The organism is Kitasatospora sp. NPDC056800 (assembly GCF_042789775.1).
GTDB lineage: Bacteria > Actinomycetota > Actinomycetes > Streptomycetales > Streptomycetaceae > Kitasatospora.
Window position 1 is genome coordinate 1 of the sequence record NZ_JBHUAL010000027.1, and the last position, 53,415, is coordinate 53,415.

General features: G+C 70.5%; 65 protein-coding genes (1 of these 65 only partly in view). 57 read left to right on the top strand and 8 right to left on the bottom strand.

Features of this window, described 5'->3' with window-relative positions; genetic code table 11:
* Positions 1-312: 312 nt before the first annotated feature.
* The 3 genes from ACFRQN_RS09060 to ACFRQN_RS09070 all read left to right on the top strand — a co-directional run bounded on the left by ACFRQN_RS09060 (position 313) and on the right by ACFRQN_RS09070 (position 4,324).
* Complete coding sequence (locus ACFRQN_RS09060; RefSeq protein WP_074003966.1) at positions 313-1,329, top strand: glycosyltransferase family 2 protein; 1,017 nt, start codon at positions 313-315, stop codon at positions 1,327-1,329.
* A 94-nt stretch (positions 1,330-1,423) separates the two neighbouring features.
* Positions 1,424-3,844, top strand: coding sequence for a hypothetical protein (locus ACFRQN_RS09065; protein WP_143204612.1), 2,421 nt, complete (start codon positions 1,424-1,426; stop codon positions 3,842-3,844).
* A gap of 27 nt (positions 3,845-3,871) precedes the next feature.
* Positions 3,872-4,324, top strand: a complete 453-nt coding sequence (locus ACFRQN_RS09070) for a GtrA family protein (protein ID WP_074003964.1) — start codon at positions 3,872-3,874, stop codon at positions 4,322-4,324.
* A 36-nt stretch (positions 4,325-4,360) separates the two neighbouring features.
* On the opposite strand, the gene ACFRQN_RS09075 is transcribed toward ACFRQN_RS09070, so the two are convergent.
* From ACFRQN_RS09075 to rfbA, 3 genes are all read right to left on the bottom strand, one after another.
* Complete coding sequence (locus tag ACFRQN_RS09075) at positions 4,361-5,587, bottom strand: acyltransferase (RefSeq protein WP_074003963.1); 1,227 nt, start codon at positions 5,585-5,587, stop codon at positions 4,361-4,363.
* Between the two features lie 197 nt (positions 5,588-5,784).
* The gene (gene rfbC / locus ACFRQN_RS09080) at positions 5,785-6,384 is read right to left on the bottom strand and encodes a dTDP-4-dehydrorhamnose 3,5-epimerase (protein WP_049649033.1); all 600 of its coding nucleotides are present in this window, start codon (positions 6,382-6,384) and stop codon (positions 5,785-5,787) included.
* Positions 6,381-7,256 (bottom strand): glucose-1-phosphate thymidylyltransferase RfbA, encoded by an 876-nt coding sequence (gene rfbA / locus ACFRQN_RS09085; protein ID WP_049649034.1) that lies wholly within the window; start codon positions 7,254-7,256, stop codon positions 6,381-6,383. The genes rfbC and rfbA overlap by 4 nt, the downstream gene beginning before the upstream one ends.
* Before the next feature lie 81 nt (positions 7,257-7,337).
* Here rfbA and rfbB point away from each other — a divergent pair, with 81 nt between their 5' ends.
* The 6 genes from rfbB (at position 7,338) to ACFRQN_RS09115 (ending at position 12,644) form a co-directional block, all read left to right on the top strand.
* Positions 7,338-8,315 carry a dTDP-glucose 4,6-dehydratase gene (rfbB, locus tag ACFRQN_RS09090; RefSeq protein WP_074003962.1) on the top strand — a complete coding sequence of 326 codons (978 nt, stop codon included), beginning with the start codon at positions 7,338-7,340 and terminating at the stop codon, positions 8,313-8,315.
* Positions 8,312-9,247, top strand: coding sequence for a dTDP-4-dehydrorhamnose reductase (gene rfbD, locus ACFRQN_RS09095; RefSeq protein ID WP_074003961.1), 936 nt, complete (start codon positions 8,312-8,314; stop codon positions 9,245-9,247). Before rfbB ends, rfbD begins: the two co-directional genes overlap by 4 nt.
* The gene (locus ACFRQN_RS09100) at positions 9,244-10,581 is read left to right on the top strand and encodes a lipopolysaccharide biosynthesis protein (protein WP_181970608.1); all 1,338 of its coding nucleotides are present in this window, start codon (positions 9,244-9,246) and stop codon (positions 10,579-10,581) included. Before rfbD ends, ACFRQN_RS09100 begins: the two co-directional genes overlap by 4 nt.
* 68 nt (positions 10,582-10,649) lie before the next feature.
* A complete protein-coding gene (locus ACFRQN_RS09105) occupies positions 10,650-11,339 on the top strand; it encodes a glycosyltransferase family 2 protein (protein WP_049649036.1) in 690 nt (229 codons plus the stop codon).
* On the top strand, positions 11,336-11,734 hold the full coding sequence (locus ACFRQN_RS09110) for a DUF2304 domain-containing protein (protein ID WP_074003960.1): 399 nt from the start codon (positions 11,336-11,338) through the stop codon (positions 11,732-11,734). The genes ACFRQN_RS09105 and ACFRQN_RS09110 overlap by 4 nt, the downstream gene beginning before the upstream one ends.
* 4 nt (positions 11,735-11,738) lie before the next feature.
* On the top strand, positions 11,739-12,644 hold the full coding sequence (locus ACFRQN_RS09115; protein ID WP_380739390.1) for a glycosyltransferase family 2 protein: 906 nt from the start codon (positions 11,739-11,741) through the stop codon (positions 12,642-12,644).
* An 83-nt stretch (positions 12,645-12,727) separates the two neighbouring features.
* Here ACFRQN_RS09115 and ACFRQN_RS09120 read toward each other — a convergent pair whose 3' ends face one another.
* Positions 12,728-14,479: a hypothetical protein gene (locus tag ACFRQN_RS09120; protein WP_074003959.1), complete on the bottom strand. Its 1,752-nt coding sequence runs from the start codon at positions 14,477-14,479 to the stop codon at positions 12,728-12,730.
* A gap of 290 nt (positions 14,480-14,769) precedes the next feature.
* On the opposite strand from ACFRQN_RS09120, the gene ACFRQN_RS09125 reads away from it, so the two are divergent.
* From ACFRQN_RS09125 to glmM, 37 genes are all read left to right on the top strand, one after another.
* On the top strand, positions 14,770-16,575 hold the full coding sequence (locus ACFRQN_RS09125) for a hypothetical protein (protein ID WP_380739392.1): 1,806 nt from the start codon (positions 14,770-14,772) through the stop codon (positions 16,573-16,575).
* Between the two features lie 393 nt (positions 16,576-16,968).
* Entirely contained in the window at positions 16,969-17,277 is a 309-nt protein-coding gene (gene rpsJ, locus ACFRQN_RS09130) for a 30S ribosomal protein S10 (RefSeq protein WP_012785157.1), read from the top strand.
* 14 nt (positions 17,278-17,291) lie between these two features.
* Positions 17,292-17,939, top strand: coding sequence for a 50S ribosomal protein L3 (gene rplC / locus ACFRQN_RS09135; RefSeq protein ID WP_030055817.1), 648 nt, complete (start codon positions 17,292-17,294; stop codon positions 17,937-17,939).
* Positions 17,940-17,943: 4 nt separating this feature from the next.
* Positions 17,944-18,621 carry a 50S ribosomal protein L4 gene (gene rplD / locus ACFRQN_RS09140; RefSeq protein WP_049649040.1) on the top strand — a complete coding sequence of 226 codons (678 nt, stop codon included), beginning with the start codon at positions 17,944-17,946 and terminating at the stop codon, positions 18,619-18,621.
* The gene (rplW, locus tag ACFRQN_RS09145) at positions 18,621-18,938 is read left to right on the top strand and encodes a 50S ribosomal protein L23 (RefSeq protein ID WP_030280768.1); all 318 of its coding nucleotides are present in this window, start codon (positions 18,621-18,623) and stop codon (positions 18,936-18,938) included. The genes rplD and rplW overlap by 1 nt, the downstream gene beginning before the upstream one ends.
* Before the next feature lie 43 nt (positions 18,939-18,981).
* Positions 18,982-19,818: a 50S ribosomal protein L2 gene (rplB, locus tag ACFRQN_RS09150; protein WP_030393297.1), complete on the top strand. Its 837-nt coding sequence runs from the start codon at positions 18,982-18,984 to the stop codon at positions 19,816-19,818.
* Between the two features lie 11 nt (positions 19,819-19,829).
* A complete protein-coding gene (rpsS, locus tag ACFRQN_RS09155; RefSeq protein WP_030055821.1) occupies positions 19,830-20,111 on the top strand; it encodes a 30S ribosomal protein S19 in 282 nt (93 codons plus the stop codon).
* Between the two features lie 57 nt (positions 20,112-20,168).
* Positions 20,169-20,516 (top strand): 50S ribosomal protein L22, encoded by a 348-nt coding sequence (gene rplV / locus ACFRQN_RS09160; RefSeq protein ID WP_030055822.1) that lies wholly within the window; start codon positions 20,169-20,171, stop codon positions 20,514-20,516.
* Complete coding sequence (rpsC, locus tag ACFRQN_RS09165; protein ID WP_049649041.1) at positions 20,516-21,340, top strand: 30S ribosomal protein S3; 825 nt, start codon at positions 20,516-20,518, stop codon at positions 21,338-21,340. The genes rplV and rpsC overlap by 1 nt, the downstream gene beginning before the upstream one ends.
* Positions 21,341-21,345: 5 nt before the next feature.
* Positions 21,346-21,765: a 50S ribosomal protein L16 gene (rplP, locus tag ACFRQN_RS09170; protein ID WP_030055824.1), complete on the top strand. Its 420-nt coding sequence runs from the start codon at positions 21,346-21,348 to the stop codon at positions 21,763-21,765.
* Positions 21,765-21,989 carry a 50S ribosomal protein L29 gene (gene rpmC / locus ACFRQN_RS09175; RefSeq protein ID WP_049649042.1) on the top strand — a complete coding sequence of 75 codons (225 nt, stop codon included), beginning with the start codon at positions 21,765-21,767 and terminating at the stop codon, positions 21,987-21,989. The genes rplP and rpmC overlap by 1 nt, the downstream gene beginning before the upstream one ends.
* Complete coding sequence (gene rpsQ, locus ACFRQN_RS09180; RefSeq protein ID WP_030055826.1) at positions 21,989-22,261, top strand: 30S ribosomal protein S17; 273 nt, start codon at positions 21,989-21,991, stop codon at positions 22,259-22,261. Before rpmC ends, rpsQ begins: the two co-directional genes overlap by 1 nt.
* 102 nt (positions 22,262-22,363) lie before the next feature.
* Positions 22,364-22,735: a 50S ribosomal protein L14 gene (gene rplN, locus ACFRQN_RS09185; protein ID WP_030393301.1), complete on the top strand. Its 372-nt coding sequence runs from the start codon at positions 22,364-22,366 to the stop codon at positions 22,733-22,735.
* 15 nt (positions 22,736-22,750) lie between these two features.
* Positions 22,751-23,062: a 50S ribosomal protein L24 gene (gene rplX / locus ACFRQN_RS09190; protein WP_030055828.1), complete on the top strand. Its 312-nt coding sequence runs from the start codon at positions 22,751-22,753 to the stop codon at positions 23,060-23,062.
* Positions 23,062-23,631, top strand: coding sequence for a 50S ribosomal protein L5 (rplE, locus tag ACFRQN_RS09195; protein WP_030393302.1), 570 nt, complete (start codon positions 23,062-23,064; stop codon positions 23,629-23,631). The genes rplX and rplE overlap by 1 nt, the downstream gene beginning before the upstream one ends.
* 3 nt (positions 23,632-23,634) lie before the next feature.
* Positions 23,635-23,820, top strand: coding sequence for a type Z 30S ribosomal protein S14 (locus ACFRQN_RS09200; RefSeq protein WP_030055830.1), 186 nt, complete (start codon positions 23,635-23,637; stop codon positions 23,818-23,820).
* A 283-nt stretch (positions 23,821-24,103) separates the two neighbouring features.
* On the top strand, positions 24,104-24,511 hold the full coding sequence (gene rpsH / locus ACFRQN_RS09205) for a 30S ribosomal protein S8 (RefSeq protein ID WP_030055831.1): 408 nt from the start codon (positions 24,104-24,106) through the stop codon (positions 24,509-24,511).
* A 22-nt stretch (positions 24,512-24,533) separates the two neighbouring features.
* The gene (rplF, locus tag ACFRQN_RS09210) at positions 24,534-25,073 is read left to right on the top strand and encodes a 50S ribosomal protein L6 (RefSeq protein WP_049649043.1); all 540 of its coding nucleotides are present in this window, start codon (positions 24,534-24,536) and stop codon (positions 25,071-25,073) included.
* Positions 25,074-25,076: 3 nt separating this feature from the next.
* Entirely contained in the window at positions 25,077-25,460 is a 384-nt protein-coding gene (gene rplR / locus ACFRQN_RS09215) for a 50S ribosomal protein L18 (protein WP_030280785.1), read from the top strand.
* A gap of 48 nt (positions 25,461-25,508) precedes the next feature.
* Positions 25,509-26,132, top strand: a complete 624-nt coding sequence (rpsE, locus tag ACFRQN_RS09220; RefSeq protein ID WP_030055834.1) for a 30S ribosomal protein S5 — start codon at positions 25,509-25,511, stop codon at positions 26,130-26,132.
* Positions 26,132-26,314, top strand: a complete 183-nt coding sequence (gene rpmD, locus ACFRQN_RS09225) for a 50S ribosomal protein L30 (protein ID WP_049649044.1) — start codon at positions 26,132-26,134, stop codon at positions 26,312-26,314. Before rpsE ends, rpmD begins: the two co-directional genes overlap by 1 nt.
* Positions 26,315-26,316: 2 nt before the next feature.
* Entirely contained in the window at positions 26,317-26,769 is a 453-nt protein-coding gene (rplO, locus tag ACFRQN_RS09230; protein ID WP_030280790.1) for a 50S ribosomal protein L15, read from the top strand.
* Between the two features lie 309 nt (positions 26,770-27,078).
* A complete protein-coding gene (gene secY, locus ACFRQN_RS09235) occupies positions 27,079-28,389 on the top strand; it encodes a preprotein translocase subunit SecY (protein WP_030055837.1) in 1,311 nt (436 codons plus the stop codon).
* Positions 28,389-29,042 (top strand): adenylate kinase, encoded by a 654-nt coding sequence (locus tag ACFRQN_RS09240; RefSeq protein WP_380739395.1) that lies wholly within the window; start codon positions 28,389-28,391, stop codon positions 29,040-29,042. The genes secY and ACFRQN_RS09240 overlap by 1 nt, the downstream gene beginning before the upstream one ends.
* 117 nt (positions 29,043-29,159) lie before the next feature.
* Positions 29,160-29,999: a type I methionyl aminopeptidase gene (map, locus tag ACFRQN_RS09245; RefSeq protein WP_117488221.1), complete on the top strand. Its 840-nt coding sequence runs from the start codon at positions 29,160-29,162 to the stop codon at positions 29,997-29,999.
* Positions 30,000-30,140: 141 nt separating this feature from the next.
* Positions 30,141-30,566, top strand: a complete 426-nt coding sequence (mscL, locus tag ACFRQN_RS09250; protein WP_049649047.1) for a large conductance mechanosensitive channel protein MscL — start codon at positions 30,141-30,143, stop codon at positions 30,564-30,566.
* A 194-nt stretch (positions 30,567-30,760) separates the two neighbouring features.
* Positions 30,761-30,982, top strand: coding sequence for a translation initiation factor IF-1 (infA, locus tag ACFRQN_RS09255; protein WP_003956442.1), 222 nt, complete (start codon positions 30,761-30,763; stop codon positions 30,980-30,982).
* 33 nt (positions 30,983-31,015) lie between these two features.
* On the top strand, positions 31,016-31,129 hold the full coding sequence (gene rpmJ / locus ACFRQN_RS09260) for a 50S ribosomal protein L36 (protein WP_003956441.1): 114 nt from the start codon (positions 31,016-31,018) through the stop codon (positions 31,127-31,129).
* A gap of 176 nt (positions 31,130-31,305) precedes the next feature.
* A complete protein-coding gene (gene rpsM, locus ACFRQN_RS09265) occupies positions 31,306-31,686 on the top strand; it encodes a 30S ribosomal protein S13 (protein WP_049649048.1) in 381 nt (126 codons plus the stop codon).
* Between the two features lie 72 nt (positions 31,687-31,758).
* Positions 31,759-32,166: a 30S ribosomal protein S11 gene (gene rpsK / locus ACFRQN_RS09270; RefSeq protein ID WP_030232513.1), complete on the top strand. Its 408-nt coding sequence runs from the start codon at positions 31,759-31,761 to the stop codon at positions 32,164-32,166.
* 129 nt (positions 32,167-32,295) lie between these two features.
* Positions 32,296-33,318 carry a DNA-directed RNA polymerase subunit alpha gene (locus tag ACFRQN_RS09275; RefSeq protein ID WP_049649049.1) on the top strand — a complete coding sequence of 341 codons (1,023 nt, stop codon included), beginning with the start codon at positions 32,296-32,298 and terminating at the stop codon, positions 33,316-33,318.
* 126 nt (positions 33,319-33,444) lie between these two features.
* Positions 33,445-33,918, top strand: a complete 474-nt coding sequence (gene rplQ / locus ACFRQN_RS09280) for a 50S ribosomal protein L17 (protein WP_049649050.1) — start codon at positions 33,445-33,447, stop codon at positions 33,916-33,918.
* Between the two features lie 89 nt (positions 33,919-34,007).
* Positions 34,008-34,919: a tRNA pseudouridine(38-40) synthase TruA gene (truA, locus tag ACFRQN_RS09285; RefSeq protein ID WP_380739397.1), complete on the top strand. Its 912-nt coding sequence runs from the start codon at positions 34,008-34,010 to the stop codon at positions 34,917-34,919.
* A 41-nt stretch (positions 34,920-34,960) separates the two neighbouring features.
* Positions 34,961-36,619, top strand: a complete 1,659-nt coding sequence (locus ACFRQN_RS09290) for an ABC-F family ATP-binding cassette domain-containing protein (RefSeq protein WP_074003956.1) — start codon at positions 34,961-34,963, stop codon at positions 36,617-36,619.
* Positions 36,620-36,862: 243 nt separating this feature from the next.
* Positions 36,863-37,306, top strand: a complete 444-nt coding sequence (gene rplM, locus ACFRQN_RS09295) for a 50S ribosomal protein L13 (RefSeq protein ID WP_030055846.1) — start codon at positions 36,863-36,865, stop codon at positions 37,304-37,306.
* Positions 37,307-37,351: 45 nt separating this feature from the next.
* On the top strand, positions 37,352-37,861 hold the full coding sequence (rpsI, locus tag ACFRQN_RS09300) for a 30S ribosomal protein S9 (RefSeq protein ID WP_049649053.1): 510 nt from the start codon (positions 37,352-37,354) through the stop codon (positions 37,859-37,861).
* Positions 37,862-38,030: 169 nt separating this feature from the next.
* Positions 38,031-39,395 (top strand): phosphoglucosamine mutase, encoded by a 1,365-nt coding sequence (gene glmM, locus ACFRQN_RS09305; RefSeq protein WP_049649054.1) that lies wholly within the window; start codon positions 38,031-38,033, stop codon positions 39,393-39,395.
* A 170-nt stretch (positions 39,396-39,565) separates the two neighbouring features.
* Here glmM and coaA read toward each other — a convergent pair whose 3' ends face one another.
* The gene (coaA, locus tag ACFRQN_RS09310; protein ID WP_049649055.1) at positions 39,566-40,561 is read right to left on the bottom strand and encodes a type I pantothenate kinase; all 996 of its coding nucleotides are present in this window, start codon (positions 40,559-40,561) and stop codon (positions 39,566-39,568) included.
* A gap of 99 nt (positions 40,562-40,660) precedes the next feature.
* On the opposite strand from coaA, the gene glmS reads away from it, so the two are divergent.
* Positions 40,661-42,517 (top strand): glutamine--fructose-6-phosphate transaminase (isomerizing), encoded by a 1,857-nt coding sequence (gene glmS, locus ACFRQN_RS09315; protein WP_117488219.1) that lies wholly within the window; start codon positions 40,661-40,663, stop codon positions 42,515-42,517.
* 37 nt (positions 42,518-42,554) lie between these two features.
* On the opposite strand, the gene ACFRQN_RS09320 is transcribed toward glmS, so the two are convergent.
* Positions 42,555-43,103, bottom strand: coding sequence for a Uma2 family endonuclease (locus ACFRQN_RS09320; RefSeq protein ID WP_049649063.1), 549 nt, complete (start codon positions 43,101-43,103; stop codon positions 42,555-42,557).
* Between the two features lie 180 nt (positions 43,104-43,283).
* Here ACFRQN_RS09320 and ACFRQN_RS09325 point away from each other — a divergent pair, with 180 nt between their 5' ends.
* The 5 genes from ACFRQN_RS09325 to ACFRQN_RS09345 all read left to right on the top strand — a co-directional run bounded on the left by ACFRQN_RS09325 (position 43,284) and on the right by ACFRQN_RS09345 (position 48,349).
* On the top strand, positions 43,284-44,759 hold the full coding sequence (locus ACFRQN_RS09325) for an NAD(P)H-hydrate dehydratase (protein ID WP_380739400.1): 1,476 nt from the start codon (positions 43,284-43,286) through the stop codon (positions 44,757-44,759).
* Between the two features lie 186 nt (positions 44,760-44,945).
* On the top strand, positions 44,946-46,145 hold the full coding sequence (gene alr / locus ACFRQN_RS09330; RefSeq protein WP_380739402.1) for an alanine racemase: 1,200 nt from the start codon (positions 44,946-44,948) through the stop codon (positions 46,143-46,145).
* A complete protein-coding gene (locus ACFRQN_RS09335) occupies positions 46,142-47,374 on the top strand; it encodes an alpha/beta fold hydrolase (protein WP_380739404.1) in 1,233 nt (410 codons plus the stop codon). The genes alr and ACFRQN_RS09335 overlap by 4 nt, the downstream gene beginning before the upstream one ends.
* 116 nt (positions 47,375-47,490) lie before the next feature.
* Complete coding sequence (gene tsaE / locus ACFRQN_RS09340) at positions 47,491-47,988, top strand: tRNA (adenosine(37)-N6)-threonylcarbamoyltransferase complex ATPase subunit type 1 TsaE (protein ID WP_049655956.1); 498 nt, start codon at positions 47,491-47,493, stop codon at positions 47,986-47,988.
* Positions 47,989-48,133: 145 nt separating this feature from the next.
* Positions 48,134-48,349, top strand: coding sequence for a hypothetical protein (locus ACFRQN_RS09345; RefSeq protein WP_049655953.1), 216 nt, complete (start codon positions 48,134-48,136; stop codon positions 48,347-48,349).
* Between the two features lie 78 nt (positions 48,350-48,427).
* On the opposite strand, the gene ACFRQN_RS09350 is transcribed toward ACFRQN_RS09345, so the two are convergent.
* Positions 48,428-48,994, bottom strand: a complete 567-nt coding sequence (locus ACFRQN_RS09350; RefSeq protein WP_049655963.1) for a hypothetical protein — start codon at positions 48,992-48,994, stop codon at positions 48,428-48,430.
* A 154-nt stretch (positions 48,995-49,148) separates the two neighbouring features.
* On the opposite strand from ACFRQN_RS09350, the gene tsaB reads away from it, so the two are divergent.
* The 5 genes from tsaB to ACFRQN_RS09375 all read left to right on the top strand — a co-directional run bounded on the left by tsaB (position 49,149) and on the right by ACFRQN_RS09375 (position 52,659).
* On the top strand, positions 49,149-49,823 hold the full coding sequence (tsaB, locus tag ACFRQN_RS09355) for a tRNA (adenosine(37)-N6)-threonylcarbamoyltransferase complex dimerization subunit type 1 TsaB (protein ID WP_380739407.1): 675 nt from the start codon (positions 49,149-49,151) through the stop codon (positions 49,821-49,823).
* Positions 49,824-49,846: 23 nt separating this feature from the next.
* Complete coding sequence (gene rimI, locus ACFRQN_RS09360) at positions 49,847-50,335, top strand: ribosomal protein S18-alanine N-acetyltransferase (RefSeq protein ID WP_049655961.1); 489 nt, start codon at positions 49,847-49,849, stop codon at positions 50,333-50,335.
* Positions 50,328-51,419 (top strand): tRNA (adenosine(37)-N6)-threonylcarbamoyltransferase complex transferase subunit TsaD, encoded by a 1,092-nt coding sequence (tsaD, locus tag ACFRQN_RS09365; RefSeq protein WP_049655951.1) that lies wholly within the window; start codon positions 50,328-50,330, stop codon positions 51,417-51,419. The genes rimI and tsaD overlap by 8 nt, the downstream gene beginning before the upstream one ends.
* Positions 51,416-51,676 carry a hypothetical protein gene (locus tag ACFRQN_RS09370; RefSeq protein ID WP_380739409.1) on the top strand — a complete coding sequence of 87 codons (261 nt, stop codon included), beginning with the start codon at positions 51,416-51,418 and terminating at the stop codon, positions 51,674-51,676. Before tsaD ends, ACFRQN_RS09370 begins: the two co-directional genes overlap by 4 nt.
* An 80-nt stretch (positions 51,677-51,756) precedes the next feature.
* On the top strand, positions 51,757-52,659 hold the full coding sequence (locus ACFRQN_RS09375; protein WP_107418825.1) for a polysaccharide deacetylase family protein: 903 nt from the start codon (positions 51,757-51,759) through the stop codon (positions 52,657-52,659).
* 39 nt (positions 52,660-52,698) lie between these two features.
* On the opposite strand, the gene ACFRQN_RS09380 is transcribed toward ACFRQN_RS09375, so the two are convergent.
* Positions 52,699-53,415: the 3' portion of a methyltransferase domain-containing protein gene (locus ACFRQN_RS09380; protein ID WP_375876163.1), read on the bottom strand. The gene runs 450 nt beyond the window's last position; only the last 717 of its 1,167 coding nucleotides appear in the window; the start codon falls outside the window, past its right edge; its stop codon occupies positions 52,699-52,701.

Consider the following 53,415-nt stretch of genomic DNA (forward strand, 5'->3'; position numbering starts at 1 on the left):
CATGTTAACAATTATAAAATTGTATTTTAGTTTTTTACGTGCTTGCCTGTTAAAGGCTCGTCCTACGGGCCCCGCGCACCCCGGGTGCGCGGGGCCCTTCGGCGTGTCGGGATATCGAATCGACGGCGATCAGGTAACAGGTCCGTTGAGAGTGCCCTTGGAATGGACTGCTATCCTGCCGCTCATTGGCTCTCCCCCGCCGGCGTCCGCGATGCTCCGGGTGCGGAGGGGGAAGGATTCCGGCCGGTGGGTCGACCCGGCGGTCCATGCCGCCCAACCGCTTTCGGATCACATGGGGACAGGCGAAGAAGGATGCTCAACGCAGTGGAGCAGGGAGTCGGGCGGACCGGGGAACCGGCGCCGCTGTTGTCGGTCGTCATGCCGATCTACAACGAGCAGGAGGCGCTGCCGCTGACCGTGCGGCGCCTGCGCCCGATCCTCGACGGCCTGGGAATCACGTATGAAGTGGTCGGCATCGACGACGGGAGCACGGACGCCACCCCGGCGCTGATGCAGAAGATCCACCAGGACTGGCCGGAGTTCCGGATCGTCCGCTTCGCCCGCAACTCCGGGCACCAGGCCGCGCTCACCGCCGGCATCCACCGTGCCTTCGGCGACTACGTCGTCTCCATCGACGCCGACCTCCAGGACCCGCCGGAGAAGATCCCCGAGATGCTCTCGCTCGCGCGGGAGCGGGACCTCGACATCGTCTACGGCGTGCGCGGCGACCGCGGCACCGACACGATCTTCAAGCGCCGCACCGCCGGCGCCTACTACTGGCTGATGCGCAAGCTCGTCGGCAAGAAGATGCCCAACCAGGCCGGTGACTTCCGGCTGCTCAGCCGCGCGGCGGTGGACGCTCTCAAGGCGATGCCCGAGCACCAGCCGGTCTACCGGCTGCTGGTGCCGTGGCTCGGCTTCCCGAGTGGCGAGGTCGTCTACGTGCGCGAGGAGCGGGTCGCCGGCTCGACCCACTACCCGCTGTCCAAGATGGTCCGCCTCGCCGTCGACAGCGTCACCAACTTCTCCGCGAGCCCGCTGCGGCTCGCCACCTGGCTCGGCCTGCTGAGCTTCGTGCTCTGCTTCGCCCTCGGCGTCTACACCGTGGTCGCGTACGCGCTCGACAAGACCGTCCCCGGCTGGTCCTCGCTGTTCATCGGCATGCTGTTCCTCGGCGCCGTGCAGCTCTTCTGCATGGGCCTCCTGGGCGAGTACGTCGGCCGCATCTACTCGGCGGCACAGGCCAGGCCGGCCTACTTCGTCGGCTATGACTCGGCGGAGGGGACCGACCCCGCGACAGCTCGTCGCAGCGCCTCCTACACGGGCTGACCGGAGTCGTTCCGACGCCGGTCGACGGACCGCCGCCGGCCTCCACCGGGCTGCCGTGCTGCGAGCTGTGAGCTCGGACGAGAGAACGGACACCATGCATACGAACAGCACCGCGACCGGAGCAGTGCCGGCCACCGGAGGACGCCCGGGTATTCCGGCGCCGTCCGGCGGGCGGCCCGGCGGCACGGCGGACGGGAGAACCGGGGCCCACGCCCTCTGGCGGTTCCTCCCTGCGGTCTGCGCGTACCTGCTCCTGGTGGGGCTGCTGTTGGCCGCGGACACCAGGGTCGGTGACATCGCCCGGTACACCTTCTACGCGGGCTGGGGCGTGGTGCTTCCGGGCACCCTGGTCTTCCGGGCCCTGCGCAGGCGTCCGCACACCCTGCTGGAGGACCTCGTCTTCGGCGCGGTGACCGGGCTGGTGCTGGAGCTGGCGGCGTGGGCGGTCCTCGTCCGCGCGGGCCTCCAGTCGGTGGCCGTCGGGTGGCCGCTCGCCGTGGTCGTCCCGTTCCTGCTCGTCCCGCGCCTGCGCCGGCACTGGCGCCCCAGCGGGTACCGGCGGCTGTCCCTCGGCTGTTCCTGGTCGATGGCCGGGCTGGTGGGCCTGACCAGCCTGTACTACTACCTGGTCTTCCTGTCGAAGTTCCCGGTCCTGGCGACGGACGAGAAGTCACGGCTGTTCGGCGACATGCCGTACATGCTGTCGCTGGCGGCCAACGCCAAGCAGCACGTGCCGCTGACCTTGCCGCAGGTGGCGGGGGAGCCGCTCCACTACCACTGGTTCACGTTCGCGCACATGGCGATGACCGACATGGTCGGCCACATCGACCTGCCGGTGGTCGAGACCAGGCTGCTCGTCCCCGCGTTCGCCGCGCTCGGTGCGCTGATCACGGCGGTGGTGGCCCAGCGGATCACCGGTCGGGCGTGGGCCGGCCCGCTCGCCGCGCTGCTGCTCTTCGCGGTCGGCGAGTTCACCGCGGTCTACCCGAACACCGTGATGAGCTGGACCTTCGGTGCGCCGGCCGTCCGGTTGATGTCCTGGTCGAGCATGTCGCTGACGTACAGTCAGCCGCTGCTGATCGCGCTGATCGGCGTGGTCGCCGACGGGCTCCGCAGGGTCGGCGGCCCGGGCGACGCCGACGGGCCGCCCCGGGCACCGGAGTTCGGGTGGGGAGTCTTCGTCCTGGCGGCGATGTTCGCGACCGCCTCCAGTGCGGCCAAGGCGAGCACCCTCCCGGTGGCACTCGCGGGTCTGGCCGTCGCCGGCCTGGCGGTCCTGATCAGGACCCGGCGCATCCCCTGGAGGGTTGTCGGGCTGGGCGCGGCCATCGCGGGCGCCCAGCTCTTCGCGACGGCGGTGATCTTCGACTTCGAGAGCTACGGCCTGGAGGTCATCCCCTTCGGCAACATCCAGAAGTACTGGGCCGAACCCGTGGAGGGCCGGCCGGTGCTGCTGCAGAGCGGTCTGGTCGCGGCCGTCCTGATCGCCTTCTTCCTGAACCACCAGATCAAGCTCCTCGGCGCGGTGCCGCTGCTGTGGCGGCGCCGCCTCCGGCTCGACGCGGTGCAGTGGTTCCTGCTCGGCGCGGTGGTCGCCGGACCGGCGGCCTACCTGGTGGTCAACGGTTACAACGCCAGCTACTTCACCATCTCCGCGATGCCCTTCGGGGCGGTGCTGTCCGCCTGGGGGTACTGCGAGGCCTTCGAACGGGCCACGCTGCCCAAGGCAGCGAAGGCCGCCCTGGCCGTCGGCGCGGTGGCCCTGACCGGACTGTTCACCTGGCTCTCGTACCGGTTCTCGGCGGACTGGGAGACCTTCCTGCGCGAGCACACCGGGGACGGCACCGGCACCGAGCCGTACACGCCGCTGCTGCCGGCGCTGAGCGTGGCGGCCGCGTTCGCGGTGCTGGCGGTCCTCCTGGGGCTGCTCTGGCGCCTGCTCTCCAGGGCGGCGGGCGGTCTGCGGCGCCGGGGCGGGGTCGTCCTGCTCACCGCCGGACTGACGCTCGGCACCCCGGGTCTCGCCCTCGATGCCATTCAGGCCCACGAGACCCTGTGGGACGGCAGCTGGGTGATGCCGGCGAGCCAGGTGAACGCCGCGCGCTGGATCCGCTCGCACAGCGCGCCCTCGGACATCCTGGCGACGAACAGCCACTGCTGGCAGTACGAGGACTACGCGGACGGCCTGCCGTGCGCCAACTACCGTTCGCACTGGCTCAGCGGCTACTCGGAGCGCTCGGTCCTCATCGAGGGCTGGGCGTACGCGCCGAGGCTGATGGCCAGCGCGAACGGGGCGTCGGCCTCCGGCTCGCCGTTCTGGGACACCGAGCTGTTCCAGCTCAACGAGGCCGCGTTCTACGCGCCGACGCCGGACGTCCTGAACCGGCTGCACCGCGATCACAAGGTCCGCTACCTCGTGGTCCAGCGGAAGGCCGGCGCCGAGTCACCGCAGCTCAAGGACCTCGCCAAGCCGGTGTTCGACAACGGCCGGGTGGCCGTCTACGAGCTCTCCTGACCCGACGAACGAAGCAGTGGGCAATCCATGGTCTCCACCGACAACGCGCCGGCACCGGCCCCCGACGGCCGGGCGGCCGCGACGGCCGGCACCGCCAAGCGGCAGCTGCCGTCGTTCCTGGTCATCGGCGTGCTCAGCACGCTCTTCTACCTGGGCCTGTACGTGGTGGCCCGCCAGGTCGTCGACCAGCAGGCGGCGAACCTGATCGCCCTGGCGGTGAGCGCGGTCGCCAACACCGCGGCCAACCGGCGCTTCACCTTCGGCATCACCGGCTCGGAGGGCGCGGTGCGCCACCAGCTCCAGGGCGCCGTCGCCTTCCTGATCGGCCTGGGCCTGAGCAGCGGCGCACTCGCGCTGCTGGCCCTGCTCGCGCCGCACGCCTCGCGGGTGGTCGAGGTCGCGGGCCTGGTCGTGGCCAACGGCCTCGCGACGGTGGCCCGGTTCGTCCTCCTCAAGGTGTGGGTCTTCAGGACCCGCTGAGGGCGAACCGGGCCACCGGGGCCTGGCGTCGTGCGGTCAGGGCGCGGGGACCGCAGACCTGGCGGGTTCCCCGGCCTGCTCGGCCGACACCGGGACGACGACCGTGCGGGCCCGGCGTTCGGCCAGCGCGCGCACCGGCCGCGGCGTCCAGTCCTTCGCCTTCAACGCGGGCTTCTCGACCAGGTACCAGGAGAGCGCGGCGAGGACGACCGTCCCGCCGAGGGACAGCGGGAGGTAGACCTTCATGCCGTGGGTGTTGCCCCCGAGCGCGGCGACGGCCTGCTCGACGGTGAAGCCGTACACGTAGATGCCGTACGAGAAGTCCCGCTTGACGCCGATCCGTTGGAACGGCCGGGGCAGCCGGACCGCCAGCCAGAAGAGCAGGTACGCGAAGGCCGGGTAGCCGAACGCGAACAGCCCGCCGTAGCGCAGGCTGGCGACGAGCACGACGACCGACAGCAGCGCGAGCCCGGCGTTGATCGGGATCCGCTCCTTGTACAGCTGCACCGTGGCGCCGAGCAGGAAGACGAACGCCAGGTAGACGAAGTACTGGGTGTAGACCTGGCCGAAGACCGGCACGTGGATGTAGAAGCCCATGCTGTGCGGGTTGTTGACGAAGCCGGGAGTCGTCCGCCAGTCCTCGAAGATCAGGATCCAGCCGACCAGGGTCAGCAGCGGCACCGTCTTCTTCGCGCGCAGCAGCACGCCGCCGGCGGCCAGCAGGCCCATCATGACGTAGCAGAGCATCTCGTAGTCGAGCGACCAGAGGGAGCCGTTGATCCCGGGGTCGTGGTTGGTGCCGGCCTTCATGCCGTCGTCGATCACGTTCGAGATGTCGAACCCGGTGGAGAGCGAGGCGTTCCAGGCACCCGCCAGGTAGTTCAGCGGCCCGTGCGGGTGTGACCAGTAGCCGGTGAGCGAGTGGTGGGTCCGGTAGTACAGGGCGGGCGCCACCAGCAGGACGCAGACCAGGAGCGAGGCCCAGAGCCCGGGCAGGATGCGCAGGGCGCGGTGCCAGGAGTACCGGCCGATCGTGCTGCGCAGGGCGCTGCCGGTGATCATGAACCCGGAGAGCGCGAAGAAGCCGACCACCGCGAGCCGGCCGAGGTCTATCTGGCCACCGCTGAAGTGGGAGAGCGGAGCGGGCCGGCCGAATCCGAGCGGGTAGGCGTGGGAGTAGACGACGAGCACCGCCAGGGCCGTGCGGATCGCGCCGAAGCTGTTCTGGCGGCCGGACAGGCTGCCTCCTCCACCCCCTCCCATCAGCCACGCGAAGCGTCGGGTGCCGACGCCCCCGCGTATGCCGTGTGAGGGTCCCGCTTGGTGGGTCATGGTCGTCCGATCCGGCCGGCTGGGGAGCGGCCTGGGAAGGGGCCTGGGAGGGGGCAGGAGGGGCAGGAGGGATGACTGAGGGGACGTGAGCGCTCGCGCGCGCGTCCCCTCAGCCGGACCGGCAGTCGCTACTGCTGCTTCAGCGAGTCCGTGTAGGCCTTGCAGGCCTGGTAGTCCGGCAGCAGGCCGGTGGCGAGCGCCTCCGCGAGGGTGGGCGCGACCGCGTCACGGGCGGAGAGCTGCGGGGCGTCGGTCGGCCACTCGATGCCGAGGTCCGGGTCCAGCGGGTGCACGCCGTGCTCGCCGGTCGGGTTGTACGTCGCCGAGCAGAGGTAGGTCAGCGTGGCGTCGTCGCTCAGGGCGCAGAAGCCGTGGCCGAGGCCCTCCGGGATGTAGACGGCCGTGCGCTCGGTGTCGTCCAGCCGGACGAACTCCCACTTGCCGAAGGACGGCGAGCCGACCCGCAGGTCGACGATGACGTCCAGCACCGCGCCGCGGGTGCAGGCCACGTACTTGGCCTGGCCGGGCGGGACGTCGGCGAAGTGGATGCCGCGGACGACGTCCTTGGCGGACAGCGACAGGTTGGCCTGGGCCAGGTCCAGCGGGTGGCCGACGACCTCGGCGAGGAGGTCGAAGCGGTACCACTCGGTGAAGTGGCCACGGGCGTCGCCGTGCACCTGCGGGGTGATCTCGAAGGCGCCCTCGATGGAGAGCTCGCGGAACTTCACTTGGCGGCCGCCTCGTCGAGCAGGTCCACCAGGTACTGGCCGTAGCCGCTCTTCAGCAGCGGCTCGGCGAGCTCGCGCAGCTGGGCGTCGTCGATCAGCCCGGCCCGCCAGACGGCCTCCTCGATGCAGCCGATCTTGAAGCCCTGGCGCTCCTCGATGACCCGGACGAACTCCGAGGCCTGGACCATCGACACGAACGTGCCGGTGTCCAGCCAGGCGGTGCCACGGTCGAGGGTCGTCACGTGCAGGTCGCCGGTGCGCAGGTAGGCGTCGTTGACGGCGGTGATCTCCAGCTCGCCGCGGGCGCTCGGCTCCAGGGTGCGGGCGATCTCGACGACCCGGTTGTCGTAGAAGTACAGGCCGGGGACGGCGTAGCGGGACTTGGGCTCGGTCGGCTTCTCCTCGATGGAGATGACCTGGCCGCTCTCGTCGAACTCGACCACGCCGTACGCGGTCGGGTCGGCCACGGGGTAGGCGAAGACCCGGCCGCCCTTGATGTCGGAGTGCTCGGTGAGCGAGGTGCCCAGGCCGGTGCCGTGGAAGATGTTGTCGCCGAGGATCAGGGCCACCGGCTCGTCGCCGATGAAGTCCGCGCCGAGCACGAAGGCCTGGGCGATGCCCTCGGGCTTCTCCTGGACGGCGTACTGGAGCTTCAGGCCGAACTGGGAACCGTCGCCCAGCAGCCGTTCGAACTGGTCCCGGTCGTTCGGGGTGGTGATGATCAGGATCTCGCTTATCCCGGCCATCACGAGGGTCGAGAGGGGGTAGTAGATCATCGGCTTGTCGAAGACCGGGAGGAGCTGCTTCGACACCGCACGGGTCAGGGGCCACAGCCGCGAGCCGGTGCCGCCGGCCAGGAGGATTCCACGCATGGGAGCACCCTATTCGAGATCGCCCGACGCGGGAGGGGCCGGGTCGGGAGGGTGTTCGGGCGGCGGTAGACTACGCGCATTATGCGCATCCTCGTGACCGGCGGCGCCGGGTTCATCGGTTCGGAGTTCGTCCGTCAGCTCCTCGGGGCTGACGAGAACGCCCGGATCACGGTCTTTGACAAGCTCACCTACTCGGGCGTCCTGGAGAACCTCGCCCCGGTGGCCGACCACAAGGGCTACACCTTCGTCCAGGGCGACATCTGCGACACGGACGCCGTCGACCAGGTCATGCCGGGCCACGACGTGGTGGTGCACTTCGCCGCCGAGTCCCACGTGGACCGCTCGATCGCCGGTGCGGGCCCGTTCGTGCTGACCAACGTCGTCGGCACCCAGGTCCTGCTCGACGCCGCGCGCAAGCACGGCGTCGGCCGCTTCGTGCACATCTCCACCGACGAGGTGTACGGCTCGATCAGCGAGGGCTCCTGGACCGAGACCTGGCCGCTGGAGCCGAACTCCCCGTACTCGGCCTCCAAGGCCTCCTCCGACCTGCTGGCGCTGGCGTACCACCGCACCCACGGCATGGACGTCGTGGTGACCCGCTGCTCCAACAACTACGGGCACTACCAGTTCCCGGAGAAGGTCATCCCGCTGTTCACCACCAACCTGATCGACGGCAAGAAGGTGCCGCTGTACGGCGACGGTGGCAACGTCCGCGACTGGCTGCACGTCTCCGACCACTGCCGGGGCATCGAGCTGGTCATGCGCGGCGGCCGCGCGGGTGAGGTCTACAACATCGGCGGCGGCACCGAGGCCACCAACAAGGAGCTGACCGGCCTGCTGCTGGAGGCCGCCGGCGCGGGTTGGGACATGGTCGAGCACGTCGAGGACCGCAAGGGCCACGACCTCCGCTACTCGATCGACATCAGCAAGATCCGTGAGGAGCTCGGCTACGAGCCGCAGGTCCGCTTCGAGGACGGCCTCGCCGCGACCATCGCGTGGTACCGCGAGAACCGCGCCTGGTGGGAGCCGCTGAAGCAGAAGGCGGCCCTGGCCAAGTGACCGCGAACGCCGCCGCGCCCGTGCGCTGGCTGGTCACCGGCGCGGCCGGGATGCTCGGGCAGGACCTGCTCTCGGTGCTGGGCGCCGACGGGACCGCCGAGATCACCGCGCTGCGCCGGGCGGACCTCGACATCACCGACCCGGCGGCCGTCCAGGCCGCCGTCGAGGGCCACGACATCGTGGTCAACTGCGCCGCGTGGACGAACGTCGACGCCGCGGAGGCCGAGGAGGACGCCGCCACCGCCGTCAACGGCACCGGTGTGCGCCACCTGGCCGAGGCCTGCGCCAAGAGCGGCGCGCGGCTGCTGCACGTCTCCACCGACTACGTCCTGCCGGGCGACGCCACCGAGCCCTGCCCGGAGGACGCCCCGACCGCGCCGGTGAACGCGTACGGCCGCGGCAAGCTGGTGGGGGAGCGGGCGGTCGCCGAACTGCTCCCCGAGCACGGCTACGTCGTGCGCACCGCCTGGCTGTACGGCGAGCACGGCCCGAACTTCGTGGCCACCATGCTCAAGCTCGCCGCCCAGCGCGACACCCTGGACGTGGTGGACGACCAGCACGGCCAGCCGACCTGGTCGTACGCGCTGGCCGGCCGCCTGGTCGAGCTCGGCCGGGCCGCGCTCGCCGGGCAGGCCCCGGCCGGGGTCTACCACGGCACCGCGAGCGGCCGGACCACCTGGTGCGGACTGGCCCGCGAGACCTACGCGCTGAGCGGGCTGGACCCGGAGCGGATCCGCCCGACCACGTCGGAGGCCTTCGTCCGCCCGGCCGCCCGCCCCGCCTTCAGCGTGCTGGCCCACGACCGCTGGGCCGCCGCCGGGCTGGCGCCGCTGCCCGAGTGGCGGACCATGCTGGCCGAGGCCCTGGCCACGCCCGTCTTCGCCGAACTGGCCGCCACGGCCCGGACCACGGAGAGCGACAGACCTCAGTGAAGAACGCACTGACGAAGGTGGCTGCCGCGCTACCGCCGGGAACCCTGGCGGTGGCCGGCGGCACCGTCGTACTGGGTGCCGCCTCCTACATCCACCTCGGAGTGGCGGGCCACAGCCTGTCGGTCGACGACATGGCGAACGTCTCGCTGCTGTGGACGATCGTGATGTCGGTCGGCATCGGCGTCTTCTTCCCGATCGAGCAGGAGCTCACCCGGATCGTCTCGGCGCGCGCGGCGCTCGGCCACGGCGCCGCGCCGGTGCTGCGCCGGGCGACCCTGCTCACCGGCGGGATCCTCGCGGCGACCCTGGTCGCCCTCGGCGCCGCCTCCGGCCCGATCGCCCGGTCGATGTTCCACGGCGACCGCTCGCTGGTGCTGGCGCTCGGCGGGGCCTTCACCGGCATGGCCGTCTGCTACCTCACCCGCGGCGTGCTGGCCGGCCTCGGCCGCTTCGGCGCGTACGGCACCCAGCTCGGCCTGGACGGCGGCCTGCGGATCGGCCTGGCCTTCGCCTTCGCCGTGGCCGGTGTGCACTCGGCGCTCGCGTTCAGCCTGATCCTGGCCGTCGCGCCGATCATCGCCACGATCGTCACGCTGCCGCCGCTGCTGCGCGCGGTGAAGCCCGGCGAGCAGGTCGGCTGGTCCGAACTCTGCTCCGGGCTCGGCCTGCTGATCTGCTCGACGCTGCTCTCCCAGGTCGTGGTGAACGCGGCCGTGGTGAGCACCAAGCTGCTCGCGCCCTCCGACTCCGCGCTGATCGCCGCCCTGCTCAACGCGCTGGTGCTGGCCCGGGTGCCGCTGTTCGTCTTCGGCTCGCTCCAGGCCTCGCTGCTGAACGGCCTCTCCGCCGCGATCGCGGTCGGGGACCGGGCCGCCTTCACCGGGATGCTCAAGAAGATCGGCGCCGTGGTCGGCGGACTCGGCGTGCTCGGCGGCATCCCGGCGGTCGCCCTCGGCCCCTGGCTGATCCAGGTGCTGTTCGGCGCAAAGCCGGTGCTCGGCTGCCTCGACTTCTTCTGGATGTCCGCCGGAACCGTGGCGTACATGTTCGCGATGGTGCTCGGCCAGGCGCTGATGGTATTCAAGCGGCACAACCTTCAGCTGCTCTGCTGGGCGGTCGGCACGGCGGTCCTCGCCGCGATCACCTTCATGCCGGGCGACGTGTCCACCCGCGTGGTCGTTGCGTACACGGCGGGTTCCGTGGCCACCGTCCTCGGTATGCTGGCGGTCCTGAGGCAGAGTTTCGCCCGTTCGGCGACGAACTCCGCCGGCCTCGTCCAGCAGTCGGGGGACCCGAACGCCGCGGTGTTGAGCAGCCGGACGGCCGGTGACTGACCGTGTCCGCCCCTCATCTTCAGATCGCCGCGCAGCAGCGCGGGCCAGACCCCATTCATGGAGCCTCCGTGTCCCAGTACGACGATGTTTGGCTGGTGATCCCGGCCTACAACGAGGGCCAGGTGATCGCCGACGTTGTGGAGGGGGCGCGAAAGACGTTCCCGAACATCGTGGTCGTCGATGACGGCAGCGGCGACGACTCGGCCAAGCACATCATGGAGACGGGCGCGCACCTGGTGCGCCACCCGGTCAACCTCGGCCAGGGTGCCGCCCTCCAGACCGGCCTCGCCTACGCCCTGGCCCAGCCGGGCGCCAAGTACTTCGCCACCTTCGACGCGGACGGCCAGCACCAGACCGCCGACGTCGAGAAGATGGTCGCCCTGCTGCGGGAGGGCGACACGGACGTCGTCCTCGGCTCGCGCTTCATCGAGCAGAACGGGCAGGTGCCGTGGATCAAGCGGGTCGTCCTGCGCACCGCGGCGACCGTCAGCCCGACCGCTCGCAAGCTCAAGCTGACCGACGCCCACAACGGTCTGCGCGTGCTGAACCGCGAGGCCGCCGGCCGGCTGCGGATCACCATGAACGGCATGGCGCACGCGTCGGAGATCGTCAGCTTCCTCGCCGGCTCGGACCTCCGGGTCGCCGAACTCCCGGTGGACATCCTGTACACCGACTACTCACGCGCCAAGGGTCAGTCCCTGATCAACGGCGTCAACATCATCTTCGACATCTCGCTGCGGGAGCGTAGCCGCCGATGAAATTCTTCTGGATCCAGCTGGTTCTCATTCTCGGCTCGGTCACTCTCGCCTTCATGTTCATCCGGCGTTGGGACCGTGCCAACACCCGCGCCTGGAAGCGCATCGCGTTCTCGGTCTTCGTGCTCGTGAACATCTACGCGGTGCTGCGTCCCACCGACGTGACCTGGCTGGCCCACCAGCTCGGTGTCGGCCGCGGCACCGACCTGGTGCTGTACGGGATGGTGCTGGGGATGGGCTTCCTGACCCTGAACACCTTCCTGCGCTTCCGCTCGCTGGAGAAGAAGCTCACCGACCTGGCGCGGACCGTGGCGATCAACGAGGGCGCCCGTCTGAACGAGGAGCGCTTCGACCTGGACCTGCCGGTCTCGGCGCCGGTCGACCGCAGCAAGGCCTGATCCCGTGGCGACCTTCGAGTTCATGCTGCCGTACTACGGCGACGTGGCGCTGATGCAGGCCGCGGTGCGGAGCATCCTCGCGCAGACCGACCGGGACTTCCGGCTGACCGTCATAGACGACGGCAAGGAGCTGGACGTCCCGGGCTGGTTCGCCTCGCTCGGCGACGACCGGGTGAGCTACCTGCGCAACGAGCACAACCTCGGCATCACCAAGAACTTCCAGAAGTGCGTGGAGCTGTCCACGGCCGACCACGTGGTCATCATGGGCTGCGACGACCTGCTGCACCCGCACTACCTGGAGACCGTCCGGGCGATCGTCAAGGACAACCCGGACCTGGGCATGGTGCAGCCGGGCGTCGAGGTCATCGACGGCAACGGCGAGGTCAGCCGCTCCGGCCTGGCGGACAACGTCAAGGAGAAGATCTACGCGCCGACCGTCAAGGGCCGGCGGCTGATGGGCGGCGAGGAGCTGGCCGCGAGCGTGCTGCGCGGCAACTGGCTCTACTTCCCGTCGATCTGCTGGCGGGGCGAGGCACTGCGCGCGGTCAACTTCCGCGACGAGTACTCGGTGATCCAGGACCTGGCCCTGGTCGTCGACCTGCTGGAGCGCGGCGAGCAGATGCTGGTGGACAACACCACCGTCGTCTTCCAGTACCGGCGGCACGCCGTCAGCGAGTCCTCGGTGCAGGCCTTCTCCGGCACCCGGTTCACCGAGGCGGAGCGGTACTTCAACGCGGTGGCGGAGCGGATGGACGCCCGCGGCTGGCCGAAGGCCGCCCGTGCGGCCCGGTTCCGCAGCGCCTCGCGCCTGCACGCGCTGACCATGCTGCCGGGCGCCCTGAAGCGCGGCGAGCGGGCCGGCGCCAAGGTGCTGGTCCGCCACGCGCTGACCGGCGGCGACCGGCACTGACCGCTCGCACCCACTGGTACGGCACTGGGCCGGTAGTCCGAGTTCGGACTACCGGCCCAGTGCCGTTCGCGGTTCGGGGAGGGTCACTCGGGCAGGTCTGCGGAGAACCCGGGGAGCAGTTCGTCCTTGCGCGGGTACGGGTTGACCTTCGGGCAGATCAGCTTCCCGAGGTCGACCTTCGGGTCCGCCGGGTTGATGAGCCCCGGGGCGTCGACGCACTTGGGCGCGTAGCGTGAGCAGTGCCCCTTGGTGTCGGCGGTGGTCTGCGAGATCCAGGCCAGCATGCCGGCGCCCTCGTGCGGGTCGGGCATGTACTTGCTGGCGGTGGCGGAGCCGGCCATGCCGAAGAGCAGGCCCAGCGCGCAGAGGGCGCCGATGGCCACGCCGCGCTGGTTGAGGCGCAGCGGGAGACGGCGGCCGGTCTCCTCGGCCGTCTCGGGGGCCGAAGCGGCGCTCCGACGGCGGCGGGCGATCAGGTAGCAGGCCAGGCCGACGAGGACCAGCAGGCAGTAGAGCAGCTGCGCGCTGGTGCGCGGGTAGAGCATGACGGCCTGGTCGCGCTCCATGTGGGAGGCGTACCAGTAGCGCATCAGCAGGGCGCTCGCCGTGCAGGCGGCGGCGGTCAGGACGACGGCCCGGCCGATCCCGAGGGCCAGCGCCACGCCCAGGCCGACCAGCAGCAGGATCGTGAAGAGGCCGACCCCGCCGAGCTCGCCGGGGATCGGCCAGGTGCTCTGGCCGTCGGTGCCGGGGAGGTCGTCGCGCCACATCGCGAAGTAGGTCGGCTCGGTGTAGGTGTCGAAGTAGCAGTAGCGGTCGACCGTGCTCCCGGCGGACCCGAGCAGCCGGACCAGGTAGAGGGAGGAGACGGCCAGGAAGACCCCGGCGGCGGCGCCGATCGCGGTCAGGGCGTTGAGCAGGCCGGGGGTCCCGCCGGTGCGGCGGGCACGCAGCAGCAGCACCACGGTGAGGACCACCGCTCCGGCCGCGGACCACACGAACCAGCCGGAGTAGAGGTTGAACAGCAGTGCGATCCCGAGGCCGAGCACGGCGCCGCGGACGGCGACGGTGCGGCGCGGGAGTTCCGGGGCGCGCTGGAGGAGCTGCATCAGCTTCGCCAGCACGGGGAGGAAGGCGACGAGCACGAAGGTGGTGTACGGCTTGTACGGCTGCGCCATCGGCAGGGCGGCGGTGACGCCGATCCCGAGTGCCCAGAGCGGGGGCAGCAGCAGCCGCCAGGACAGGTAGGCGAGCGGGCCGAGCATCGCGACGAACAGCAGGTCGACGAGCTTGAGCGCGTAGCCGATCTGTCCGTGGGTGAGGTGTTCGGCGACGAAGGCGACGATGTGCGGGAACAACGGCGGGTAGGCGCCGTCGAGGGGCTTGCCGTCCATCAGGGCGCTGACCCAGGCCTGGAGGTTGCCGGAGTCCCCCGACTGGGCGTACAGAGGCCAGTTGGTGTCGCGCAGCGCGAGCGAGACGCCGGCCGCCAGGACGCCGGAGGACAGGCCCGCGACCGCGGCCGCGGCGAACCGGACCGGGACCTCCGCCCAGCGGCGCATCGCCGGCACCAGGACCAGGACGACGACGGCGAGCAGCAGCAGGAGCCGGAGCTGCAACGCGGCGAGGCCGCTGACCTGGCCGATCCGCGACATGGGGTTCAGCTCGATGGACGTTGCCAGGCCCGTCATGAGCAGGGCCGCCGCGACCGCGGTCAGGGCCTCCGCGGTCCAGAGGACGGCGGGGCCGCGCAGGGCGGCGGCCCGTCTTGTTCGCCTGGACGGTATGCCCTGTTGCATGCCCGGGGTGGAGGCGGGCTGCACGCTCGTCGTCACTGTTCGGTCCTTCTGCTCTTCCGCAGAGATTCGGTGCGGAGGCGGTGTGTGGTTTCGGTGCCGGACACCGAGATTCTGCCAGCCCCCCGGGCAGCGGATCAGCAGGGGCCGAACCACCCTGTCCTGGCGGGCCGTTGTCGTCCGTGGGGGGAGGAGTGTGTTGGCTCCGGCAGATCACCGCGTGGCACACTGCCGATGCGCTTCGACGAGTGGTGGCGGGAACCGTGGCGCGCCGCCCGGAGCCGGTCATGACGAGATCGCCAAACTCATACAAGTAGGGAAGTGTCCCGGTGCAGCCGCTGATCGACTCTGCCCACACGTCCGACGGCCCGGGCCGGGGTGAGGACGGCGGCACGAACGCGCCCGACACACCGGTCGTGCCGCCCCGGCTGCGGGCGCTCGCCGCCCACCGCTGGTTCTGGGCGGTGGTCCTGCTGCTCGGGTACGGCGGCCAGGTGGCGTTCCGCCTGGTGCTGTCGATCCACAACTACTTCCCGTCGGTGCACGCCGACGAGGACTCCTACCTGGTGATCGCGCGGGTGCTGGCCGGACGGCCGACCACCGAGATGCCGGTCGGCGTGGTGATCCCCGGCGGGTACCCGCTGCTGATCTCGCCGGCGCTGCGGATCGCCGACACCCCGGCCGCCGCGTACCACCTGATCATGGGCATCAACGCGCTGCTCAACGCGCTGGTGTTCCCGCTCGCCGTGGCGGCGGCGCGCCGGGTGGGCCTGTCCCGGCCGCACGCGTACCTGGTGGGCGCCGCCGTGGCGCTGGTGCCGCCGGTGGTCTTCTACTCCCAGTTCGTGATGTCGGACACCGTGCTCCCGGTGCTCCTGCTGGCCTGGCTGCTCGCGATGCACGGCTGGCTCTCGCCCGGCACCACGCGCCGCCGCGCGCTGTACGCGGCCGGGATGGGCCTGGCGGCCGGCTACTCGCTGGCCACCCACGACCGCGGCGGCGTGGTCGTGGCGCTGACCGCGCTGGTCCTGGTGGTGGTGCTGGCGCTCGGCTGGGCGCCGCGGCTCGCCTCGCTGGCCGGCGTCGGCGGGCTCGGGCTGTCGTACCTGGGCGCGAAGCTGCTGGCGCGCTTCGTCGAGAACCAGTTCAAGGACGTGCCGCCGAGCACCGTCGGCAACAAGGTCTTCGAGAACCTCGGGGACAGCAAGTACATCGGCACGATCATCGCCCGCACCTTCGGGCAGCTCTGGTACTTCATGACCTCCACGTACGGCTTCGGGGCGGTCGCCCTGGTGCTGTGCGTGGTGGTCGTCTTCCGGCGCCGGTACACGGTGGCCGAGCGGGTGGTGGCCTTCACCATGGTGGCCCTGCTGTTCGGCACCGCGCTGGCCTCGGCGGCCGGGCTGGCGGACAACGACCGGACCGACAACTGGGTGTACGCCCGGTACTGCGCGGTGCTGGTGCCGATGTTCATGGTGGTCGGCCTGGCCGCGCTGTGGCGGGCCGGGGTCCGCGCGCTGCTGTGGACGGCGCTGGCCGGCGTGGCGGCGATCGGGATCATCCAGCTGTCGGTCGGCGCGTACGCGGGTGCCGCGCTCAAGCTCTGGGTCAGTCCGTGGACGGTGCCGGACGCGATGTTCCTGGCCTCGACCTGGGACGACCTGCACATGGTCCGGACGAGCTTCGGCGCGCTGGCGGTGCTGGGCGCCTGCCTGCTGCTGCGGGTGGCCGGCGGGCGCCGGGTGGTGGCCGCGGTGGTGGGGTGCGTGACGCTGTTCGCCGCCTACGCGACGGTCGCCGTCACCGACAACGTCTCCGAGCCGCACGCCAAGGCCCGCAAGTACCAGGCGGTGGGCGTGGCCAAGGAGGCGGGCCTGCGCAAGGGCGACAACGTCGTCCTGGACATGGACCTCGACTGGGACACCCGGATGTCGATGGCCTACGAGGTCTACTGGGGCCGGGTCTGGTCGGACGACCTGAAGGACGGCTCCGCCCCGCCGGAGGCGGCCACCGCGTACCTGGCCGGCTGGAGCAAGGGCGACCTGCCGCAGACCAGCTGGCCGGACGCGCGGCCCGGCTGGCACGTCGCGAAGTTCAACAAGGACCGGGGCTGGGTGCTCTGGCGCAAGGACTGAGCGGGGACGTCACCCCATCGGGGCCGGTGAGGAGCGCCTCACCGGCCCCGATTGGCATCCGGGCTGCTCCATGTGGCAGTATGTCCAAGTTGCTCGGTTGAGTGCCGATGCTGCGCGCCTCCCGCCGGGAGGACCGGAAGCGAGTCCCATGTACTCGTCGTTCCCGTGATGGCCGTCAAGCGTGAGTTCTACGCCACGGCAGCTGCGGGGCGAAAGTACGGGAATCTTCCGGGAAGCGTGTGCGGGGCCTCGACCCGGCACCCCTCACCCCGAAAGTTTTAAACCGACGAATTACTTCGCCGGTTTTTTGCAAGCGCGAGTGCGACACGCCCGAGCGCGGGGGTCGGAGGGGGAGTCGCGAAGTGACTAAGGACAAAGGACTACTGAGTAGCCATGGCGGGACAGAAGATCCGCATCCGGCTCAAGGCCTACGACCACGAGGTCATCGACTCCTCGGCGAAGAAGATCGTCGAGACGGTGATTCGTACTGGTGCGCAGGTCGCGGGCCCGGTGCCGCTGCCCACTGAGAAGAACGTGTACTGCGTCATCCGCTCGCCGCACAAGTACAAGGACTCGCGCGAGCACTTCGAGATGCGTACTCACAAGCGTCTGATCGACATCCTCGACCCCACGCCGAAGACGGTTGACTCGCTCATGCGTCTCGACCTGCCGGCTGGCGTCGACATCGAGATCAAGCTCTGAGAGGCGCACCGAAGATGGCTAAGCAGATTAAGGGCATCCTGGGCGAGAAGCTCGGCATGACCCAGGTCTGGGACGAGAACAACCGGGTCGTCCCGGTGACCGTCGTCAAGGCTGGGCCCAATGTCGTGACCCAGGTCCACACCGCCGACAGCCCGGCCGGCTACGACGCCGTCCAGATCGGCTTCGGCGAGATCGACCCCCGCAAGGTGAACAAGCCCCTCGCGGGCCACTTCGCCAAGGCCGGTGTCACCCCGCGCCGCCACCTGGTCGAGCTCCGTACCTCGGACGCCTCCGAGTACACCCTGGGCCAGGAGATCACCGCCGAGCTGTTCGAGGCGGGTGTCAAGGTCGACGTGACCGGCACCTCCAAGGGCAAGGGCTTCGCCGGTGTCATGAAGCGCCACAACTTCCGGGGCCTCGGCGCCGGTCACGGTGTGCAGCGCAAGCACCGCTCGCCCGGCTCGATCGGTGGCTGCGCCACCCCGGGTCGCGTGTTCAAGGGCGTACGGATGGCCGGCCGGATGGGCCACGAGCGTGTGACCACCCAGAACCTGACCATCCATGCCGTTGACGCGGAGAAGGGGCTGCTCCTGATCAAGGGCGCAATCCCGGGCCCGAACGGCGGCCTCGTCCTCGTCCGCACCGCGGCGAAGGGGCTGTGAGGATATGAGCACCATTGACATCCTGTCGCCCTCGGGCGACAAGACCGGCAGCCTCGAGCTTCCGGCCGAGATCTTCGACGCGAAGGTCAGCGTTCCGCTGATGCACCAGGTCGTCGTGGCGCAGCTCGCTGCGGCCCGTCAGGGCACCCACAAGACCAAGACTCGTGGCGAGGTCCGCGGTGGCGGCAAGAAGCCGTACCGCCAGAAGGGCACCGGCCGCGCCCGTCAGGGCTCGACCCGTGCGCCGCAGTTCGCCGGCGGTGGCGTCGTGCACGGTCCCGTGCCGCGCGACTACTCGCAGCGGACCCCGAAGAAGATGATCGCCGCCGCTCTGCGCGGTGCGCTCACCGACCGGGCCCGCCACAACCGCATCCACGTCGTCACCGACGTGGTCGCGGCCGAGGTGCCGTCGACCAAGGCCGCCAAGAGCCTGTTCGGCAAGATCACCGAGCGCAAGAACGTCCTCCTGGTCGTCGAGCGCGAGGACGAGCTGGGCCTGAAGTCCGCTCGCAACCTGCCGCACGTGCACATCCTGGACGCCGGTCAGCTGAACACCTACGACGTGCTCGTCTCCGACGATGTGGTCTTCACCCAGGCCGCCTTCGAGCGTTTCGTGGCCGGTCCGGCCGCGTCCGCCAAGGCCGTTGCCGCTGAGGGCGAGCTCGAAGGGAGCGCCGCCTGATGAGCGACGTTACGAGCAAGACGTTCACGGACCCCCGTGACGTCCTGGTGAAGCCGGTCATCTCCGAGAAGAGCTACAGCCTTCTCGACGAGAACAAGTACACGTTCATCGTGTCGCCGGGCGCCAACAAGACCCAGATCAAGCAGGCCGTCGAGGCGGTCTTCTCGGTCAAGGTCGAGGCTGTCAACACGATCAACCGTCAGGGCAAGCGCAAGCGCTCCAAGACGGGCTTTGGCAAGCGCAAGGACACCAAGCGCGCCATCGTGACGCTGGCCGAGGGCAACCGCATCGACATCTTCGGTGGTCCGGTCTCCTAACGGAGATCGTGATCGTCGATAAGGACGAGGACGAGAGAGCCAAATGGGCATCCGCAAGTACAAGCCGACTACGCCGGGCCGTCGTGGCTCCAGCGTGGCCGACTTCGTAGAGATCACGCGGTCCACCCCGGAGAAGTCGCTGGTTCGCCCCCTGCACAGCAAGGGCGGCCGTAACAACGCCGGTCGGATCACCGTTCGCCACCAGGGTGGCGGTCACAAGCGCGCCTACCGCGTGATCGACTTCCGTCGTCACGACAAGGACGGCGTGCCGGCGAAGGTCGCGCACATCGAGTACGACCCGAACCGCACCGCGCGCATCGCGCTGCTGCACTACGCGGACGGCGAGAAGCGCTACATCATCGCGCCGCGCGGCATCACGCAGGGCGACCGGATCGAGAACGGCGCTGGCGCCGACATCAAGCCGGGCAACAACCTGCCGCTGCGCAACATCCCGGTCGGTACCACCATCCACGCGGTGGAGCTGCGTCCCGGCGGCGGTGCCAAGCTGGCCCGCTCGGCCGGCTCCGGCATCCAGCTGCTGGCGCGTGAGGGCAAGATGGCGCACCTGCGCATGCCCTCCGGCGAGATCCGCCTGGTCGACGCGCGCTGCCGCGCCACCGTCGGCGAGGTCGGCAACGCCGAGCAGTCGAACATCAACTGGGGCAAGGCCGGCCGTATGCGCTGGAAGGGCGTTCGCCCGACCGTGCGTGGTGTCGCCATGAACCCGATCGACCACCCGCACGGTGGTGGTGAGGGTAAGACCTCTGGTGGTCGCCACCCGGTCTCGCCGTGGGGCCAGAAGGAGGGTCGTACCCGTCGCCCGAAGAAGGCGTCGGACGCTCTCATCGTGCGCCGCCGCAAGACCAACAAGAAGCGCTAGGAGCAGGTCAGATGCCGCGCAGTCTCAAGAAGGGCCCCTTCATCGACGGCCACCTTCTCAAGAAGGTGGACGCGCAGAACGAGGCGGGTACCCAGAACGTCATCAAGACCTGGTCCCGCCGCTCCGTGATCTTCCCGGCCATGCTCGGCCACACGATCGCGGTTCACGATGGTCGCAAGCACGTCCCGGTGTTCGTCACCGAGTCGATGGTCGGCCACAAGCTGGGCGAGTTCGCTCCGACCCGCACCTTCCGCGGCCACGTCAAGGACGACCGCAAGTCGAAGCGTCGCTAGTCGCCTGAGCTTCACCGCCAGAACGACTCAATGACTTACTCCATTAAGGGGACAACCATGGAAGCCAGGGCCCAGGCGCGGTACATCCGCGTCACGCCCATGAAGGCCCGCCGCGTGGTGGACCTCATCCGTGGCCTGCCGGCCACGGAGGCCCAGGCCGTCCTGCGTTTCGCTCCGCAGGCCGCCACCGTGCCGGTCGGCAAGGTGCTCGACAGCGCCATTGCCAACGCCGCGCACAACTACAACCACTCCAACGTGGACGACCTCGTCATCAGCGAGGCGTACGTTGACGAGGGTCCGACCCTGAAGCGGTTCCGCCCGCGTGCCCAGGGCCGCGCCTACCGGATCCGCAAGCGGACCAGCCACATCACCGTGGTCGTCAGCAGCAAGGAAGGGACCCGGTAATGGGCCAGAAGGTTAACCCGCACGGGTTCCGCCTCGGCATCAGCACGGACTTCAAGTCCCGCTGGTACGCCGACAAGCTGTACAAGGACTACGTCAAGGAAGACGTTGCCATTCGTCGCATGATGACGAAGGGCATGGAGCGCGCCGGCATCTCGAAGGTTGAGATCGAGCGCACCCGCGACCGCGTCCGCGTCGACATCCACACCGCCCGCCCCGGCATCGTCATCGGTCGCCGTGGCACCGAGGCCGACCGCATCCGCGGCGACCTCGAGAAGCTGACCGGCAAGCAGGTCCAGCTGAACATCCTCGAGGTCAAGAACCCCGAGCTGGACGCCCAGCTCGTGGCTCAGGGCGTCGCGGAGCAGCTGTCCTCCCGCGTCTCCTTCCGCCGTGCCATGCGCAAGTCGATGCAGGGCACCATGAAGTCCGGCGCCAAGGGCATCAAGGTCCAGTGCTCCGGTCGTCTCGGCGGCGCCGAGATGAGCCGGTCGGAGTTCTACCGCGAGGGTCGTGTGCCGCTGCACACCCTGCGTGCGAACGTCGACTACGGCTTCTTCGAGGCCAAGACCACCTTCGGCCGCATCGGCGTGAAGGTCTGGATCTACAAGGGCGACGTCAAGAACATCGCCGAGGTCCGCGCTGAGAACGCCGCTGCCCGCTCGGGCAACCGCCCGGCCCGTCCCGAGGGTGGTCGTCCCGCCCGCGGTGGCGACCGCCGTGGTGGCGAGCGCGGTGGCCGTGGCCGTCGTCCCGCCGCTGCCGAGGCCCCCGCGGCCCCGGCCGCTGAGGCGCCGGCTGCCGAGAACACCGGAACGGAGGCCTGACTCCCATGCTGATCCCCCGTCGGGTCAAGCACCGCAAGCAGCACCACCCGAAGCGTCGTGGCGCTGCCAAGGGTGGCACCGAGCTCGCCTTCGGCGAGTACGGCATCCAGGCCGTCACCCCGGCCTACGTGACGAACCGGCAGATCGAGTCCGCTCGTATCGCCGTCACCCGTCACATCAAGCGTGGCGGCAAGGTCTGGATCAACATCTACCCGGACCGTCCGCTCACCAAGAAGCCGGCCGAGACCCGCATGGGTTCCGGTAAGGGTTCGCCCGAGTGGTGGATCGCGAACGTGCACCCGGGTCGGGTCATGTTCGAGCTGTCGTACCCCAACGAGAAGGTGGCTCGTGAGGCGCTGACCCGCGCAGCTCACAAGCTCCCGATGAAGTGCCGGATCATCCGGCGCGAGGCAGGTGAGAGCTGATGTCGGCCGGCACCAAGGCTGCTGACCTCCGCGAGCTGGACAACGAGGGTCTCGTTGCCAAGCTCCGTGAGGCCAAGGAGGAGCTGTTCAACCTCCGCTTCCAGGCGGCGACCGGGCAGCTCGACAACCACGGACGGCTCAAGCTCGTCCGTAAGGACATCGCGCGGATCTACACCCTGATGCGCGAGCGCGAGCTGGGCATCGAGACGGTGGAGAGCGCCTGATGACTGAGAACACCAACGAGACGCGCGGTTTCCGCAAGACCCGTGAGGGTCTCGTCGTCAGCGACAAGATGGACAAGACCGTCGTCGTCGCCGTCGAGGACCGCGTCAAGCACGCTCTGTACGGCAAGGTCATCCGCCGTACGAACAAGCTGAAGGCGCACGACGAGGCGAACGCCTGCGGCATCGGCGACCGGGTCCTCCTCGCGGAGACCCGCCCGCTGTCCGCGACGAAGCGCTGGCGCGTCGTCGAGATCCTCGAGAAGGCCAAGTAACGAAGTTGATGCGGTACGGCCGTATGTGCACCAGGTCCCTCGCGGGCGCTGGTGTGAGCAGCGGCCGGCCCGTCAGCTCTCGTTGACGATCAGGAGAAAGCTGTGATCCAGCAGGAGTCGCGACTGCGTGTCGCCGACAACACGGGCGCGAAGGAAATCCTTTGCATCCGCGTTCTCGGTGGTTCCGGTCGCCGCTACGCCGGTATCGGGGACGTCATCGTCGCGACCGTCAAGGACGCGATCCCCGGCGGTTCGGTGAAGAAGGGTGACGTCGTCAAGTGCGTCGTCGTCCGTACCGTGAAGTCGCGCCGTCGTCCGGATGGCTCGTACATCCGCTTCGACGAGAACGCCGCGGTCGTTCTGAAGAACACCGATGGTGACCCCCGTGGTACCCGCATCTTCGGCCCGGTGGGCCGCGAGCTGCGTGACAAGAAGTTCATGAAGATCATCTCGCTTGCGCCGGAGGTGCTCTAACTCATGGCGAACAGCATGAAGATCAAGAAGGGTGACCTGGTTCAGGTCATCACCGGCAAGGACCGCGGCAAGCAGGGCAAGGTCATCCAGGCCATGCCCGCCGAGAACAAGGTCCTGGTCGAGGGTGTGAACCGGGTCAAGAAGCACACCAAGCCGGGCCCGGGCACTCAGGGTGGCATCGTCACCGTCGAGGCGCCGGTGCACGTCTCCAACGTCCAGCTGGTCGTGGAGAAGGACGGCAAGAAGGTCGTCACCCGCGTTGGCTACCGCTTCGATGACGAGGGCAACAAGATCCGCGTTGCCAAGCGAACCGGTGAGGACATCTGATGTCTGAGACGACTGTTGAGAAGGTGACCCCCCGTCTCAAGGAGCGTTACAACTCCGAGATCAAGGGTCAGCTGCAGGAGCAGTTCTCGTACGAGAACGTCATGCTGACGCCCGGCCTGGTCAAGGTCGTCGTCAACATGGGTGTCGGCGAGGCCGCCCGTGACAGCAAGCTGATCGAGGGCGCGATCCGCGACCTGACCGCGATCACCGGTCAGAAGCCGGCCGTGACCAAGGCTCGCAAGTCCATCGCGCAGTTCAAGCTGCGCGAGGGCCAGCCGATCGGCACCCACGTCACCCTCCGTGGTGACCGCATGTGGGAGTTCCTGGACCGTCTGGTGTCGCTGGCCCTGCCGCGTATCCGTGACTTCCGTGGCCTCTCCCCGAAGCAGTTCGACGGCCGTGGCAACTACACCTTCGGTCTGACCGAGCAGGTCATGTTCCACGAGATCGACCAGGACAAGGTCGACCGTCAGCGCGGTATGGACATCACCGTCGTGACCACCGCCCAGACCGACGACGAGGGCCGGGCGCTCCTGCGCGCTCTGGGCTTCCCGTTCAAGGAGGCGTAACACATGGCGAAGAAGTCCCTCATCGCGAAGTCCGAGCGCAAGCCGAAGTTCGGCGTCCGGGCCTACACCCGGTGCCAGCGCTGCGGCCGTCCGCACTCGGTGTACCGCAAGTTCGGCCTGTGCCGTGTCTGCCTTCGTGAGATGGCGCACCGCGGCGAGCTGCCGGGCGTGACCAAGAGCTCCTGGTAGTCCTCTCCCAACAGAGGGACCAGGCACTTTAGGCACACAGCGAAGCAGAGGTGCCCGATCCCACACTGGTCCGTTTTGGGCCTACCGTACGGATTCCCGTAAGGTAGTGGGGTCGGGCCCCCTGCCACGGCTTCCCCATGGACGCCCGTGGCCCTTCTGGAGGGCTCGCACCCAGTCTTACGACGTCGCAGGTCCCCTGCGCTTGTGCCCCTGACGAACTCGGAAGAGTGCGGCAGGGGGACCTGGCGCGGAGAAACCGCGGCGAGAGAGGCCTGAGGCCATCATGACCATGACCGACCCCATCGCAGACATGCTCACGCGTCTGCGTAACGCGAACTCGGCGTACCACGACTCCGTGGCGATGCCGGCCAGCAAGATCAAGGCGCACGTCGCCGAGATCCTGCAGCAGGAGGGGTACATCTCCTCCTACAAGGTTGAGGAGCCCGTCGAGGGCGAGGTCGGCAAGAAGCTGACCATCGAGCTCAAGTTCGGCCCCAACCGTGAGCGCTCCATCGCCGGCATCAAGCGCATCAGCAAGCCGGGTCTGCGCGTTTACGCAAAGTCCACCAACCTGCCGAAGGTGCTCGGCGGCCTGGGCGTGGCGATCATCTCCACGTCTTCGGGTCTCCTCACCGACAAGCAGGCCGCCAAGAAGGGCGTAGGCGGAGAAGTTCTCGCCTACGTCTGGTAATTCGGGAAACGGAGGTACAGCAATGTCGCGCATTGGACGGCTGCCCATCCAGGTCCCCGCTGGCGTGGACGTCACCATCGATGGCCAGGCGGTCTCGGTGAAGGGCCCGAAGGGCACCCTCACCCACGTTGTCGCCGCGCCGATCGAGATCGGTAAGGGCGAGGACGGCACGCTGCTCGTCACCCGCCCCAACGACGAGCGTCTGTCGAAGGCCCTGCACGGCCTTTCCCGCACGCTGGTGGCGAACATGATCACCGGCGTGACCGCGGGCTACCGCAAGTCGCTGGAGATCAGCGGTGTCGGCTACCGAGTTCTGGCGAAGGGCTCCAACATGGAGTTCCAGCTGGGCTACAGCCACCCGATCCTCGTCGAGGCCCCCGAGGGCATCTCCTTCGTCGTCGAGTCGGCCACCAAGTTCCACGTGGACGGCATCGACAAGCAGAAGGTCGGCGAGGTCGCCGCGAAGATCCGCAAGCTGCGCAAGCCGGACCCGTACAAGGCCAAGGGTGTCAAGTACGCGGGCGAGGTCATCCGCCGCAAGGTCGGAAAGAGTGGTAAGTAAGCGATGAGTGTCTCTGTCAAGATCGGCAAGGGCAACGCCTACAAGAGCGCCGCTCGCAAGCGCCGCGCGATCCGCGTTCGCAAGCGCGTCGTCGGCACCGAGGTGCGTCCGCGCCTCGTCGTGACGCGTTCGAACCGTCACATGGTCGCCCAGGTCATCGACGACGCCAAGGGTCACACCCTGGCGTCGGCGTCCACCCTCGACGTGTCCATCAAGGGCGCCGAGGGCGACAAGACCGAGCTGGCCAAGAAGGTCGGGAGCCTGGTCGCCGAGCGCGCCAAGGCCGCCGGCATCGAGTCGGTCGTCTTCGACCGCGCGGGCAACCGGTACGCCGGCCGCATCGCCGCCCTGGCGGACGCGGCTCGTGAGGCCGGGCTCGACTTCTAAGCCGCTCGTCGGCTCAGTCGACGGACGTAATCGAGAGAGGTAATTCCAATGGCTGGACCCCAGCGCCGCGGTAGCGGCGCCGGCGGCGGCACCGGCGGTGGCGAGCGGCGCGACCGTAAGCGTGACGACCGGGGCAACGCCCCCGCCGTCGAGAAGACCGCTTACGTCGAGCGCGTTGTCGCGATCAACCGTGTCGCCAAGGTTGTCAAGGGTGGTCGTCGTTTCAGCTTCACCGCGCTGGTCGTGGTGGGCGACGGTGACGGCACCGTGGGTGTCGGTTACGGGAAGGCGAAGGAGGTTCCGGCCGCCATCGCCAAGGGTGTTGAGGAGGCCAAGAAGAACTTCTTCAAGGTCCCCCGTATCCAGGGCACCATCCCGCACCCGATCCAGGGTGAGAAGGCCGCCGGCGTCGTGCTCCTGAAGCCCGCCGCCCCCGGTACCGGTGTTATCGCCGGTGGTCCGGTGCGCGCCGTCCTGGAGTGCGCCGGCATTCACGACATCCTGTCGAAGTCGCTCGGCTCGGACAACGCGATCAACATCGTGCACGCCACCGTGGCTGCTCTGAAGGGCCTCGTGCGCCCCGAGGAGATCGCCGCCCGTCGTGGCCTGCCGCTGGAGGACGTGGCCCCCGCCGCTCTGCTGCGGGCGCGTGCTGCTGGGGTGAGCGCCTGATGGCTCGCCTGAAGATCACGCAGACCAAGTCGTACATCGGCAGCAAGCAGAACCACCGTGACACCCTGCGTACGCTTGGTCTCAAGCGCATGCACGACGTCGTGGTGAAGGAGGACCGTCCCGAGATCCGCGGGATGGCCCACACGGTCCGTCACCTGGTGACGGTTGAGGAGGTGGACTGATCATGGGCGACAACCCGATCAAGATCCACAACCTGCGTCCCGCCCCGGGTGCCAAGACCGACAAGATCCGCGTGGGTCGTGGTGAGGGCTCCAAGGGTAAGACTGCCGGTCGTGGTACCAAGGGCACGAAGGCCCGCTACCAGGTTCCGCAGCGCTTCGAGGGTGGCCAGATGCCGCTCCACATGCGCCTGCCGAAGCTGAAGGGCTTCAAGAACCCGTTCAAGATCACGTTCCAGGTTGTCAACCTCGACAAGCTGGCCGAGCTCTACCCGCAGGGTGGCGAGGTCACTGTCGAGGACCTGGTCGCCAAGGGCGCGGTTCGCAAGAACTCCCTCGTCAAGGTGCTCGGCACCGGCGAGGTCTCGGTTGCGCTGCAGGTGACGGTCGACGCCGTCTCCGGCTCCGCCGCCGAGAAGATCAAGGCCGCCGGCGGTACGGTCACCGAGCTCGTCTGAGCCCGCTGAGATCCGCCTTCGAGCCCCGCACCTCCTCCGGGAGGTGCGGGGCTCGTGCCGTTCCCGGGGACATCGGGCCGGAAGGCGCTCGTTCTTTTGTGTGGCAAACCCGGGCATCCCGTACCCCGTGAGTGGGGGAGGGGCGGTACGCGCTTCTTCCGAGTGGCTGCGCACTGTTAGAGTCCGTGGAGTTCCCTTGTAGGCTGCGCGTAGGCTCGCCTGTGCCGTCTGTACGGGGGCCCGAACCGCAAACTCCCCATTCAGGACCGACCCTCCCGCCGACGACGCGCGGGAGGCGCAGGAGGCACCGTGCTCAGTGCGTTCGCGCGGGCGTTCCAGACGCCCGACCTGCGCAAGAAGCTGCTGTTCACGCTGGGCATCATGGTGCTGTTCCGCCTGGGCTCGCACATTCCGATGCCGGGCGTGAGCTTCACGGCCGTGAACGAGTGCGTGAAGGAGACCAAGAACAGCGGTCTCTTCGGGCTCGTCAACCTGTTCAGCGGCGGCGCGCTCCTCCAACTGACGATCTTCGCCCTCGGCATCATGCCGTACATCACGGCGAGCATCATCCTCCAGCTCCTCACCGTCGTGATCCCGCGACTGGAGATGCTGAAGAAGGAGGGCCAGGCCGGCCAGGCCAAGATCACCCAGTACACCCGTTACCTGACCATCGCGCTCGCCGTGCTCCAGGGCACCGGCATCGTGGCGACGGCCTCCAGCGGCGCGCTGTTCTCCGGCTGCCCGCTGGCCAACCAGATCGTCCCGGACACCAGCGTGTTCCGGATCGCCGTCATGGTGCTCACGATGACGGCCGGCACCACGGTCATCATGTGGCTCGGTGAGCTGATCACCGACCGCGGCATCGGCAACGGCATGTCGCTGCTGATCTTCACCTCGATCGCGGCGCAGTTCCCGTCCTCGATGTGGGCGATCAAGACCTCCGGCACCATCGGCGGCGGCTGGGTCGAGTTCCTCTCCGTGGTCGCGGTCGGCGTCATCGTCGTGATGCTGGTCATCTTCGTCGAGCAGGCCCAGCGCCGGATCCCGGTCCAGTACGCGAAGCGGATGATCGGCCGCCGCGCGTTCGGCGGGACCTCGACCTACATCCCGCTCAAGGTGAACCAGGCCGGTGTCATCCCGGTCATCTTCGCCTCGTCGCTGCTGTACATCCCCGCCCTGGTGGTCCAGCTGACCAACAGCCAGGCCGGCTGGGCCACGTGGATCCGGACGAACTTCGTCAAGGGTGACCACCCGATCTACATGGCCACGTACTTCCTGCTGATCGTCTTCTTCGCCTTCTTCTACGTCGCCATCTCCTTCAACCCCGAAGAAGTTGCCGACAACATGAAGAAGTATGGTGGGTTCATCCCGGGCATCCGGGCCGGCCGACCGACGGCCGAGTACCTGAACTACGTGCTGACCCGAATCACGTGGCCGGGTTCGCTCTACCTGGGCCTGATCGCGTTGATCCCGATGATCGCCCTGGTCGCCTTCGGACAGCAGACCAACTTCCCGTTCGGCGGCACCAGCGTGCTCATCGTCGTCGGCGTCGGACTCGAAACTGTGAAGCAGATCGAGAGCCAGCTCCAGCAGCGCAATTACGAAGGGTTCCTCCGCTGATGCGTATCGTCCTCGTTGGTCCTCCCGGGGCCGGGAAGGGTACTCAGGCGCACCTGCTCGCCAAGACCCTGTCCATCCCCCACATCTCCACCGGCGACCTGTTCCGTGCGAACATCAGCCAGGGCACCCCGCTGGGCCTCGAGGCCAAGTCCTACATGGACGCGGGGCGCCTGGTGCCGGACGAGGTCACCATCGGGATGGCCAAGGACCGCATGCTCCAGACGGACGCCGTCAACGGCTTCCTGCTCGACGGCTTCCCCCGCAACCTGGGGCAGGCCAAGGCGCTGGACGAGTTCCTCGCCGAGCAGGGCATCAAGCTGGACGGCGTGCTGGACCTGGAGGTCCCCGAGGACGAGGTCGTCCGCCGGATCGCCGGCCGCCGCCTGTGCCGCAACGACGGTGGCCACGTCTTCCACGTGGACTACAACCCGCCGAAGGTCGACGGCGTCTGCGACGAGTGCGGCGGCGAGCTGTACCAGCGCTCGGACGACACCGAGGACAAGGTGCGCACGCGCCTGGAGGTCTACCACACGGAGACCGAGCCGATCATCGACTACTACGTCCAGCAGGGCCTGGTGGCGACCATCTCGGCCCTCGGCAAGGTGGACGAGGTCACCGCCCGCTCGATCGAGGCGCTGAAGCAGGACAGCTGAGTCTCTCGGCGAACGTACGACGGTACGGCCGGGTCGCCCGCCCCACGCGGGTGGCCCGGCCGTTTCGGCGTCGTACGGTGGTAGCAGTGGTAATCCGGACTTGGAAGGCGTGACCAGATGGTGGAGATCAAGACCCCCGAGCAGATCGCGAAGATGCGAGCGGCCGGGCTGGTCGTCGCCGAGGCCCTGAAGGCCTGCCGCGAGGCGGTCGCCCCCGGGGTGACCACCCAGGAGCTCAACGACGTCGCGGACAAGGTCATCACCGACCACGGCGCCACCTCGAACTTCCGGGCCAACCACGGCGGGCTCTGGTTCCCGGGCGTGATCTGCGCCTCGGTGAACAACGAGGTCGTGCACGGCATCCCCGGCGACCGGGCCCTCCAGGAGGGCGACATCATCTCGATCGACTGCGGCGCCATCCTGGACGGCTGGCACGGCGACTCGGCCATCACCGTGGCGGTCGGCGAGGTCCGCCCGGAGGTCGAGATGCTGAGCCGGGTGACCGAGGGCTCGATGTGGGCCGGCATCGCCCAGATGAAGAAGAACAACCGCCTGGTGGACGTCTCCAAGGCGATCGAGGGCTTCATCCGCCGCCAGCCGCTCCCGCCCAAGGGCAAGTGGGGCATCACCGAGGGCTACGGCGGCCACGGCATCGGCACCGCGATGCACATGGAGCCGCACGTGCTGAACTACGTCGAGCGCGGCCGCGGCAAGGGCCCGAAGCTCGTCCCCGGCACCGTGCTGGCGATCGAGCCGATGGTGTCGCTCGGCACCCCGCACACCACCGTGCTGGAGGACGACTGGACGGTCGTCACCAACGACGGCACGTGGGCCTCGCACTGGGAGCACTCGGTGGCCGTCACCGAGCAGGGCCCGCTGGTGCTGACCGCCTTCGACGGCGGCAAGGCGGAGCTGGCCAAGCTGGGCATCACCGCAGCTCCGGACCCCCTCGCGTAGTCCTGACGGCGCTCAACTGCCGCTGCTGACAAGGGATCAGGGCCCTGGAGGTTTGGACCTCCAGGGCTTTTGTCCTATTTTTATGCGCTGGCAGTGGTCGGCTCCGGCCGGTCCGGTTACGAGCGATGCAGGAGAGAGCACGTGCTCAAGGGATTCCGCGACTTCATGATGCGCGGCAACGTCGTCGACATGGCGGTCGGTGTGGTCATCGGTGCCGCGTTCACCGCGGTGGTGACCGGCTTCGTGTCCGCCTTCCTCACCCCGCTGGTGGGTGTGGTGGTCGGCGCCGCCGGCGACTTCAGCTCGTACAAGGCGCACATCGCGGGGGTGACCTTCCCGTACGGGCAGTTCCTCAACGTGCTGATCGCGTTCTTCATGACCGCCGCGGTGCTGTACTTCTGCGTGGTGCTGCCGATCACCAAGGCGACCGCGCGCTACATGCCGAAGAAGCCGAAGACGCCGAAGCGCCCGTGCCCCGAGTGCCTGACCGACATCCCCGAGGCCGCCCGCCGCTGCTCGGCCTGCACCGCCCACGTCGAGCCGCTGACGGTCCTCAGCAAGGCCTGACGTAGCAGATGTGACGGCGACCGCTTTCCGGGACCCCCGTTTTGGTGCACCGGACGCGCTGGCGTAGGATGGACCGTCGGCTCACTCGTAGCGTGCTTCAGCGCGCCCTCTTCCCCCCGGGGAAGGGGTGAACCCAGGTTCGCACGAGCGTTCCGCATACGGTAGCCGGTCCCGGAAGGTGGATCTCGCAGTTCATGGCTAAGAAGCAAGGCGCCATTGAGATCGAGGGCACCGTGATCGAGTCTCTGCCGAACGCGATGTTCAAGGTCGAGCTGCAGAACGGTCACAAGGTCCTCGCGCACATCAGTGGCAAGATGCGCATGCACTACATCCGCATCCTGCCGGACGACCGGGTCGTCGTGGAGCTCAGCCCCTACGACCTCACGCGCGGGCGGATCGTCTACCGCTACAAGTAAGAACGTCAGATCTAGACCCGGAGAACCTGAAACATGAAGGTCAAGCCGAGCGTCAAGAAGATCTGCGACAAGTGCAAGGTGATCCGCCGCCACGGCCGGGTCATGGTGATCTGCGACAACCTGCGCCACAAGCAGCGCCAGGGCTGATCACTCTTCAGCATTTCTCGTAGTACTTCGCGCGACGCGAAAACGTCATAAGCGGGCTACCCGATCCGTCCGTTCCCGGACGGACTGCCACCCCCGGTCAGAGGCCGGGGCTCCCTCACCGTGAGGTGTCGGAGTAGGTAGCACGCAAGACCTCTGAAGAACCACAGGAGCCTTGAATGGCACGCCTCGCCGGCGTTGATCTCCCCCGTGAGAAGCGGATCGAGATCGCCCTTACGTACGTGTACGGCATCGGCCGTACCCGCGCCCAGCAGACCCTGGCCGAGACCGGTGTCAACCCGGATGTCCGCGTTCGCGACATCTCCGAGGACGACCTCGTCAAGCTGGGCCAGTACATCGACGCCAACTACACGGTCGAGGGTGACCTCCGCCGTGAGGTGGCCGCCGACATCCGCCGCAAGGTCGAGATCGGCTGCTACGAGGGTCTGCGTCACCGCCGCGGCCTGCCGGTCCGCGGCCAGCGCACCCACACCAACGCGCGTACCCGCAAGGGCCCGCGTCGCGCGATCGCCGGTAAGAAGAAGCCGGGCAAGAAGTAGTCCGTCCCGTAACCGGACATCCCTCCGGCCCGCGGGTCAGCGGACCGACCACCTCAGTAGGAGAACAGACTTATGCCCCCCAAGGGTCGTCAGGCTGCCGGCGCGAAGAAGATCCGCCGCAAGGAAAAGAAGAACGTCGCTCACGGCCACGCGCACATCAAGAGCACGTTCAACAACACCATCGTTTCGATCACCGACCCCGCGGGCAACGTGATCTCCTGGGCCTCCGCCGGCCACGTCGGCTTCAAGGGCTCGCGCAAGTCGACCCCGTTCGCCGCGCAGATGGCCGCCGAGGCCGCTGCCCGTCGCGCGCAGGAGCACGGCATGCGCAAGGTCGACGTCTTCGTGAAGGGTCCGGGCTCCGGCCGCGAGACCGCGATCCGTTCGCTCCAGGCCACCGGCCTGGAGGTCGGCTCGATCCAGGACGTCACCCCCACCCCGCACAACGGCTGCCGTCCGCCGAAGCGCCGCCGCGTCTGACGCAGCGCCTTCGGGCACGCGGGTGATGTTTTAAACCTCGTACGGGCTCCCGTTTTCTACGGGAGCCCGTACGCTTGGTCCTGTCGGCATCAAATAGTGGGTGCCGAAGACAACTGGAGGATTCCCCCCATGCTTATCGCTCAGCGCCCCTCGCTGACCGAAGAGGTCGTCGACGAGTTCCGCTCGCGGTTCGTGATCGAGCCGCTGGAGCCGGGCTTCGGCTACACCCTCGGCAACTCCCTGCGCCGCACGCTCCTGTCGTCGATCCCGGGTGCCGCTGTCACCAGCATCCGCATCGACGGCGTCCTGCACGAGTTCACCACCGTGCCGGGCGTCAAGGAGGACGTGACCGACCTCATCCTCAACATCAAGCAGCTGGTCGTCTCCTCGGAGCACGACGAGCCGGTCGTGATGTACCTGCGCAAGCAGGGCCCGGGTGTCGTCACCGCCGCCGACATCGCCCCGCCGGCGGGTGTCGAGGTGCACAACCCGGAGCTGGTCCTCGCCACGCTGAACGGCAAGGGCAAGCTGGAGATGGAGCTGACCGTCGAGCGCGGTCGCGGCTACGTCTCCGCCGTCCAGAACAAGGCCTCCGGCCAGGAGATCGGCCGCATCCCGGTCGACTCGATCTACAGCCCCGTGCTGAAGGTCACCTACAAGGTCGAGGCCACCCGTGTCGAGCAGCGGACCGACTTCGACAAGCTGATCGTCGACGTCGAGACCAAGCCCGCCATGCGTCCGCGCGACGCCATGGCCTCGGCCGGCAAGACCCTGGTGGAGCTGTTCGGCCTCGCCCGCGAGCTGAACATCGACGCCGAGGGCATCGACATGGGCCCGTCCCCGACGGACGCCGCCCTGGCCGCCGACCTGGCGCTGCCGATCGAGGAGCTGGAGCTCACGGTCCGCTCCTACAACTGCCTCAAGCGCGAGGGCATCCACACCGTGGGTGAGCTCGTCGCCCGCTCCGAGGCCGACCTGCTCGACATCCGCAACTTTGGTGCGAAGTCGATCGACGAGGTCAAGGCGAAGCTGGCCGGCATGGGCCTGGCCCTCAAGGACAGCCCGCCCGGGTTCGACCCGACCGCTGCCGCCGACGCCTTCGGCGCCGACGACCTCGACGACTCGCACTTCGCCGAGACCGAGCAGTACTGAGAGAATTGGCCGCGGGGGCGGTTCCACGAACCGCCCCCGTCGTCGTGAAAGTCGTACGGGCAACAGTGCCCGTACGCCCGCTGCGGTACCTGATACGGCCGTAGTCGGAGATTCAAGGAGTAATCCATGCCGCGTCCCACCAAGGGTGCCCGCCTCGGCGGCGGCCCGCACCACGAGCCGCTGCTGCTCGCCGGTCTGTGCCGGGAGCTGTTCCAGTACGGCCGCATCACCACGACCGAGGCCAAGGCCCGTCGGATGCGCCCGCTGGCGGAGAAGCTGATCACCAAGGCGAAGAAGGGCGACATCCACAACCGTCGCCTGGTGCGCAAGACCATCACCGACGTGTCGGTGCTGCACACCCTCTTCACCGAGATCGCGCCGCGCTACGAGAACCGCCCGGGTGGTTACACCCGTATCACCAAGATCGGTCCCCGTCGTGGCGACAACGCCCCGATGGCCGTGATCGAGCTGGTCGAGGCGCTGACCGTCGCGCAGACCGCCGTCGGCGAGGCCGAGGCCGCCACCAAGCGTGCCGTCAAGGAGGCCGACGCCAAGGTCGAGGAGACCAAGGCCGACGCCGCCGAGGCCGAGCAGGCCTGACACCTCTAGGTGTGTTGCGGGCCCGCTTCCCCAGTGATGGGGGAGCGGGCCCGTTCCTTGTTCTTCGAGGTCCCGGGAGAAGAGAAGCAGTGGTCAACGAGTGCGCCGAGCAGCCGCCGGTGAAGGACGGCCCGGCCGACGGGTACGTCCGGGTCCGGCTCGACCTCGCCTACCAGGGTGCCGAGTTCTCCGGCTGGGCCCGCCAGAAGGGCGGCCGCCGGACGGTCCAGGAGGAGATCGAGAGCGCGCTGCAGGTCGTCACCCGCAGCCCGGAGCTGTTTCCGCTGACCGTGGCCGGCCGCACCGACGCCGGGGTGCACGCCCGCGGCCAGGTCGCCCACGTCGACCTGCCGGCCGAGCTGTGGGCGGAGCACCGGGAGAAGCTGCTGCGCCGGCTGGCCGGCCGGCTGCCCGGGGACGTCCGGGTCTACCGGGTCGGCGAGGCGCCGGCCGGGTTCGACGCCCGCTTCTCGGCCGTCTGGCGCCGGTACGCGTACCGGGTCTCCGACCACCCCGGCGGGGTGGACCCGCTGCTGCGCGGCCACGTGCTCTGGCACGACCGGCCGCTGGACGTGGAGAAGATGAACGCCGCCGCGAAGCTGCTGCTCGGCGAGCACGACTTCGCCGCGTACTGCAAGAAGCGCGAGGGCGCCACCACCATCCGCACCCTGCTGGAGCTGCACTGGGACCGCGTCCCGGTGGACCCGTACGCCGCCCAGGAGGGCTCGCTCGCGGTCGCCACCGTGCGGGCCGACGCCTTCTGCCACAACATGGTCCGGGCGCTGGTCGGCGCGATGCTGCTGGTCGGCGACGGGCACCGGCCGGTGGAGTTCCCCGGCGAGGTGCTGGCCGGCGGGGTGCGCAACTCCGCCGTCAACGTGATCCGGCCGTACGGGCTCACGCTGGAGGAGGTCGGCTACCCGCCGGACGACCAGCTGGCCGAGCGCAACCGCGCGGCCCGGCGGATGCGGACCCTGCCCGGTCAGCCGGCCATCGGTTAATCCGTTTTGGCCCGGCGCGTCCGCTTGGGAGAATCGTTCCCATGGGACACGTCGAGATTTCGCACCTGGAGTACTACCTGCCGGACGGGCGCGTGTTGTTCGACGACGCGTCCTTCCGGGTCGGAGAGGGCGCCGCGGTCGCCCTGGTCGGTGCCAACGGCGCCGGCAAGACCACCCTGCTCCGGATGATCGCGGGGGACATCCAGCCGCACGGCGGCACGGTGACGATCAGCGGCGGGCTCGGCGTGATGCGCCAGTTCGTCGGCACCACCGGCCGCGAGGACCAGCAGTCCACCCCGGGCGCGCTGCCGGCCGACGCCTCGGTGCGCGACCTGCTGGTCTCCGTCGCCCCCGAGCGGATCGCCAAGGCCGCCCGCGCGGTGGACGCCGCCGAGCTGGCGATGATCGCCCAGGACGACGAGAAGACGCAGATGGCCTACGCCCAGGCGCTCTCGGACTGGGCCGACGTCGGCGGCTACGACTACGAGACCGACTGGGACGTCTGCACGATGGCGGCCCTCGGGGTGTCCTTCGACAAGGCCCAGTGGCGCGGCCTGAACACCCTCTCCGGCGGCGAGCAGAAGCGGCTGGTGCTGGAGGCGCTGCTGCGCGGCCCCGAAGAGGTGCTGCTGCTCGACGAGCCCGACAACTACCTGGACGTCCCGGCGAAGCGCTGGCTGGAGGAGGCCCTCAAGGCCACCTCGAAGACCGTCCTGTTCATCTCGCACGACCGCGAGCTGCTCTCCAAGACCGCCGACAAGATCATCTCCGTGGAGTCCGGCGCGGCGGGCAGCAGCGTCTGGGTGCACGGCGGCGGCTTCGACTCCTTCCACGAGGCCCGCAAGGACCGCTTCGCGCGGTTCGAGGAGCTCGGCCGGCGCTGGGACGAGGAGCACGCCAAGCTCAAGAAGCTGGTCGTCACCCTGCGCCAGGCCGCCGCCGTCAGCCACGCCCTGGCCACCCGCTACGCCGCCGCCCAGACCCGGCTGAAGAAGTTCGAGGAGGCCGGGCGGCCGGAGGAGCCCCCGCGCGAGCAGAGCATCACCATGCGGCTCAAGGGCGGGCGCACCGGTGTGCGCTCCTTCACCCTGGAGCAGCTGGAGCTCACCGGCCTGATGCGGCCCTTCGACCTGGAGGTCTTCTACGGCGAGCGGGTCGCGGTGCTGGGCGCCAACGGCGCCGGCAAGTCGCACCTGCTGCGGCTGCTCGCGGGGGACGAGACCGTCGAGCACACCGGCGCCTGGAAGCTCGGCGCCCGGGTCGTGCCCGGCCACTTCCGGCAGACCCACGCCCACCCGGAACTGTTCGGCCGCACCGTGCGGTCGATCGTCGAGGAGGAGCACGCGCTCAGCCGCGGCGCCGCGATGGGGGCGCTGCGCCGGTACGAGCTGGACCGCCAGGAGGAGCAGAAGTTCGAGTCGCTGTCCGGCGGGCAGCAGGCCCGGCTGATGATCCTCAAGCTCGAACTCTCCGGTGTCACGGCCCTGTTGCTGGACGAGCCGACCGACAACCTGGACCTGGAGAGCGCCGAGGCGCTGCAGGCCGGCCTGGAGGCCTTCGAGGGCACCGTGCTGTGCGTCACCCACGACCGCTGGTTCGCCAAGACCTTCGACCGTTTCCTGGTGTTCGGCGCGGACGGCCGGGTGTTCGAGTCGCCGGAACCGGTCTGGGACGTGACCCGCGTGGAGCGCGAACGCTGAGTGACGGCCGGGCCTCCGGCCGGAAGGAGCCGACCCATTTTTGACCCCTTCGGATCCGGCCGGTAACCTGGACGCTTGATGTGCGTATTGGCTCGCTCTATCTCACGTGAGAGGTCGGTACGCCGGAGACATCAGGTCGTCGACCAGCGGTCACCCTTGAATTGCGTCCAAGGTTGGCCAGGCTGCTCTGCCGTCCGGGTGCTCCTGTCAGGACTCACTCACTGAAAAGCGAAGGCTACGACCGTGCGTACGTACAGCCCCAAGCCCGGCGACGTCCAGCGTCAGTGGCACGTCATCGACGCGACCGACGTCGTGCTCGGCCGCCTGGCCTCCCAGGCCGCCAACCTCCTCCGGGGCAAGCACAAGGCGATCTACGCGCCGCACGTTGACACTGGTGACTTCGTCATCATCATCAACGCCGACAAGGTGCACCTGTCCGGTAACAAGAAGACCCAGAAGCTGGCCTACCGCCACTCGGGCTTCCCGGGCGGTCTGCGCTCGGTGCGCTACGACGACCTGCTGGCGAACAACCCGGAGAAGGCCGTCGAGAAGGCCATCAAGGGCATGATCCCCAAGAACAGCCTGGGCCGCCAGATGCTCTCGAAGCTGAAGGTCTACTCGGGCGACCAGCACCCCCACGCTGCCCAGCAGCCGGTGCCGTTCGAGATCACCCAGGTCGCGCAGTAATTCGGCCACCAAGCCCCCCAACACTGAAAAGAGCTGAGGAACACCGTGGCCGAGACCACTGAAACCCTTGAGGTCGACTTCGACGAGGCCGTTGAGGCCGTCGAGGGCGAGTACACCTCCGAGGAGAGCTACACCTCCGAGTCGCTGGCCGGCCGCTTCGGCGAGGCCGTCCCCGGCGCCGGCCTGGGCCGTCGCAAGGAGGCGATCGCCCGCGTGCGCATCGTCCCCGGCACCGGCCAGTGGAAGATCAACGGTCGCACCCTCGAGGGTTACTTCCCCAACAAGGTGCACCAGCAGACCGTGAACGAGCCCTTCAAGCTCCTCGAGCTGGACGGCCGTTACGACGTCGTCGCCCGCATCAGCGGTGGCGGCGTCTCCGGCCAGGCCTACGCGCTGCGCCTCGGCGTCGCCCGTGCCCTGAACGAGGCCGACGTGGACAACAACCGCGGCGCGCTGAAGAAGGCCGGCTTCCTGACCCGTGACGCCCGCGCCGTCGAGCGCAAGAAGGCCGGTCTGAAGAAGGCCCGCAAGGCGCCGCAGTACAGCAAGCGCTAATCGCCTCCCCCGGGGGTGCGGTCCGCCCTGGCGGCGCACCCCCTGGTTGCGCGAAAAACCGTCGCCCCGGAGTACCTCGCGTACTCCGGGGCGACGTGTTCCCCGGCTACTGCGCGGCGGCCGGGATCATCGGTTTGGGTTCCGAGCAGTGGTGATGGAGGACGGGACAGTGGGACGACTCTTCGGTACGGACGGCGTGCGCGGGGTGGCCAACGAGGGCCTGACGGCGGAGCTGGCGCTCGGCCTGTCGGTCGCCGCGGCCCATGTGCTCGGCGAGGCCGGCGCCTTCGACGGCCACCGGCCGGTCGCGGTGGTCGGCCGTGACCCGCGCGCCTCGGGCGAGTTCCTGGAGGCCGCCGTCATCGCCGGTCTGGCGAGCGCCGGCGTCGACGTCCTGCGGGTCGGCGTCCTGCCCACCCCGGCCGTGGCGTACCTCACCGGCGCGCTCGGCGCCGACTTCGGCGTGATGCTGTCCGCCAGCCACAACGCCATGCCGGACAACGGCATCAAGTTCCTCGCCCGCGGCGGCCACAAGCTGGACGACCGCATCGAGGACGCGATCGAGACCCACTACCGCAAGCACACCCTCGGCGACGAGGACTGGAACCGTCCGACCGGCGCGGCCGTCGGCCGGGTGCGCGAGTACACCGAGGGCTTCGACAAGTACGTCGCCCACCTGATCGGCGTGCTGCCCAACCGCCTGGACGGCATCAAGGTCGTCATCGACGGCGCCCACGGCGCGGCCGCCTACGTCGCCCCCGAGGCCTTCGCCCGGGCCGGCGCCGAGGTGGTCCACACCCTGGGGGCCGAGCCCACCGGCCTCAACATCAACGACGGCGTCGGCTCCACCCACCTGGACCGGCTGCGCGTCGCCATGAAGGAGCACCGGGCCGACCTCGGCATCGCCCTGGACGGGGACGCCGACCGCTGCCTGGCCGCCGACGCCGAGGGCAACGAGGTGGACGGCGACCAGATCATCGCCATCCTCGCGATCGCCATGAAGGAGGCCGGCACCCTGCGCGGCAACACCGCCGTGGCCACCGTGATGTCCAACCTCGGCTTCAAGCTGGCGATGGAGCGCGAGGGCGTCGAGCTGGTGGAGACCGCCGTCGGCGACCGCTACGTGCTGGAGGCGATGAAGGAGCACGGCTTCGCGCTGGGCGGCGAGCAGTCCGGCCACGTGATCCTGCTGGACCACGCCACCACCGGTGACGGCACCCTGACCGGCCTGATGCTGGGCGCCCGGCTGGCCGCCACCAAGCAGCCGCTGGCCGACCTGGCCGCCGTGATGACCCGGCTGCCGCAGGTGCTGATCAACGTCAAGGGCGTCGACAAGTCCCGGGTGAGGACCAGCACCGAGCTGGCCGCCGCGGTCGCCGAGGCCGAGGCCGAGCTGGGCTCCACCGGCCGGGTGCTGCTGCGCCCGTCGGGCACCGAGCCGCTGGTCCGGGTGATGGTCGAGGCCGCCGACCCGGCACAGGCCGAGACGGTCGGGCAGCGCCTGGCCGAGGCCGTGCGCACCCACCTGGGCTGAGCCCCGGAGACACGGTGAAGGGCCCCCGCGCGCCGCGGGGGCCCTTCGTGTCGTGCGCTCCTCCGGAGGTGCCTCCCCGGGCGCGCCCCTCGGGGGGCGCTCTTCGGGGTGCGCTCGTCGGGGTGCGCTCGTCGGGGTGGGCTCTTCGGGGTGGGCTCGTCGGGGTGGGCTCAGAGCTTGCGCAGCAGGGCCCGGCGGACCTTGTGGTCCTGGCCCTTCTGGAGGATCAGGGTGGCCCGGCCGCGGGTCGGCAGCACGTTCTCCAGCAGGTTGGGCTTGTTGATGGTGCGCCAGACCTGCCGGCCGTACTCCATCGCCTCCTCCTCCGGCACCTCGGTGAAGCGGCGGAAGTAGGAGTTCGGGTCCTGGAAGGCGGTCTGCCGCAGCTTGCGGAAGCGGTCCAGGTACCAGTGCTCGATGTCGTCGGTCCGGGCGTCGACGTAGATCGAGAAGTCGAAGTAGTCGGCCACCGCGAGGCGGGTGCGGCCGTCGCTGCCGGGCAGGGCCGGCTGGAGCACGTTCAGGCCCTCGACGATCAGGATGTCCGGGCGCTCCACGGTCAGCCGCTCGCCCTGCACGATGTCGTACACCAGGTGCGAGTAGACCGGCGCGCTGACCCGCTCCTTGCCCGCCTTCACGTCCGCGACGAAGCGCATCAGCGCCCGGCGGTCGTACGACTCCGGGAAGCCCTTGCGGGCCATCAGGCCGCGGCGGCGCAGCTCGGCGTTGGGGAGCAGGAAGCCGTCGGTGGTGACCAGTTCGACCCGGGGGTGCTCGGGCCAGCGGGCCAGCAGCGCCTGCAGCAGACGGGCGGTGGTGGACTTGCCGACCGCGACGGAGCCGGCCACGCCGATGATGAACGGGGTGCGGGTGCGCTCGGTGTCCGGGGTGTCCAGGAACGTGCCCAGCGTCCCGCGCAGCTCGTGCGTGGCGTGGATGTACAGGTTCAGCAGGCGCGACAGCGGCAGGTAGACGTCGCGGACCTCGTCCAGGTCGAGGGCGGTCCCGAGGCCGCGCAGCCGTTCCACCTCCTCGGCGGTCAGCGGCAGCGGCGTACGCTCGCGCAGCGCGCTCCACTCGGCCCGGCTGAGGTCCACGTAGGGGGACGGGGACGGGCCGGGCGTGGCGGCGCCCGGCGTACAGAGTTCGGTCAGCACATGCTCCATTGTGAGCCGTCGCGGCGTTCACGGTGGCTGTGGTGTCGGTCACGCAGTGTTCCCGCGCGGCGGGAAAACGGCCACAGAACCGCCCTTATGCTGGCACGCATGTGCGGAATTGTTGGATACGTGGGCGCTCAGACCGCCCTCGACGTAGTAATCGCAGGCTTGCAGCGACTGGAGTACCGGGGCTACGACTCGGCCGGTGTCGCGGTGCAGGTCCAGGACTCCGAAGGGCAGTGGAGCCTGGCCACCGACAAGCGGGCGGGCAAGCTCGCCAACCTGGAGAAGTCGCTCGCCGAGACCCCTCTGCCCGGCGGCACCACCGGCATCGGCCACACCCGCTGGGCCACCCACGGCGGCCCGACGGACGCCAACGCCCACCCCCACCTGGACGACCGCGAGCGGGTCGCGGTGGTGCACAACGGCATCATCGAGAACTTCGCCCAGCTGCGCGCCGAGATCGCCGAGCGCGGCCACACCCTCCGGTCCGAGACCGACACCGAGGTCGTCGCCCACCTGCTGGGCGAGGCCTACGCGGGCGACCTCGCCGAGGCCATGCGGGCGGTCTGCCGTCAGCTGGAGGGCGCCTTCACCCTGGTCGCCGTGCACGCGGACGCGCCGGACGTGGTCGTCGGTGCCCGCCGCAACTCGCCGCTGGTGGTCGGCCGCGGCGAGGGCGAGAACTTCCTCGCCTCGGACGTCGCCGCCTTCATCGCCCACACCCGTGAGGCGATCGAGCTGGGCCAGGACCAGGTGGTCGAGCTGCGCCGGGAGGGAGTGACCGTCACCAACTTCGACGGCACCCCGGCCGACGTGCGCGAGTACCACGTGGACTGGGACGCCTCCGCCGCCGAGAAGGGCGGCTACGACTACTTCATGCTCAAGGAGATCGCCGAGCAGCCGAAGGCGGTCGCCGACACCCTGCTCGGCCGGATCGGCACCGACGGCCGGCTGACCCTCGACGAGCTGCGGATCTCCGACGCCGACCTGCGCTCGGTCGACAAGGTCGTCATCGTGGCCTGCGGCACGGCCTTCCACGCCGGCATGATCGCCAAGTACGCGATCGAGCACTGGACCCGCATCCCCTGCGAGGTCGAGGTCGCCTCCGAGTTCCGCTACCGCGACCCGATCATGGGCCCGGGCACGCTGGTCATCGCCATCTCGCAGTCCGGCGAGACCATGGACACCCTGATGGCCCTGCGGCACGCCCGCGAGCAGGGCGCCAAGGTGCTGGCGATCTGCAACACCAACGGCTCCACCATCCCGCGCGAGTCGGACGCGGTGCTGTACACCCACGCCGGTCCGGAGGTCGCGGTCGCCTCCACCAAGGCGTTCCTGACCCAGCTGGTCGCCTGCTACCTGGTCGCCCTGTACCTGGGCCAGGTGCGCGGCACCAAGTGGGGCGACGAGATCTTCGCCGTCATCAAGGAGCTCGGCGACGCGCCGAAGCAGGTCGAGCAGGTCCTGGAGACCATGGAGCCGGTGCGCGAGCTGGCCCGCTCGCTGGCCGACGCCCGCTCGGTGCTGTTCCTCGGCCGCCACGTCGGCTTCCCGGTGGCCCTGGAGGGCGCGCTCAAGCTCAAGGAGCTGGCGTACATGCACGCCGAGGGCTTCGCGGCGGGCGAGCTCAAGCACGGCCCGATCGCGCTGATCGAGGAGGGGCTGCCGGTCGTGGTGGTCGTGCCCTCGCCGCGCGGGCGGTCGATCCTGCACGACAAGATCGTCTCCAACATCCAGGAGATCCGGGCCCGCGGCGCCCGCACGATCGTGATCGCCGAGGAGGGCGACGAGGCCGTCGTCCCGTACGCGGACCACCTGATCCGCATCCCGGCCACCCCGACCCTGCTCCAGCCGCTGGTCTCCACCGTCCCGCTGCAGGTCTTCGCCTGCGAGCTGGCCACGGCCAAGGGCCACGAGGTCGACCAGCCGCGCAACCTGGCGAAGTCGGTCACCGTCGAGTAGCCGCTCGGCCGTACGGCGCCCCTGCGGTGGCTGCGTCCTACCGCAGGGGCGCCGTGTCGAGTGCGAACGAGAACGGGGCGGGCAGGTCGATCGCCTTGCCGAACTCGACCTTGGTCTGGGTGATGTAGTCCTCGCCGTCGGGTTCAGTGAACAGGGTGATCATGCCTTCGCCGCGGTCGATCAGCAGGTAGCAGGGGATCCCCGCAGCGGCGTAGCCCCTGCGCTTGGGCTCGCGGTCCTTGTGCGGGTTGATCGACGTGATCTCGAAGACCAGCAAGACCCCTTCTGCAGAAGCCCACGAGTCGGCGTGCTCGAAATGGCCGACCGGGCTCAGAGTGCCGTCGGGGATGAACCGTCCTTTGGGCGTGATCAGTCCCTTGTTCCCGGACAGGTCGAACTCGGCCTCGGCCTTGCGCATGAACTGCCTGTTCAGCAGGGAGAACGCGGTCTCGTGTTCGCCGTCCGGCGGTGGTGTCACGACGATCTCCCCTTCGATGAACTCGGCCTTGCTTCCCAGCGGGGTGTCCAGCCCCAGAAACGCCTGGAGGAGGCTCTCCTCGCCCAGCGGGTGCTCGACTGCCGGCATGGCGACCATGGCCCTTCTCCCTCCTGCTGGTCTGTACCGAGCGACAAAGTAGGCGTACGGACCGGAGCCGGTGGGGGATCGAAGTGGGTGTCACTCGAAAGTGTGCCGCAGGCCCGGCTCCCGTGGGGCGGTGACGCGGGCTAGCGTCGGCGGTAGCCGACCGCTGAAGGAGTTCTCCCCATGCGTCATGCACACCCTGTGGAAACCGTCCGGGCCGCCGAGGCCGAGCTGATGGCGCGGCTGCCGGAGGGCACGCTGATGCAGCGGGCGGCCGCGGGGCTGGCCGCGACCTGTGCGCGGCTGCTGACCGGGCGTCGGGGGCGGGTGTACGGCAGTCGGGTGACGGTGCTCGCGGGCAGCGGGGACAACGGGGGTGACGCCCTGTACGCGGGGGCCGCGCTGGCCCGGCGCGGGGCGCGGGTGACGGCGGTGCTGCTGGTGCCGGAGAAGGCGCACCCGGGCGGGCTGGCCGCGCTGCGGGCCGCCCGTGGGCGGGTGACGGTGGAGCAGGAAGTCGGCCTGGCCGACTTCTCGCGCGCGGACCTGGTGCTGGACGGGATCGTCGGCATCGGCGGCCGCGGCGGGCTGCGCCCCGCGGCGGAGCCGTACGCGCGGGCGGCGCGACGCGGGGCGGTGGTCGCGGTGGACCTGCCGAGCGGGGTGGACGCCGACACCGGCGAGGTGCCGGGCGTGGCGCTGCGCGCGGACGTCACGGTCTGCTTCGGCACGTACAAGCCCGGTCTGCTGATCGACCCGGGGGCCTCGTACGCGGGCGCCGTGCAGCTGGTCGGCATCGGGCTGGAGCCGCCCGCCGCGGAGGTGACGGCGCTCCAGCACGCGGACGTGGCGGCGCTGCTGCCGGTGCCGGGCGCGGAGAGCGACAAGTACCGGCGCGGCGTGGTCGGGGTGGCGGCCGGCTCGGCGACCTACCCGGGGGCGGCGCTGCTCGCGGTGGCCGGGGCGCTGCACGGGGGCGCGGGAGCCGTCCGGTACGTCGGCACGGCGGCCGAGGAGGTGGTGCGGCGCTTCCCGGAGGTGCTGGTCACCGAGGGCGGTCCGGCCGGGGCCGGGCGGGTGCAGGCCTGGGTGGTCGGGCCGGGCGGCGGCGAGGGGGCGCGGCAGGCGCTGGCCGAGGCGCTGGCGAGCGACGTCCCGGTGCTGGTGGACGCGGACGGGCTGACCGAGCTGGGCCGGCTCGGCCCGGACGCGCTGGCCGGCCGCACCGCGCCCACCCTGCTCACCCCGCACACCGGCGAGGCCGCCCGGCTGCTCGCGGGTGCCGGGGGCGGCACGCCGCCGGCCGCCGACGACCTGGCCGCGGCCCGGCTGGCCACCGCCCGCCGGCTGGCGGCCGCCTACCGCGCGACGGTGCTGCTGAAGGGCTCCACCACGGTGGTCGCCGACCCGGGCGGGGCCGTCCGGGTGAACCCGACCGGCACCTCCTGGCTGGCCACGGCCGGCAGCGGCGACGTGCTGGCCGGGCTGGCCGGCTCCCTGCTGGCGGCCGGCCTCGCGCCGCTGGACGCCGCGTCGGCGGCCGCCTACCTGCACGGCCTGGCCGGCCGTGAGGCGGCGGGCGAGCCGGGCGCCCCGACGACGGCGCTCGCGGTGGCCGGCGCGCTGCCGGCGGTGTGGCGGGCGGTCCGGACGCCCTGACCGGGAAGGCCGGGAAGGCGCCCGGAGGGCCGGCAACCGGAACCGGACGGTCCGTCGAACGCGTCCGTGCAAGGGACGGACGAGCGGTTCGCCGCAGGTCGGCGCGGTGCGCGCGGCCCGGTCGTCGGCCGCCGCGCCGACGGGCCGTTCGGCGAGGACTCCGGGACGTCTGGGAGACTGACCCTGATGACAACTGCGAACACGATCGGCACAGCCACCCTCACCGACGGCGTACGGGCCGAGGCGACCATCGATCTCGCCGCCCTGCGCGGCAACCTCGCCGCGTTGCGCGAGCGCGTCGGCAGCACGGCGGTGATGCTCGCGGTCAAGGCGAACGCCTACGGCCACGGCGCGGTCGAGTGCGCCCGGGAGGCGGTCGCGAACGGGGTCGGCTGGCTCGGCTGCGCGACGCCGGACGAGGCGCTGGCCCTGCGGGCCGCGGGCATCCGCCCCGAGCAGGCCCGCATCCTGTGCTGGCTGTGGACGCCGGGCGGGCCGTGGTGCGAGGCGCTGCGCGCGGGCCTGGACATCTCGGTCAGCGGCCAGTGGGCGCTGGACGAGCTGCTGCCCGCCGTGCGCGAGACCGGCATCCCGGCCCGGGTGCACCTGAAGGCCGACACCGGCCTCGGCCGCAACGGCTGCCAGCCGCATGACTGGCCGCGGCTGGTGGCGGCCGCCCGCCGGGCCGAGGCGGAGGGGCTGCTGACGGTCGTCGGCGTCTGGTCGCACTTCGCCGCGGCGGACGAGCCCGGCCACCCGTCGATCCAGGCCCAGCTGGACTCCTACCGCGTCGCGCTGGCCACGGCCGAGGCCGCCGGGCTGCGCCCCGAGGTCCGGCACCTGGCGAACTCCCCGGCCACCCTGCTGCTGCCGGAGTCGCACTTCGACCTGGTCCGCACCGGCCTGGCCGCGTACGGGCTGTCGCCGGTGCCCGAGGTGGGCTCGCCGGCGGACTTCGGGCTGCGCCCGGTGATGGCGCTGACCGCGCGGCTGGCGCTGGTCAAGCACGTCCCCGGCGGGCACGGGGTCAGCTACGGCCACCACTACACGACGCTGGGCGAGACGACGCTGGGCCTGGTCCCGGTCGGCTACGGCGACGGCATCCCCCGGCACGCCAGCGGCACCGGCCCGGTGCAGATCGACGGCAAGTGGCGCACGGTGGCCGGCCGGGTCGCGATGGACCAGTTCGTGGTGGACCTCGGCGGCGACGCCCCGGCGATCGGCGACGAGGTGCTGCTGTTCGGCAACGGCGAGCGCGGCGAGCCCACCGCCGAGGACTGGGCCCGCGCCTGCGGCACCGTCTCGTACGAGATCATCACCCGGATCGGTGCCCGGGTGCCCCGCCGCTACCTGGGCGGCAGCCACGCCGAGGTCCGGTCGGCATGACCGGGGGGCCGGCCGAGGGCAGTCCGGTCGCGGCGGTCGCCAGGGCGGCCGGTGCCGCCTCCGGGGTGAGCCGGGCCGGTGTGATCGGGATCTCGGTCGGCGTGCTGGCGGCCGGGGCGGCCGCGGGCGTCGCGATCGAGCGGCTGACCGTCGGCCGGGCGATGCGCCGCCGGGCCCGGGCCGAGCTGGACGCGAACGCCCCGTACGGCTCGCTGCGCGGGCGCCCGAGGACGGTGGCCGCGCCGGACGGCACCGAGCTGTACGTCGAGCTGGACGGCACCGGCTGGAGCGGGCCGGACGGCGGGACCGGTGCCGAGCCGCTGACCGTGGTGTTCTGCCACGGCTACTGCCTCAACCAGGACAGCTGGCACTTCCAGCGGGCCGCGCTGCGCGAGGGCCTGCGGCTGGTCTTCTGGGACCAGCGCAGCCACGGCCGCTCCGAGCGCTCCCGCTCGTACCTGGCGGGCGAGCCGGCCGGCATCGACCAGCTGGGCGGCGACCTCAAGGCGGTGGTCGACGCCGTCGCGCCGACCGGGCCGCTGGTGCTGGTGGGCCACTCGATGGGCGGCATGACGGTGATGGCGCTGGCCGACCAGCACCCGGAGCTGTTCCGCGAGCGCGTCGCCGGGGTGGCGCTGATCGGCACCCTCGCCGGGGACTGGAACGAGGTCAGCCTCGGCCTGCCGAAGGCCGGCGCGAAGCTGTTCAAGAAGGTCGCGCCCGGGGTGGTGAAGCTGCTGGGCCGCCAGGTCGACCTGGTCGAGGCGACCAGGCGGCTGGGCTCGGACGTGGCCGCCGTGTTCTACCGGAGGTTCTCCTTCGGCGGCCGGGACGTCGACCCCGGTGTGGTGCGCTTCGCCGAGCAGCTGCTGGACGCCACCCCGATCGACGTGGTCGCCGAGTTCTACCCGGTGTTCGGCGCGCACGAGAAGTACGGGGCGCTGGACGCCCTGCGCGGCCTGCCCGCGCTGGTGCTGGCCGGGACGAAGGACCTGCTGACGCCCTCGACGCACAGCGAGGCGATGGCCGAGCGGCTGCCCGGCGCGGAGCTGGTGCTGGCCGAGGGCGCCGGGCACCTGGTGATGCTGGAGTGCCCGGAGCTGGTCGACCACGAGCTGGCCCGGCTGCTGCGCCGGGCCGTCAGTTTCGCCGGGGCCGCGCCGCTGCCCGCGGCCGTCCTCGACCTGGCCGGGGAGCGGGCCGCGCAAACTGTCGTCGACCCCGCCTGAGGCCCGGGTGCCCGCCCGGAGGGCCCACCCGCCGCGCGGGTGCCCGCCGATGTGGCACGGTAGCGGTGGCGGCCGGTGGTCGGCGCGCCGTACGGACCGAAGGGCAAGACACGCGCATGGGCTCGCACGCCACTCTCACCGTCCCCACCCCGGAGCGGATGGGCCGGCTCGGCCGGGAGCTGGCCGCGCTGCTGCGGCCGGGTGACCTGGTGCTGCTCTCCGGCGAGCTGGGGGCGGGGAAGACCACGCTGACCCGGGGCCTGGGGGAGGGGCTGCAGGTCCGCGGGGCGGTGACCTCGCCGACCTTCGTGATCGCCCGGGTGCACCCCTCGCTGGTCGGCGGCCCGGCGCTGGTGCACGTGGACGCGTACCGGCTGGGCGGGGACCTGGACGAGATGGAGGACCTCGACCTGGACGTCTCGCTGCCCGAGTCGGTGGTCGTGGTCGAGTGGGGCGAGGGCAAGGTCGAGCGGCTGTCCGAGGACCGGCTGGAGGTCCGGATCGAGCGCGCCATCGGCGGCACCGAGGGCGGGGACGACCAGGACCCGCGCCGGGTGGTGCTGACCGGCATCGGCCCGCGCTGGGCGGACGCGGCGCTGGCGGAACTCGGATAGCCGGGAGGGCGGCGACGACCCGCCGACGGGGCTCCGACGACTCGCCGACATCTTGCCGACAGACTGTCGGCAAGATGTTGCGGCCGGGGTGCCGGGCGTGGTGGGATGGGTGCTGCGGTTAGGTCTGCCTAACTAGGGAGGCGCCATGTCGAGCACCACCCCCGCCCCGCAGCGCGCGGTCACCGCCGCCGGGGCCGGAGAGTCCGCCCGTCGCGTTCCGGGAGAGCCGATGCGGGCGCTGCTGGCCGCCTGCGCGGCCGCCGAGGCGGTGTCCACACCGCCCGGACCGCGCCCCCGGCAGGACGGACCGCGGCCCGGACACGACGAACGGCCCGAGGCGCGGACGCCCCGGGCCGCCTGAGGCCGCTCCTCCCGAAACCGAAGCCGAAGCCGAACCCGAATTCGAACCCGAATCCGGGCCGCCCGGTCCCGTCCGGGCTCAGGCGATCACGACCACCTTGGTGTCCTTCGGCGCGAAGTCCCAGAGCAGCTGCCCCTCGGCGCGGCCGCTGCGGATGCCGCCGGTCTTGGCGCTCGGGTCGGTGGTCGGCGTCGCGCCGTCCACCGCCGCGCTGAAGCCGAACACCACGCCGTTCTGCTGCGCGAAGCGCACCACGTGCTCGATCTGCTTGCCGTCCGTCCCGGTGGTGGTCGGGGTGCGGCTGTACACCGCGTAGCTGCCCGGGGCGGGCTCGACCGAGCCCGGGGTGACCGGGAAGGCGGCCGCGACCTGCGGGCTCTTCTTCGGGTCGACCAGCCAGACGTAGTGGCTGCCGACCGAGTACACCACCCGGGTGCCGGTGCCCGAGGTGGCCGGCAGCGGGGGGACGGTCGGGGTGGCCGCGGCGGTGGGCGCCGCGGCGGTGGCCGTGCCGGTCGCCGTGGTGGTGGCGGTGGGCTTGGGGCCGCCGGCCCGGTCCTGGGCGCCGTTGGCCTGGAAGGCCAGCAGGCTCACCACCGCCAGGGCCCCCAGGGTCAACCCCGTGACCACCACTCCAGGACCCATCTTCGCCACGTTGCCGCTCCCGCCGCCGTCCCTTTACGTACGGCCCCATCGTGCCAGGTTCATCCGCGCGGGTCGCAGTGCCTCGGATCTGTGTTCCCGCCTGGTACACCCTGCCGATCGGCCGGTCGGCCCAACGTCGGTCTAACCTTGACCCGTGCTGCTGCTCGCGTTCGACACCGCTACCCCCGCCGTCACCGCCGCCGTCCACGACGGCACGGCCGTCCTCGCCGAGACCCACCAGGTCGACGCCAGGCGCCACGGTGAACTGCTGCTGCCCGCGATCGACCAGGTGCTGCGGGCCGCCGGGGTGGACAAGCACCGGCTGACCGGCATCGCGGTCGGCGTCGGCCCCGGCCCGTACACCGGCCTGCGGGTCGGCCTGGTGACCGCCGCCGCGCTCGGCCACGCCCTCGGGCTGCCGGTGCACGGCGTCTGCACGCTGGACGCGATCGCCTTCCAGGCCCGCGCCGAGGGCCTGGCCGGGCAGCCGTTCACGGCCGCCACCGACGCGCGCCGCAAGGAGGTCTACTGGGCCTCGTACGACGCCGAGGGCCGCCGCACCGAGGGCCCCGCCGTGGACCGCCCGGCCGAGCTGACCCCGCAGCCGCGCTCCGTCGGCGCCGGCGCGCTGCTCTACCCCGACGCCTTCCCGGGCGGGCACGGCCCCGAGCACGTCTCGGCCGGCGCCCTGGCCGGCTTCGCCGCCGCCGAGCTGGCCGCCGGGCGCGAGCTGCTGCCCAACCACCCGCTGTACCTGCGCCGCCCGGACGCCCAGGTCCCCGCGGGCTACAAGAACGTTCTGGGAGGCAAGGCGGTGCTCCCGGCGTGAACCACGGCACCACCCTGCGCCCGATGCGCTGGTGGGACATCGCGCCGGTGCTGGAGCTGGAGCTGCGGCTCTTCCCCGAGGACGCCTGGTCCGCCGGGATGTTCTGGTCCGAACTGGCCGAGTCCCACCCCGGCGGCACCCGCCACTACACCGTCGCGGCCGCCCCGGACGGCAGGATCGTCGGCTACGCCGGACTGATGGCGATCGCCGGCGAGGGCGACGTCCAGACCATCGCCGTCGACGAGCGCCACCAGGGCGCCGGCCTCGGCACGGCGCTGCTCACCGACCTGATCCGGGAGGCCGCCCGGCGCGAGTGCGCCGAGCTGCTGCTGGAGGTGCGGGTGGACAACCCGCGCGCCCAGCGGCTGTACGAGCGCCACGGCTTCGAACCGGTGGGCATCCGGCGCGGCTACTACCAGCCCGCCAACGTCGACGCGCTGGTGATGCGCCTCGACCACCCGAGCACTGACAGCACTGACCCGAAGGACATTGAGGACACCCGCCATGGCTGACGAACCGCTCGTCCTCGGTATCGAGACCTCCTGCGACGAGACCGGCGTCGGCATCGTGCGCGGCACCACGCTGCTGGCCGACGCGGTCGCCTCCAGCGTCAACGACCACGCCCGCTTCGGCGGCGTCGTCCCGGAGATCGCCAGCCGCGCGCACCTGGAGGCGATGGTCCCGACCATCCAGCGCGCCCTGGACACCGCCGGGATCAAGGCGAGCGACCTGGACGGCATCGCCGTCACCGCCGGCCCCGGCCTGGCCGGCGCGCTGCTGGTCGGCGTCAGCGCCGCGAAGGCGTACGCCTGGGCGCTGGACAAGCCGCTGTACGGGGTCAACCACCTCGCCTCGCACATCTGCGTCGACCAGCTGGAGCACGGCCGGCTGCCCTCGCCGACGATGGCCCTGCTGGTCTCCGGCGGGCACTCCTCGCTGCTGCTCAGCGAGGACATCACCAGCGACGTCCGCCCGCTCGGCGCGACCATCGACGACGCGGCCGGCGAGGCCTTCGACAAGGTCGCCCGGGTGCTCGGCCTCGGCTTCCCCGGCGGCCCGATCGTCGACCGCACGGCCCGCGAGGGCGACCCGAAGGCGATCGCCTTCCCGCGCGGGCTGAGCGGCCGCAACGACCCGGCGTACGACTTCTCCTTCTCCGGCCTGAAGACCGCCGTCGCCCGCTGGGTGGAGGCCAAGCGCCGGGCCGGCGAGGAGGTGCCGGTCGCCGACGTGGCGGCGTCCTTCCAGGAGGCGGTCACCGACGTGCTCACCCGCAAGGCCGTCAAGGCGTGCAAGGACAACGGCGTCGACCACCTGATGATCGGCGGCGGCGTGGCGGCCAACTCGCGGCTGCGCGAGATGGCCCAGCAGCGCTGCGACCGGGCCGGCATCCGGCTGCGGGTGCCCCGGCCGGGCCTGTGCACCGACAACGGCGCGATGGTCGCCGCGCTGGGCGCCGAGATGGTGTGGCGCGACCGCACGCCGTCCGCCCTCGACCTGTCGGCGGACTCCTCGCTGCCGGTGACCGAGACCCACGTGCCCCACACGGACTTCCACGGCCAGGCCTACGACGCCCTCGGCGGCGGCGCGGCATGACCGTCGCCGCGATGTGGGAGGCCCGGGCGGCGGCCGGCCGGGGCGACGAACTCGCCGCCTGGGTACGGGAGTCGGTGCTGCCCGCGGTCCGCGGCTCGGCCGGTCTGGAGCGCCTCGAACTGCTCTCCGCCCCGGGCGAGCGGGTGCTGCTGATCACCTGGTGGAACGGCGAGCCGGTGCCCGTCGCCGACCCGCCGGCCGGGCTGCTCGGCCGTCCGGTGCACCGCTGGTCCTTCACCAGCGAGCACGTCGAGTAGCCCCTGGCCGGGAACCGCCGCGGCGGTCGGTACCGTGCATAGCTGAGAGAAGGCTGGACGGGAACCGGGAGCGCGCAGCGGTGATCAGGCGGAGCAGGACCAGGACGTACGGGGTGGGGGCGCTGGCCCTGCTGGCCTTCGCCACCGCGTGCGGGGACAACGGGGGCGGTGGCGGTGCCGCCCCCGCCGCCACGACGGCGGCGGCCACGCCCCGGCCCACCGGCGCCGCGCCGACCAGCGCGTCCGCGCCCCCTTCGGCGGGCGCCCCGGCGGGCGCGGACGCGGCGGCCTGGGCCAAGTGGAACCTCACCCCGCTCGCCCCCGCCCCGGCGCCGCCCGCCGACAAGCCGATCAAGCTCGAACGGACCGGCCCCGTACCGGTGTTCAGCGATGTGAAGACCAGCGACAAGGTCGTCTTCATCACCATCGACGACGGCGCCGAGAAGGACCCGAAGTTCGTCGAGATGCTCACCGACCTCAAGGTGCCGATCTCGATGTTCCTGACGAAGGACATCGTCAAGAACGACTACGGCTACTTCAAGCCGCTCCAGGCGCTGGGCAACCACATCCAGAACCACACCGTGGACCACCCGGTGATGAGCAAGCTGTCGGCCGACAAGCAGAAGGCCGAGATCTGCGACGACCAGGCCGCGCTCACCCAGCAGTACGGCACCGCCCCGTTGCTGTTCCGCCCGCCGTTCGGCGACGGCGCCAACACCCCGATGCTCAACACCTCGGTGCAGCAGTGCGGCCCGCGCGCGATCGTGCTCTGGCGCGAGTCGATGCAGATCCACGACATGCAGTACCAGGCCGCGGACAAGAAGCTGAAGCCCGGCGACATCGTCCTGGCGCACTTCCGCGGCCCCAAGGAGCTCAAGGGCGCCACGATGACCCAGATGTTCGGCGACCTGCTGGCCCGGATCCAGGAGCAGGGCTTCTCGGTGGCCCGGCTGGAGGACTACATCCAGGCGCCCGCCTCGTAGCCCGGTCCCGGCGCCGAGACCGGGCCGCCGCGCCGGGGGTCAGACCGGCTGCCCCAGCATCATCAGCGGCCCGTTGTCGGTGCGGCTGAGGATCACCGTGACGGTGTTCGGCCCGGATGGCTTGAGCTGGCGGCGCAGCTCCTCCGGGGTGATCGCCATCCCGCGCTTCTTGATCACCACCGTGCCGACCGCCCGCTCGCGCAGCAGCGCCTTCAGCTTCTTGATGTTGAACGGGAGCACGTCGGTGAGCTCGAAGGCGTGCGCGTACGGCGTCGCGACCAGCTCGTCCGAGGTCAGGTAGGCGATCTTCGGGTCGATCAGCCGGCCGCCCACCTGCCCGGCCACCTCGGCCACCAGGTGGGCCCGGATCACCGCGCCGTCCGGCTCGTACAGGTAGCGCCCGACCGGGCCGGCCGGCGGGTCGGGCAGGTCGCCGCCGGTCAGGCTGGCGCCGTGCGGCAGCAGGGTGGCGCGGTGCGGGCTGGTGGCCCTGGTGCCGAACCAGAGCACCGCCTCCTTGACGTCGCCGTGGTCCGAGACCCACTCGGCCTCGGCGTCCTCCGGCACGGCCTCGTGCGGGATGCCCGGCGCGACCTTCAGCGCGCCGATCGGGGTCCGCCGGCCGGCCTCGATCGCCCAGGAGAGCGGCGGGGCGTACGCCTCCGGGTCGAACACCCGGCCGCGCGCGGTGCGCCGGGCCGGGTCGGTGAACACCGCGTCGTAGCCGGTGACGTCCACCTCGGCGACGTCCGCGCA

Coding starts and splice junctions, on each gene's coding strand:
- ACFRQN_RS09060 (WP_074003966.1), top strand. CDS start 313: ATGCTCAACGCAGTGGAGCAGGGAGTCGGGCGGACCGGGGAACCGGCG.
- ACFRQN_RS09065 (WP_143204612.1), top strand. CDS start 1,424: ATGCATACGAACAGCACCGCGACCGGAGCAGTGCCGGCCACCGGAGGA.
- ACFRQN_RS09070 (WP_074003964.1), top strand. CDS start 3,872: ATGGTCTCCACCGACAACGCGCCGGCACCGGCCCCCGACGGCCGGGCG.
- ACFRQN_RS09075 (WP_074003963.1), bottom strand. CDS start 5,587: ATGGGAGGGGGTGGAGGAGGCAGCCTGTCCGGCCGCCAGAACAGCTTC.
- rfbA (WP_049649034.1), bottom strand. CDS start 7,256: ATGCGTGGAATCCTCCTGGCCGGCGGCACCGGCTCGCGGCTGTGGCCC.
- rfbB (WP_074003962.1), top strand. CDS start 7,338: ATGCGCATCCTCGTGACCGGCGGCGCCGGGTTCATCGGTTCGGAGTTC.
- ACFRQN_RS09110 (WP_074003960.1), top strand. CDS start 11,336: ATGAAATTCTTCTGGATCCAGCTGGTTCTCATTCTCGGCTCGGTCACT.
- rpsJ (WP_012785157.1), top strand. CDS start 16,969: ATGGCGGGACAGAAGATCCGCATCCGGCTCAAGGCCTACGACCACGAG.
- rplC (WP_030055817.1), top strand. CDS start 17,292: ATGGCTAAGCAGATTAAGGGCATCCTGGGCGAGAAGCTCGGCATGACC.
- rplD (WP_049649040.1), top strand. CDS start 17,944: ATGAGCACCATTGACATCCTGTCGCCCTCGGGCGACAAGACCGGCAGC.
- rplW (WP_030280768.1), top strand. CDS start 18,621: ATGAGCGACGTTACGAGCAAGACGTTCACGGACCCCCGTGACGTCCTG.
- rplB (WP_030393297.1), top strand. CDS start 18,982: ATGGGCATCCGCAAGTACAAGCCGACTACGCCGGGCCGTCGTGGCTCC.
- rpsS (WP_030055821.1), top strand. CDS start 19,830: ATGCCGCGCAGTCTCAAGAAGGGCCCCTTCATCGACGGCCACCTTCTC.
- rplV (WP_030055822.1), top strand. CDS start 20,169: ATGGAAGCCAGGGCCCAGGCGCGGTACATCCGCGTCACGCCCATGAAG.
- rpsC (WP_049649041.1), top strand. CDS start 20,516: ATGGGCCAGAAGGTTAACCCGCACGGGTTCCGCCTCGGCATCAGCACG.
- rplP (WP_030055824.1), top strand. CDS start 21,346: ATGCTGATCCCCCGTCGGGTCAAGCACCGCAAGCAGCACCACCCGAAG.
- rpmC (WP_049649042.1), top strand. CDS start 21,765: ATGTCGGCCGGCACCAAGGCTGCTGACCTCCGCGAGCTGGACAACGAG.
- rpsQ (WP_030055826.1), top strand. CDS start 21,989: ATGACTGAGAACACCAACGAGACGCGCGGTTTCCGCAAGACCCGTGAG.
- rplX (WP_030055828.1), top strand. CDS start 22,751: ATGAAGATCAAGAAGGGTGACCTGGTTCAGGTCATCACCGGCAAGGAC.
- rplE (WP_030393302.1), top strand. CDS start 23,062: ATGTCTGAGACGACTGTTGAGAAGGTGACCCCCCGTCTCAAGGAGCGT.
- ACFRQN_RS09200 (WP_030055830.1), top strand. CDS start 23,635: ATGGCGAAGAAGTCCCTCATCGCGAAGTCCGAGCGCAAGCCGAAGTTC.
- rpsH (WP_030055831.1), top strand. CDS start 24,104: ATGACCATGACCGACCCCATCGCAGACATGCTCACGCGTCTGCGTAAC.
- rplF (WP_049649043.1), top strand. CDS start 24,534: ATGTCGCGCATTGGACGGCTGCCCATCCAGGTCCCCGCTGGCGTGGAC.
- rplR (WP_030280785.1), top strand. CDS start 25,077: ATGAGTGTCTCTGTCAAGATCGGCAAGGGCAACGCCTACAAGAGCGCC.
- rpsE (WP_030055834.1), top strand. CDS start 25,509: ATGGCTGGACCCCAGCGCCGCGGTAGCGGCGCCGGCGGCGGCACCGGC.
- rpmD (WP_049649044.1), top strand. CDS start 26,132: ATGGCTCGCCTGAAGATCACGCAGACCAAGTCGTACATCGGCAGCAAG.
- rplO (WP_030280790.1), top strand. CDS start 26,317: ATGGGCGACAACCCGATCAAGATCCACAACCTGCGTCCCGCCCCGGGT.
- ACFRQN_RS09240 (WP_380739395.1), top strand. CDS start 28,389: ATGCGTATCGTCCTCGTTGGTCCTCCCGGGGCCGGGAAGGGTACTCAG.
- map (WP_117488221.1), top strand. CDS start 29,160: ATGGTGGAGATCAAGACCCCCGAGCAGATCGCGAAGATGCGAGCGGCC.
- infA (WP_003956442.1), top strand. CDS start 30,761: ATGGCTAAGAAGCAAGGCGCCATTGAGATCGAGGGCACCGTGATCGAG.
- rpmJ (WP_003956441.1), top strand. CDS start 31,016: ATGAAGGTCAAGCCGAGCGTCAAGAAGATCTGCGACAAGTGCAAGGTG.
- rpsM (WP_049649048.1), top strand. CDS start 31,306: ATGGCACGCCTCGCCGGCGTTGATCTCCCCCGTGAGAAGCGGATCGAG.
- rpsK (WP_030232513.1), top strand. CDS start 31,759: ATGCCCCCCAAGGGTCGTCAGGCTGCCGGCGCGAAGAAGATCCGCCGC.
- ACFRQN_RS09275 (WP_049649049.1), top strand. CDS start 32,296: ATGCTTATCGCTCAGCGCCCCTCGCTGACCGAAGAGGTCGTCGACGAG.
- rplQ (WP_049649050.1), top strand. CDS start 33,445: ATGCCGCGTCCCACCAAGGGTGCCCGCCTCGGCGGCGGCCCGCACCAC.
- ACFRQN_RS09290 (WP_074003956.1), top strand. CDS start 34,961: ATGGGACACGTCGAGATTTCGCACCTGGAGTACTACCTGCCGGACGGG.
- coaA (WP_049649055.1), bottom strand. CDS start 40,561: ATGGAGCATGTGCTGACCGAACTCTGTACGCCGGGCGCCGCCACGCCC.
- glmS (WP_117488219.1), top strand. CDS start 40,661: ATGTGCGGAATTGTTGGATACGTGGGCGCTCAGACCGCCCTCGACGTA.
- ACFRQN_RS09320 (WP_049649063.1), bottom strand. CDS start 43,103: ATGCCGGCAGTCGAGCACCCGCTGGGCGAGGAGAGCCTCCTCCAGGCG.
- ACFRQN_RS09325 (WP_380739400.1), top strand. CDS start 43,284: ATGCGTCATGCACACCCTGTGGAAACCGTCCGGGCCGCCGAGGCCGAG.
- alr (WP_380739402.1), top strand. CDS start 44,946: ATGACAACTGCGAACACGATCGGCACAGCCACCCTCACCGACGGCGTA.
- ACFRQN_RS09335 (WP_380739404.1), top strand. CDS start 46,142: ATGACCGGGGGGCCGGCCGAGGGCAGTCCGGTCGCGGCGGTCGCCAGG.
- tsaE (WP_049655956.1), top strand. CDS start 47,491: ATGGGCTCGCACGCCACTCTCACCGTCCCCACCCCGGAGCGGATGGGC.
- ACFRQN_RS09345 (WP_049655953.1), top strand. CDS start 48,134: ATGTCGAGCACCACCCCCGCCCCGCAGCGCGCGGTCACCGCCGCCGGG.
- ACFRQN_RS09350 (WP_049655963.1), bottom strand. CDS start 48,994: ATGGGTCCTGGAGTGGTGGTCACGGGGTTGACCCTGGGGGCCCTGGCG.
- rimI (WP_049655961.1), top strand. CDS start 49,847: ATGCGCTGGTGGGACATCGCGCCGGTGCTGGAGCTGGAGCTGCGGCTC.
- tsaD (WP_049655951.1), top strand. CDS start 50,328: ATGGCTGACGAACCGCTCGTCCTCGGTATCGAGACCTCCTGCGACGAG.
- ACFRQN_RS09370 (WP_380739409.1), top strand. CDS start 51,416: ATGACCGTCGCCGCGATGTGGGAGGCCCGGGCGGCGGCCGGCCGGGGC.